This window comes from Marinifilum caeruleilacunae, assembly GCF_013141825.1.
Lineage (GTDB): Bacteria > Bacteroidota > Bacteroidia > Bacteroidales > Marinifilaceae > Marinifilum > Marinifilum caeruleilacunae.
Window position 1 is genome coordinate 57,672 of the sequence record NZ_RZNH01000013.1, and the last position, 54,642, is coordinate 112,313.

The 54,642-nt window shown below is 38.3% G+C and carries 43 protein-coding genes, 1 rRNA gene and 1 riboswitch (1 of these 45 cut by a window edge); of the genes, 29 read left to right on the top strand and 15 right to left on the bottom strand.

Annotated features, from left to right (window positions below; all coding sequences use genetic code 11):
• The 3 genes in view from ELS83_RS09650 to ELS83_RS09660 are tightly spaced (at most 49 nt apart) and all read left to right on the top strand, a layout consistent with a single transcriptional unit that may run on beyond the window.
• Nucleotides 1–629: the 3' portion of a universal stress protein gene (locus ELS83_RS09650; RefSeq protein ID WP_171595351.1), read on the top strand. 208 nt of this gene lie to the left of the window's left edge; only the last 629 of its 837 coding nucleotides appear in the window; the start codon falls outside the window, past its left edge; it ends in the stop codon at nt 627–629.
• A gap of 49 nt (nt 630–678) precedes the next feature.
• Complete coding sequence (locus ELS83_RS09655; RefSeq protein ID WP_171595352.1) at nt 679–1,161, top strand: hypothetical protein; 483 nt, start codon at nt 679–681, stop codon at nt 1,159–1,161.
• Nucleotides 1,162–1,203: 42 nt separating this feature from the next.
• Nucleotides 1,204–3,105 carry an amidophosphoribosyltransferase gene (locus ELS83_RS09660; RefSeq protein WP_171595353.1) on the top strand — a complete coding sequence of 634 codons (1,902 nt, stop codon included), beginning with the start codon at nt 1,204–1,206 and terminating at the stop codon, nt 3,103–3,105.
• 70 nt (nt 3,106–3,175) lie between these two features.
• On the opposite strand, the gene glsB is transcribed toward ELS83_RS09660, so the two are convergent.
• Together glsB and glsA are read right to left on the bottom strand one after the other, a co-directional pair.
• On the bottom strand, nt 3,176–4,156 hold the full coding sequence (gene glsB, locus ELS83_RS09665) for a glycine N(alpha)-acyltransferase GlsB (protein ID WP_171595354.1): 981 nt from the start codon (nt 4,154–4,156) through the stop codon (nt 3,176–3,178).
• A gap of 124 nt (nt 4,157–4,280) precedes the next feature.
• Nucleotides 4,281–5,111 carry a lyso-glycine lipid O-acyltransferase GlsA gene (glsA, locus tag ELS83_RS09670; RefSeq protein WP_171595355.1) on the bottom strand — a complete coding sequence of 277 codons (831 nt, stop codon included), beginning with the start codon at nt 5,109–5,111 and terminating at the stop codon, nt 4,281–4,283.
• Between the two features lie 207 nt (nt 5,112–5,318).
• Between glsA and mraZ the strand changes: the two genes are divergently transcribed.
• The 15 genes from mraZ (at nt 5,319) to ELS83_RS09745 (ending at nt 22,053) form a co-directional block, all read left to right on the top strand.
• Nucleotides 5,319–5,783, top strand: coding sequence for a division/cell wall cluster transcriptional repressor MraZ (gene mraZ / locus ELS83_RS09675; RefSeq protein ID WP_171595356.1), 465 nt, complete (start codon nt 5,319–5,321; stop codon nt 5,781–5,783).
• A gap of 63 nt (nt 5,784–5,846) precedes the next feature.
• Nucleotides 5,847–6,752, top strand: a complete 906-nt coding sequence (gene rsmH, locus ELS83_RS09680) for a 16S rRNA (cytosine(1402)-N(4))-methyltransferase RsmH (protein ID WP_171595357.1) — start codon at nt 5,847–5,849, stop codon at nt 6,750–6,752.
• Between the two features lies 1 nt (nt 6,753).
• Nucleotides 6,754–7,134, top strand: coding sequence for an FtsL-like putative cell division protein (locus ELS83_RS09685; protein WP_171595359.1), 381 nt, complete (start codon nt 6,754–6,756; stop codon nt 7,132–7,134).
• Entirely contained in the window at nt 7,134–9,251 is a 2,118-nt protein-coding gene (locus ELS83_RS09690) for a penicillin-binding transpeptidase domain-containing protein (RefSeq protein ID WP_171595360.1), read from the top strand. The genes ELS83_RS09685 and ELS83_RS09690 overlap by 1 nt, the downstream gene beginning before the upstream one ends.
• A gap of 10 nt (nt 9,252–9,261) precedes the next feature.
• Entirely contained in the window at nt 9,262–10,719 is a 1,458-nt protein-coding gene (locus ELS83_RS09695) for a UDP-N-acetylmuramoyl-L-alanyl-D-glutamate--2,6-diaminopimelate ligase (protein ID WP_216616463.1), read from the top strand.
• Nucleotides 10,720–10,721: 2 nt separating this feature from the next.
• Nucleotides 10,722–11,975 carry a phospho-N-acetylmuramoyl-pentapeptide-transferase gene (gene mraY, locus ELS83_RS09700; RefSeq protein WP_171595361.1) on the top strand — a complete coding sequence of 418 codons (1,254 nt, stop codon included), beginning with the start codon at nt 10,722–10,724 and terminating at the stop codon, nt 11,973–11,975.
• A 5-nt stretch (nt 11,976–11,980) separates the two neighbouring features.
• Entirely contained in the window at nt 11,981–13,318 is a 1,338-nt protein-coding gene (murD, locus tag ELS83_RS09705; protein WP_171595362.1) for a UDP-N-acetylmuramoyl-L-alanine--D-glutamate ligase, read from the top strand.
• Between the two features lie 73 nt (nt 13,319–13,391).
• Nucleotides 13,392–14,519: an FtsW/RodA/SpoVE family cell cycle protein gene (locus ELS83_RS09710; RefSeq protein ID WP_346728154.1), complete on the top strand. Its 1,128-nt coding sequence runs from the start codon at nt 13,392–13,394 to the stop codon at nt 14,517–14,519.
• Nucleotides 14,503–15,603: an undecaprenyldiphospho-muramoylpentapeptide beta-N-acetylglucosaminyltransferase gene (murG, locus tag ELS83_RS09715; RefSeq protein WP_171595363.1), complete on the top strand. Its 1,101-nt coding sequence runs from the start codon at nt 14,503–14,505 to the stop codon at nt 15,601–15,603. The genes ELS83_RS09710 and murG overlap by 17 nt, the downstream gene beginning before the upstream one ends.
• A gap of 1 nt (nt 15,604) precedes the next feature.
• Complete coding sequence (gene murC, locus ELS83_RS09720; protein WP_171595364.1) at nt 15,605–16,975, top strand: UDP-N-acetylmuramate--L-alanine ligase; 1,371 nt, start codon at nt 15,605–15,607, stop codon at nt 16,973–16,975.
• On the top strand, nt 16,968–17,699 hold the full coding sequence (locus ELS83_RS09725) for a cell division protein FtsQ/DivIB (RefSeq protein WP_171595365.1): 732 nt from the start codon (nt 16,968–16,970) through the stop codon (nt 17,697–17,699). Before murC ends, ELS83_RS09725 begins: the two co-directional genes overlap by 8 nt.
• A gap of 1 nt (nt 17,700) precedes the next feature.
• The gene (gene ftsA, locus ELS83_RS09730; RefSeq protein ID WP_171595367.1) at nt 17,701–18,963 is read left to right on the top strand and encodes a cell division protein FtsA; all 1,263 of its coding nucleotides are present in this window, start codon (nt 17,701–17,703) and stop codon (nt 18,961–18,963) included.
• Between the two features lie 32 nt (nt 18,964–18,995).
• On the top strand, nt 18,996–20,309 hold the full coding sequence (ftsZ, locus tag ELS83_RS09735; protein ID WP_171595368.1) for a cell division protein FtsZ: 1,314 nt from the start codon (nt 18,996–18,998) through the stop codon (nt 20,307–20,309).
• Nucleotides 20,310–20,334: 25 nt separating this feature from the next.
• Complete coding sequence (gene ftsZ / locus ELS83_RS09740) at nt 20,335–21,561, top strand: cell division protein FtsZ (RefSeq protein ID WP_171595369.1); 1,227 nt, start codon at nt 20,335–20,337, stop codon at nt 21,559–21,561.
• Nucleotides 21,562–21,606: 45 nt separating this feature from the next.
• Entirely contained in the window at nt 21,607–22,053 is a 447-nt protein-coding gene (locus ELS83_RS09745; protein WP_171595371.1) for a GatB/YqeY domain-containing protein, read from the top strand.
• Nucleotides 22,054–22,317: 264 nt separating this feature from the next.
• Here the strand turns inward: ELS83_RS09745 and ELS83_RS09750 are convergent, their stop codons facing one another.
• The 6 genes from ELS83_RS09750 to ELS83_RS09775 form a co-directional block, all read right to left on the bottom strand.
• Nucleotides 22,318–24,441 carry a peptidylprolyl isomerase gene (locus tag ELS83_RS09750; protein ID WP_171595373.1) on the bottom strand — a complete coding sequence of 708 codons (2,124 nt, stop codon included), beginning with the start codon at nt 24,439–24,441 and terminating at the stop codon, nt 22,318–22,320.
• 235 nt (nt 24,442–24,676) lie between these two features.
• The gene (locus ELS83_RS09755; RefSeq protein WP_171595374.1) at nt 24,677–25,936 is read right to left on the bottom strand and encodes a hemolysin family protein; all 1,260 of its coding nucleotides are present in this window, start codon (nt 25,934–25,936) and stop codon (nt 24,677–24,679) included.
• Nucleotides 25,937–26,140: a hypothetical protein gene (locus tag ELS83_RS09760; protein WP_171595375.1), complete on the bottom strand. Its 204-nt coding sequence runs from the start codon at nt 26,138–26,140 to the stop codon at nt 25,937–25,939.
• Nucleotides 26,141–26,180: 40 nt separating this feature from the next.
• Entirely contained in the window at nt 26,181–26,765 is a 585-nt protein-coding gene (gene lptC / locus ELS83_RS09765; RefSeq protein WP_171595376.1) for an LPS export ABC transporter periplasmic protein LptC, read from the bottom strand.
• Complete coding sequence (locus tag ELS83_RS09770) at nt 26,758–28,095, bottom strand: hypothetical protein (RefSeq protein WP_171595377.1); 1,338 nt, start codon at nt 28,093–28,095, stop codon at nt 26,758–26,760. Before ELS83_RS09770 ends, lptC begins: the two co-directional genes overlap by 8 nt.
• 254 nt (nt 28,096–28,349) lie before the next feature.
• Nucleotides 28,350–29,090, bottom strand: a complete 741-nt coding sequence (locus ELS83_RS09775) for a type III pantothenate kinase (protein WP_171595379.1) — start codon at nt 29,088–29,090, stop codon at nt 28,350–28,352.
• Between the two features lie 208 nt (nt 29,091–29,298).
• Here ELS83_RS09775 and ELS83_RS09780 point away from each other — a divergent pair, with 208 nt between their 5' ends.
• A complete protein-coding gene (locus tag ELS83_RS09780; protein ID WP_171595380.1) occupies nt 29,299–30,765 on the top strand; it encodes a PAS domain S-box protein in 1,467 nt (488 codons plus the stop codon).
• A 66-nt stretch (nt 30,766–30,831) separates the two neighbouring features.
• On the opposite strand, the gene mfd is transcribed toward ELS83_RS09780, so the two are convergent.
• From mfd to fbp, 3 genes are all read right to left on the bottom strand, one after another.
• Nucleotides 30,832–34,182, bottom strand: a complete 3,351-nt coding sequence (mfd, locus tag ELS83_RS09785; protein WP_171595382.1) for a transcription-repair coupling factor — start codon at nt 34,180–34,182, stop codon at nt 30,832–30,834.
• Nucleotides 34,183–34,303: 121 nt separating this feature from the next.
• The gene (locus tag ELS83_RS09790) at nt 34,304–34,876 is read right to left on the bottom strand and encodes a hypothetical protein (protein WP_171595383.1); all 573 of its coding nucleotides are present in this window, start codon (nt 34,874–34,876) and stop codon (nt 34,304–34,306) included.
• Between the two features lie 154 nt (nt 34,877–35,030).
• Nucleotides 35,031–36,053 carry a class 1 fructose-bisphosphatase gene (fbp, locus tag ELS83_RS09795; RefSeq protein WP_171595384.1) on the bottom strand — a complete coding sequence of 341 codons (1,023 nt, stop codon included), beginning with the start codon at nt 36,051–36,053 and terminating at the stop codon, nt 35,031–35,033.
• A 288-nt stretch (nt 36,054–36,341) separates the two neighbouring features.
• Between fbp and ELS83_RS09800 the strand changes: the two genes are divergently transcribed.
• The 9 genes from ELS83_RS09800 (at nt 36,342) to ELS83_RS09840 (ending at nt 49,615) form a co-directional block, all read left to right on the top strand.
• A complete protein-coding gene (locus ELS83_RS09800) occupies nt 36,342–37,598 on the top strand; it encodes an aspartate kinase (RefSeq protein ID WP_171595386.1) in 1,257 nt (418 codons plus the stop codon).
• 318 nt (nt 37,599–37,916) lie between these two features.
• Nucleotides 37,917–38,028, top strand: a riboswitch (SAM riboswitch).
• Nucleotides 38,029–38,490: 462 nt separating this feature from the next.
• On the top strand, nt 38,491–39,810 hold the full coding sequence (locus ELS83_RS09805) for an O-acetylhomoserine aminocarboxypropyltransferase/cysteine synthase family protein (RefSeq protein WP_171595387.1): 1,320 nt from the start codon (nt 38,491–38,493) through the stop codon (nt 39,808–39,810).
• Nucleotides 39,811–39,933: 123 nt separating this feature from the next.
• The gene (locus ELS83_RS09810) at nt 39,934–40,968 is read left to right on the top strand and encodes an alpha/beta fold hydrolase (RefSeq protein ID WP_171595388.1); all 1,035 of its coding nucleotides are present in this window, start codon (nt 39,934–39,936) and stop codon (nt 40,966–40,968) included.
• A complete protein-coding gene (locus ELS83_RS09815; RefSeq protein WP_171595389.1) occupies nt 40,958–42,148 on the top strand; it encodes a homoserine dehydrogenase in 1,191 nt (396 codons plus the stop codon). The genes ELS83_RS09810 and ELS83_RS09815 overlap by 11 nt, the downstream gene beginning before the upstream one ends.
• A gap of 36 nt (nt 42,149–42,184) precedes the next feature.
• On the top strand, nt 42,185–43,444 hold the full coding sequence (locus ELS83_RS09820) for an aspartate kinase (protein ID WP_171595390.1): 1,260 nt from the start codon (nt 42,185–42,187) through the stop codon (nt 43,442–43,444).
• A 47-nt stretch (nt 43,445–43,491) separates the two neighbouring features.
• Nucleotides 43,492–47,160: a methionine synthase gene (metH, locus tag ELS83_RS09825; RefSeq protein WP_171595391.1), complete on the top strand. Its 3,669-nt coding sequence runs from the start codon at nt 43,492–43,494 to the stop codon at nt 47,158–47,160.
• A 66-nt stretch (nt 47,161–47,226) separates the two neighbouring features.
• A complete protein-coding gene (gene metF / locus ELS83_RS09830; RefSeq protein ID WP_171595392.1) occupies nt 47,227–48,186 on the top strand; it encodes a methylenetetrahydrofolate reductase [NAD(P)H] in 960 nt (319 codons plus the stop codon).
• Nucleotides 48,187–48,305: 119 nt separating this feature from the next.
• Nucleotides 48,306–48,845 carry a hypothetical protein gene (locus ELS83_RS09835; RefSeq protein WP_171595393.1) on the top strand — a complete coding sequence of 180 codons (540 nt, stop codon included), beginning with the start codon at nt 48,306–48,308 and terminating at the stop codon, nt 48,843–48,845.
• Nucleotides 48,846–48,976: 131 nt separating this feature from the next.
• A complete protein-coding gene (locus ELS83_RS09840) occupies nt 48,977–49,615 on the top strand; it encodes a hypothetical protein (protein WP_171595394.1) in 639 nt (212 codons plus the stop codon).
• A 53-nt stretch (nt 49,616–49,668) separates the two neighbouring features.
• On the opposite strand, the gene ELS83_RS09845 is transcribed toward ELS83_RS09840, so the two are convergent.
• The 4 genes from ELS83_RS09845 to ELS83_RS09860 all read right to left on the bottom strand — a co-directional run bounded on the left by ELS83_RS09845 (nt 49,669) and on the right by ELS83_RS09860 (nt 53,601).
• Nucleotides 49,669–50,610, bottom strand: a complete 942-nt coding sequence (locus ELS83_RS09845; RefSeq protein ID WP_171595395.1) for a 2-hydroxyacid dehydrogenase — start codon at nt 50,608–50,610, stop codon at nt 49,669–49,671.
• 109 nt (nt 50,611–50,719) lie between these two features.
• On the bottom strand, nt 50,720–51,208 hold the full coding sequence (locus tag ELS83_RS09850) for a hypothetical protein (protein WP_171595396.1): 489 nt from the start codon (nt 51,206–51,208) through the stop codon (nt 50,720–50,722).
• A gap of 291 nt (nt 51,209–51,499) precedes the next feature.
• On the bottom strand, nt 51,500–52,840 hold the full coding sequence (locus tag ELS83_RS09855; protein ID WP_171595397.1) for a dihydroorotase: 1,341 nt from the start codon (nt 52,838–52,840) through the stop codon (nt 51,500–51,502).
• A 32-nt stretch (nt 52,841–52,872) separates the two neighbouring features.
• The gene (locus tag ELS83_RS09860; RefSeq protein ID WP_346728155.1) at nt 52,873–53,601 is read right to left on the bottom strand and encodes a polyprenol monophosphomannose synthase; all 729 of its coding nucleotides are present in this window, start codon (nt 53,599–53,601) and stop codon (nt 52,873–52,875) included.
• 967 nt (nt 53,602–54,568) lie between these two features.
• Here ELS83_RS09860 and ELS83_RS09865 point away from each other — a divergent pair.
• A 16S ribosomal RNA gene (locus tag ELS83_RS09865) occupies nt 54,569–54,642 on the top strand; the annotation flags it as partial.

Genomic DNA, 54,642 nt, shown 5'->3' on the forward strand with positions numbered 1-54,642 from the left:
TTCATTCGCCTGCTTATAATGTAGAGAATGGAGTTTTTGATTTTAAAATAAGAACTGGTTCTGTGTATCGCGAGATTGTAAATCAAGCGAAATATGGAGATTCTTATTTGATCGTAATGGGTGCATATGGAGCTTCGGGCTTTGAAGAATTTTTTATTGGCAGTAACGCGGTTAAGGTGGTGAGCAACGCCAATTGTCCTGTTGTTACGGTTCGTGAGGAGCTTTTGGCTGGCAATGTAAAAACCATTCTAATGCCATTGGATGCTACCAACGAAACCAGGAAAAAAATTCCATATGTTAGCGAACTGGCCGAAGCTTGTGCTGCAAAAGTGCATGTTCTGGGTGTGCATGAGTCAGCCGACTCAGCGATCGTTGGAAAAATTGAGCACTACATGAGGCAGGCCGAAGAATACTTAACAGATAAAAATATTGAGGTGGTAAAGAGTATTCGACAAGGAGAAAATAATACCACCACAGCTCTTGAATACGCAAGGGAAATTAAGGCCGATTTAATTGCCATTATGACCGAACAAGCAGAGACTTCCTTTAGCATGTTTTTTGGTTCATATGCAGAGCAAATGGTGAATAAATCGGAAATTCCAATTCTTTCTGTTCCGAATTGGAAGTAAGAAATGGACAATTGGTTTGAAGCTATTTTTAAATTTTAAATAAATAGATATGCAGTATTATTGGTTGATAGCAGTTTTCGTTTTCATGACCTTTGGGAAGGTGTTACAAGCTCAATCTTATGTTGTTGAGGAGAGAGAAAAAGATTCGCTTGGTGTCGTGAATATTATTCAGGATGAAAGAATAAATCAATTGCTTAATACCGATAGCATTATCAACTCGCAGAAACAAAGTTTTACAGGTTACAGAATTCAGATATTCTTTGGAGGAAGCACCGATAGAGAAAGAGCATTTGAAATTAAAGAAGAGTTTTTGGAACTCTTCCCTGAAGAAAGAGCTTATGTAGTGTACACAGCTCCTGATTTTAGGGTTCGTGTTGGTAATTTTAGAACCAAACTCGAATGCATCGAACTTTACAAAGCTTGTACAAAGTATTACCCGAATTGTTATCCGGTAAAAACCGAAATCATGTTTTCTGATTTGGTTCCATTAGAGAAAGAGTCTGAGGAACTGATTGTTGATGAGGAGATGTAAAGTAGCAAAATACAAACTAAATAACCATTTAAGAAAGAAAGAATGAGTGACCAATTAAAGCATGAGTGCGGAATAGCAATGATTCGATTGCTTAAACCTCTCGAATACTATCAGGAGAAATACGGATCCTGGCACTATGGTATTCAAAAGCTCTATTTGTTGATGGAAAAACAGCACAATAGAGGTCAGGAAGGTGCAGGTGCAGTTGGAGTAAAGTTAGATCAAAAGCCAGGTGAGAAATACATTCACCGTCACAGATCTAACAGCAATCAGCCAATTAAGGATGTGTTTGATAAGATTTACAAAGATCTTAGAGCAGTAGAGGCGAAAGAACCTGAAAATTTTAATGATCCGGTTTGGGCTAAAAAAAATCTGCCATTTGCAGGTGAATTGTATTTAGGCCATTTGAGATATGGAACTTTTGGACGAAACAGTATCGATTATGTACATCCGGTGATGAGAGAGAATAACTGGAGGTCCAGAAATCTTGCTTTAGCTGGTAATTTTAACCTTACCAATGTTGACGAATTGTTCAATCTTTTGGTTGATCTTGGGCAGCATCCTAAGGATTATACCGATACGGTAACGATTCTTGAAAAAGTTGGTCATTACCTTGATGAAGAGAATCAGCTACTATTCCGTCAATATAAAAACGATGGATATTCGAACCAGGAAATTTCGCCATTAATCGAAAAGAACCTGGACATTCAAAAAATCTTGTCATCGGCAAGTAGAACCTGGGATGGTGGATATGCAGTTGGCGGACTTTTCGGACATGGAGATGCTTTTGTAATGAGAGATCCATGGGGAATTCGTCCGGCATTTTACTACCAGGATGATGAAGTGGTTGTAATTACCTCGGAACGACCAGTGATTCAAACGACTTTTAATGTAAGAGCAAATGCCATTAAAGAAATTGCTCCAGGTAATGCTGTGGTAATTAAGAAAGATGGTAAAGTGGAAGAAGTACCGGTTCGTGTTCCTCAAAAAAGAAGATCTTGTTCTTTCGAGAGAATCTATTTCTCGAGAGGTAGCGATAAAGATATCTACATGGAGAGAAAGCGTTTGGGACAATTGCTAACGCCAGCTATTCTCGATTCAGTAGATCATGATATTGCCAATACCGTATTCTCTTTTATTCCTAACACTGCCGAAACTGCATTTTATGGTATGATGGAAGGGGTTCGTCAGAAATTGATGGAGGAGAAGAAAGAGCAAATTCACGACTTAAATGGCAGTTGGACCGAGGAAAAACTACAAGAGATTATTTCTGTGGAACCTCGTGTTGAGAAAATTGCAATTAAGGATGTGAAACTTCGAACTTTTATTACCAACGATGAAGGTAGAGATGATCTGGTAGGCCATGTTTACGATGTGACATATGGTGTAGTTAAAAATCAGGAAGATAACCTTGTTGTTATTGATGATTCGATTGTTCGCGGTACAACGCTTAAGAGAAGTATCCTTAGAATTTTGGATAGACTTCACCCTAAAAAGATTGTAATTGTATCGTCAGCTCCACAAATTCGTTACCCGGATTGTTATGGAATCGATATGACCAGAATGGGCGAATTTATTGCATTTAATGCTACCATTGCAATGCTTAAGGAGCGTGGAATGGAACATGTAATTGAAGAAACTTACCAGAAATGTAAGGCACAGCAGAATCTTCCGAAAGAAGAGATTGTGAATTACGTGAAAGAGATTTACAAGCCATTTACAGCAGAGGAGATTTCAGGTAAGATTGCAGAGCTTCTTACTCCGGAAGGAATGGAGGCAGAAGTGCAGATTGTTTATCAATCTATCGAGAATCTTCATGAAGCTTGCCCTGAAAACAATGGGGATTGGTATTTCACTGGAAACTACCCAACTCCTGGCGGAAACAAGGTGGTGAATACTTCATTCATCAACTATGTTGAAGGAAACGATAAGAGATCTTACTAATAGATTTTAGCATATAACAAGAAAGCCGATCATTTGATCGGCTTTCTTGTTGTATATCAGTTATTTTTGATTATTTCTTCTTAAAAATGCCAAGATTTGGTTTTTTAGGCAATTTGATTTTTAGGAACGATAGGTATGAAGAGGTGTGTCTGTCAATCTTCTGATCGTAAACATCACTAATGGTAATCATGATTCCTGTTTCTTCAACATCACCGAAATGTTTGTTTACAGCTGTACCAAAGCATTTCATAGTAGGAGAAAGTCCCATGTAAGCATTAATCAGCGGAGGGATATTTTCACCGTTGCTACGCACGTTTTGCGATAATACTTTGTAGTTCTCTTCAAAAGTATCGTGGCAAAAATCCTTAGCCAACTTTTCTTCATCCATATTAGTCACCAATGGAGTGGTTGGTGTAGCAAGATTGTCAGGGTCGTTAAACATCTTATCCATGAAATACAGAATGTGATTTCTCGCATCTCTGTTGTAATCAGGATACATGGTTACCTTACCAAAAAAGTATTTAATTTCAGGATAGTCAATGATTAATGATCCCAATCCATCCCATAAATTATCCAAAGCATATAAGCTCTTTCTGCCTTTTTTAATTGACTGATAGTCAGGCTGAACAAATGAACGACCTAGCTCAATTGTATGAGGCATGTAATTCTTTTTAAAATCTTCCGAGAATTCAAATAATCTTGAAGTGGCAAGGTATGTGTCTCCATTTTCATCAACAGGTGCATCTTTACAAAGAATATACCTGTATCCACCTAAAATTTCCCTTGCTTTTGGATCCCAAACAATCAGTTGGTGATATGGTTTTTCGTCGATATCAAATTTATCGATATCAATTTCTTTTCCTGTTCCTCCACCAGCTTTTCGAAAGGTGATTTCTCTCAAACGACCCACTTCGCGCATTAGGTTTGGAGAATCGTGATGAGTGAAACTGTAAATTTCATTAGACCCCTTGTTGGTCTTTCTCACAAATCTCTCTTCTGTTAGCTCTTTTTCAAGCTCTTCTCTTGGTACAGGGGGTATAATCTCTTTCATTGTAAAGTGGTGTTAATCCTCAGAGGATGATTTTATTTTTGGTTTAATAACAGATGAAAATAATTACTTATTCAGACAAATAATACTAATATTATTTAATTTTTGATAAACGTAATTTTTGTGTTTAGGAGTCTGCAAGTTTGTAAGTTTCTCTTTTCATTTTTTCAGCCCATTTATCATACGATAAGCTCTTGTCAAAAGTTTTGTAAGAAACAGGTTTTCCAATTCTAACGGTAAAGGTTTTTCCTCTTTGCTTAAATAGCTCGTTTGGCAAATATAACATTTCCAAATTAGATTTTAATCCCAGGAACTTTCTAAGATTGGCTAAATTGTAGAAAAAGTTGGAGTTTCTGCCATCCATATGAATGGGAACAATGTCTCTTTTGTGCTTTATCGATTTGGCAATAAAACTCTTTTTCCAATCCAGATCCTCGATCTTGCCTTTCTGTTTTCGTGAAACCAAACCGGCAGGGAAGGTAAGGATTGTAGCATCCGATTTGTATGCATTTTCAAGTAATAGCGCAGCGGCTTTAGCTTGTCCACCATGTTTGTTAATCGGAATAAAAACATCAGATAGGTTTTTGATATTCATTAGGATATCGTTTACCAAAAACTTAATATCGCCAAACTCTTTTCCGAAAATACTGATTAGGATAATGCCATCAGGTCCACCCAGCGGATGGTTGGATGCAAATAAGTATCTGCCATTTTTATCCAGATTTTCCAAACCTTCAATTTTGAAAGTAATATCAAGCTCCTCTAAAACGCTGTCGGCAAATTCAATCCCCTGTTTTTGATGATTTCTAGACAGGAAGTCGTTGATTTCTTCCTGGTGGACAATGCGTTTTAGATATCGGATAATAAAGCCGGGAAGCAGCTTGGCAAGTTTTTCACTTTTGCTTGCAAATACTTTCTCGACATCAATTTTCAAATAGTTATTTGAATTACTTTCCATAAAAGTTTTAACTAGGTTTATTTGGCTAGCAAATATCGCAAATTTATTGCTTTGTTGGCTCAATTTTCAGGACATAATCAAACATGTTGAAGAATAATTATTTGTCTTGCCTTAGAAAAGTTATCAACAATGACATAAAAGTGGGAGTAAGTGGTTGAAAGTGGGAGTTTTTTTCTCTAATTTTACAAATGTAAATCGATTTTTTTAATGCAAACATTCATAGGCGATTATCAATGCAAATTAGACGCAAAGGGGCGTGTTCTGCTGCCTTCGGCGTTTCGGAAACTCCTAAATGGAGATTCTGAGAATCGTTGTGTGCTTCGAAAAAATCTTCATGATAAATGTCTCGATTTGTATCCAATGAAAGAATGGGAGCGACAAATTGAGATGGTAAGAGCCAGGGTGAATACTTTCAATAAAAGGCATGCGGCCTTCCTGCGTGAGTTCTATCGGGGAACTGCCGAGGTGCAAATAGACAGTAATGGAAGAATATTGATTCCAAAAAAGTTTTTCGAGTTTGCAGGTTTTAAAAAAGACATCACACTAGCAGGGCAGGACGATAAAATAGAAATTTGGGATAGCGAAAGCTATGAGAAACCTGCATTATCAGATGAAGATTTTAGCAGTTTGGCTAATGAGATTTTAGGAGGTGATATTCATCCCGAATTGTAGTTGATTTTGGGAAAATATTGGTTTCTTCGCACTTGAATTGTTGAAGTGATTAAAAGGTTAAAAATGAGTGAATATCATATACCAGTTTTGTTGGATGAGTGTATCGAAGGATTGCAGATTAATCCTGAAGGAATTTATGTGGATTTAACTTTCGGAGGAGGGGGGCATTCGCGTGAAATTTTAAAGCATTTGACCACAGGAAAGCTGATTGGATTTGATCAGGACGAAGATGCAGAAGCCAATGTTCCAGATGATGATCGTTTTATTTTTGTAAGACACAATTTTAGGTATTTCAAAAATTTCGTGAAGTACCTGGGCTACGATAAAATTGATGGGATTCTTGCCGACTTGGGCGTTTCTTCGCATGAGTTTGATGTTGCCGAACGCGGATTTTCATTTCGATTTGATGGCGATCTGGACATGAGAATGAATCAAAGTTCAGATTTTACTGCTGCCGACATCCTAAACGATTATGAGGTGGAAGATTTATTTAAAATCTTTAAGATGTATGGTGAGGTGAAGAATCCTGGTAAATTGGTGAAATTGATCGAGAATTACCGTAAGGAGAACAATTTTGAAACCATTCAGCAGTTTAAAGAGGTGATTGCTCCATGCGTACCAAAATTTAAAGATCACAAATATTTGGCCCAGGTTTTTCAGGCACTTAGAATTGAGGTGAACAAAGAAATGGATGTTCTGAAAGAAATGCTGGAGCAATGTGCCGATGTGTTGAAGCCAGAAGGTCGTTTGGTTGTGATTACTTATCACTCATTAGAGGATCGATTGGTGAAGAATTACATTCGAGATGGAAAGTTTGAGGGTGGAGCCGAGAAAGATTTCTTTGGAAATGTTCAGACTCCGCTAGCAAGTGTGAATCGAAAAGTAATTCTTCCAACAGAAGAAGAAATTGAAAGAAATGGTCGTGCAAGAAGTGCAAAGCTTAGAATTGCAAAACCAAATTTGAGATAAGATGTTCAGATTTAGAAAAAAATACAACGATTTTGTAAGTCCTACAAAGGAGCAGAAAGAGATTTCGAGCGCTTCGGTGAAGGATTTTATTGATGGGAGTATTTTGACTAAATCGGCGGTTGTTCAGCAATTGCCATTTGTGCTTTTCCTGGTTGTCTTAGGGATATTTTATATCAGCAATCGCTATAAATCTGAAAAGGTATATAGAGATATGGTAAGCCTGGAAAAAGAGCTGAAAGATTTGCGTTTCGAGTCGATCACAACGGCCTCGGATTTAATGTATATGAGTAAGCAGTCGGAAGTTTTGAAACGAGTTCAAAGGGAAGGTTTGGAATTGAAAGAATCAACCGAACCGCCTGTAAAAATTTACATCGATAAATAGTGCCAATAAAAAAAGATATCATATGGCGAGTTGGTTTGGTGTATGCAGTTGTAATGTTTTTTGCATTAATGATTGTAGGACGCGTTGTGACCTTACAACTCTTCGAAGGTGATTACTGGAGAGGAAAGGCACAAAAAATATCCCAGCGCGATGTAACCGTTCATGCAAATCGGGGTGATATCTGTGCCGAAGATGGACGTTTGTTGGCTACCTCATTGCCCTACTATCAGATACGAATGGACTTTAGAGCTTCGGGTTTAAGCGATGAAGTTTTTAAATCGAAAGTTGATTCTTTGGCTTTATGCCTGTCGAAATTTTTCGGAGATAAATCGAAAAGTGAGTATCGTCGCTTGTTGTGGAATTCCAAATACAAGAAGAAATCGAATCGATATGTTCTGATCAATCGCCGTAAGGTGAATTATAACGAGCTAAAAATTTTAAAAACTTTTCCGCTTTTCCGCCTGGGTAAGAACAAAGGTGGATTAATTTGCGAACAAGAGAACATCAGAAGACAACCTCACAGAAATCTTGCCACCAGAACCATTGGTTATCTGAATAAGGAAGATAACGACGAATTGGTTGGTAGAGTTGGAATGGAAGGAGCCTTTGAAAGTGAATTGAAAGGGGTTGATGGTGTGAGTGTCATGCAAAAAATGTCGGGCCGATGGTTGCCAGTGAATATGGTAGAACCAAAAGATGGCAACGACTTGATTACGACCATTGATGTCAATTATCAGGATGTGGCTGAAACAGCCTTGTATCATCAGCTGGTGAAATATAATGCGCATCACGGATCGGCCATTTTGATGGAAGTGAAAACCGGGGCCATTAAGGCCATTGCCAATATAGGTTACGACGAGAAGAAAAAAATCTATCGGGAAATGTACAACTATGCCATTGGTGAGGCAACCGAGCCAGGTTCCACCTTTAAGCTGGCATCGATGATGGCTCTGCTCGAAGATGGTTATGTTGGGCCTATGGATTCAGTAGATACAGGCAATGGTGTTTATCGTTTCTACAATGCCAGGATGAGAGATTCACACCATGGTGGATATGGAAAGATTACCGTTCAGGATGCTTTTGAAAAATCATCCAATGTTGGAATTTCACGTTTGGTGGATGAACATTACAAAAACAAACCACGATCATTCATTCAGCGCTTGTACAGTTTCCGATTGAATGAGCCACTTGGAATAGAAATCAAAGGAGAAGGAATCCCAAAAATTAAATACCCGGATGATCCAACCTGGTCGGGAATTTCATTGCCATGGATGTCGATTGGGTATTCGGTTCATCAAACTCCTTTGCAGACTTTGACTTTTTACAATGCCATTGCAAATGATGGTAAAATGATGAAGCCGAAATTTGTCAAGGAAATCAAGTATCATGGAGAAGTACTCTCTAGTTTTGATGAGGAAGTTTTGGAATCGTCGATTTGTTCCAATCAGACATTGGAAACGGTACAGAATATGCTAGAAGGCGTGGTGCTTAGGGGAACTGCCAGGAATTTAAGAAACTCAAACTACAAAATTGCCGGAAAAACCGGAACCGCTCAAATTGCAGATGGAAAGAAAGGATACGGACATAAGGTATACCAGGCATCATTCGTAGGGTATTTTCCTGCTGATGATCCGATGTACTCTTGCATTGTGGTAATTAATCGACCGAATAAGACCAAAGGATTTTACGGAAACCAGGTTGCTGGTCCGGTTTTTAAAACCATTGCCGATAAGGTGTATGCCATGAGTTACTCTATGCACCCCGAAAAGGAAAATGAGGAGGAAGAAGGTCCAAAGGTTCCGGTTTCTCTTAATGGAAGCAAAGACGATTTGGATGTGGTTTTTGATGATCTGAATATTGAAATTACAAATCAGGAAATACAAACGGAATGGGTTGTTACCTCGCGTAAAGACTCGGTGATTGAATACAAATACCGGAGGGTGAAAGACTTTTTGGTGCCAAATGTGAAAGGAATGGGTTTACAAGATGCATTGTACATTTTAGAGAATGTAGGCTTGCAGGTAAATGTTCGTGGAGTTGGATCTGTTTCAAAACAATCCTTACGACCAGGTTCTAACTTTCGTTCCGGAGATAGAATAACAATTGATTTATCTTAAAGACTAAGATATGAGTATGAATTTAAATGAACTTTTTAGTTCGGTTAAAATAGGAAGCCTAAAAGGGAAAAGTGATGTTGAGATTAACAGCATACAATTTGATTCCCGAAAGGTTGAGGAGGGAGATTTATTTGTAGCCTGCAGGGGTACAATTAGTGATGGACATCAGTTTATTGGAAAAGCTGAAAGTAAAGGAGCCAAGGTAATTGTTTGTGAAGAGTTGCCAGAGGTTACCAATTCAGAAATTACCTATGTTATTGTTGAAGATTCCTTAGCCGTTTTATCGGTATTGGCACACAATTACTATGGAAAACCAACAGAAGGAATTCAGTTGGTTGGTGTAACAGGTACGAATGGAAAAACTACAATTGCAACTTTGTTGTACCGACTTTTTAAGAAGCTGGGTTACAAGGTTGGATTGCTTTCAACCGTAAGAAACTACGTTAATGAGAAAGAGATTGTGGCCACTCATACAACACCTGATCCTTTGCAACTGAATGCTTTGCTGGCCGATATGATTGAGGAGGGCTGTGAATTTTGCTTTATGGAAGTGAGCTCGCATGCTATCGATCAGAAACGTGTAGGTGCATTGCAATTTAAAGGTGGAATTTTTACCAACATCACTCACGATCATCTGGATTACCACAAAACGTTTGATGCTTACTTAAAAGTAAAAAAACGCTTTTTCGATGATTTGGATAAAACTTCTTTTGCCATTAGCAATGCCGATGATAAAAACGGAAAACTGATGCTGCAGAATACCAAAGCTCATAAGTTTTTGTATTCATCAAGATCTTTTGCAGATTTTCGATGCAGAATTTTGGAAAAACATTTTACCGGGATGCTTCTGGAAATTGATGGCGTAGAAACCTGGACCAATTTTATTGGCGATTTTAATGCCCATAACCTCTTGGCAGTGTATGCAGCAGCGCGTTTGCTTAACCAGGATAAGGAGGAAGTTCTTCGTGGAATTAGCGAATTGACTTCGGTAGATGGACGATTTGAGAGCATCATATCACCGGAAGGGGTAATGGCAATTGTAGATTATGCTCATACACCTGACGCCTTGAAGAATGTTCTTGAAACCATAGAAGCATTACGAACAAGAAATGAACAGGTAATTACCGTTGTGGGTTGTGGAGGCGATCGTGATAAAACCAAACGACCAACAATGGCAAAAATCAGTGCCAACTTAAGCGATAAGGTGATTTTAACCTCCGATAATCCAAGATCAGAAGATCCTGACCAGATTATTTCGGATATGAAGGTAGGTGTTGATGCCAGCAATCTTCGAAAAGTATTGGCAATTACGGATAGAAAAGAAGCCATTCGTACAGCATGTATGTTGGCTCAAAAAGGAGATATTATCCTTGTGGCTGGAAAAGGGCATGAAGATTACCAGGAAATTAAAGGAGTGAAACATCATTTTGATGATAAAGAAGTAATACAAGAAATTTTTAAACTGTAAGTATGTTTTATTATTTGTTCAGATATCTAAATCAGTTAGATTTTCCGGGAGCGGGAATGTTCGATTACATTTCATTTCGTGCTGCCATGGCAATCATGTTGTCACTGTTTATTTCGACAGTGTTCGGGAAGAAAATCATTTTATTACTTCAAAAGCAACAAATTGGCGAAATCGTTCGTGATTTAGGCCTTGCAGGTCAGCTAGAGAAAAAAGGAACTCCAACCATGGGTGGAATCATTATCATTATCTCCATTCTGATTCCTGTACTGCTTTTCGCCAAATTGGAAAATACTTACATCATACTCATGGTGATTACCACTGTATGGCTTGGCTTTATTGGTTTTGTTGATGATTACATAAAAGTTTTCAAGAAAGATAAAGAAGGCTTAAAAGGAAGATTTAAAGTTGCCGGTCAAATTGGACTGGGATTAATTGTTGGGTTGACGCTTTACTTAAGCGACGATGTAGTGATACGTGAGAAAGCTGATATCGACGAAATTGGCGTGCAGACAGAATTGGTTGACGAAGGATTTACTTCTGAACAGCCAGGTACAACCCGATTAACAACCGATGTAAAGTCGACCAAAACAACCATACCATTCTTTAAAAACAATGAGTTTGATTATGAATACCTGGTAAGTTTTGCGGGAGAGCATTCTCCGAAACTGGCCTGGTTGGTGTTCATCATTATCACCATATTTATTGTTACGGCAGTATCGAATGGTGCAAATATTACCGATGGTTTGGATGGATTGGCAACCGGATCGTCAGCCATTATCGGAGCAACCCTGGGAATTTTGGCCTATGTATCGGGTCACGTGGTGTATGCCGACTATTTAAATATCATGTACATTCCAAACTCGGGCGAATTGGTGGTGTTTATCGCAGCATTTATTGGTGCTACCATTGGATTTATGTGGTACAATTCATTTCCGGCTCAGGTTTTCATGGGCGATACCGGAAGTTTATCCTTAGGAGGAATTATTGCAGTCTTTGCAATCATCATACATAAAGAATTGTTGATTCCTATTTTGTGTGGAATCTTTTTAGTTGAGAATATTTCAGTAATGATGCAAGTTTCATGGTTCAAGTATACCAGGAAGAAATACGGAGAAGGCCGAAGAATTTTTAGAATGGCGCCATTGCATCATCACTATCAGATGAAAGGATATCCTGAACCAAAAATTGTAACTCGTTTTTGGATCATTGGAATTTTCCTTGCGGTAATCACAATTGTAACTCTTAAGATTCGCTAAGCGATATGGCAAATAGAATTGTGATACTTGGAGGAGGAGAAAGTGGGGTTGGAGCGGCAGTTCTTGCTCAGGCTAAAGGTTTTGAGGTGTTTGTTTCTGATTTGGGGAAAATCAGCGCCAAATACCGAACTGCACTACAGGAGTACAAAATCGACTTTGAAGAAGAAAAACACAGTAAAGAGCTTATCCTTTCGGCCCATGAAGTGATCAAGAGTCCCGGGATACCCGATAAGGCACCACTGATTGTGGAGCTTAAAAACAAAGGAATACCTGTAATTTCGGAAATCGAATTTGCAGGAAGATATACAAAAGCCAAAATGATATGCATAACAGGAAGTAATGGGAAAACCACAACCACCTTAATGCTATATCACATGTTGAAAAAAGCCGGACTAAATGTGGGTTTGGCTGGCAATGTTGGCAATAGCCTTGCCTGGCAGGTGGCTGAAAAAAACTTCGATCACTATGTGGTTGAATTGAGCAGTTTTCAGCTGGATGGAATGTACCAGTTCAAAGCTGATATTGCCATACTATTGAATATTACGCCCGATCATTTGGATCGGTACGATTATAAAATGCAGAACTATGTCGATTCGAAATTTCGAATTACACAAAACCTTACAGAAAATGATGCTTTTGTGTATTGCTCCGATGATGAAATCATTGGCAAAGAGATGGAGAATTGGAACTCTAGGGCTCAGTTGTTCCCATTTTCGGTAAATGAAGAACTGAAAAATGGCGGATATCTCGAGAACGAATTGTTAACAATTGATTGTAACGAATACAAAATATCTATGGATAAAAAGGATTTATCATTACCAGGAATACACAATGTTTATAACTCACTGGCATCGGGAATTGCAGGAAGTGTCCTGCGAATCAGAAAAGATGTGATTCGTGAGAGCTTAAGCGACTTTCAAGGTGTAAACCACCGATTGGAAAAAGTTGTGAAAGTTCGTGGTATTCAATTTATCAACGACTCAAAAGCCACAAATATCAATTCAACCTGGTATGCTTTGGAAAGCATGGAAGAACCTGTAGTTTGGATTGTTGGCGGGGTTGATAAAGGAAATGATTATTCTGTCCTTTTTGATTTGGTAGATGAAAAAGTAAAAGGAATTGTGTGTTTGGGTATCGATAACACCAAGATTCATGAAGCTTTTGACGGTAAGGTTGAAACCATTGTGGATGCCGACTCTATGGAAAAAGCAGTAAAACTATCTTACGAGATAGCAAATAAAGATGAGGTTGTGTTGTTATCGCCTGCATGTGCAAGTTTCGATCTGTTTCAATCGTACGAAGATCGTGGCGATCAATTTAAGGAAGAAGTAAGAAACTTATAATATAAGCTAGATGGAGAGCTGGTTATCAAGGATAATAAATTGGATAAGAAACCCCAGGTTAAGAGGTGATAAGGTGATTTGGATTATCATTTTGCTTCTATCTTTGGTTTCCCTACTTGTGGTGTACAGTTCTACCGGAACTCTTGCATACAAAGTAAGAGGAGGCAATACTTCCTACTTCCTGATTAAACAGCTGGTTCTTCTGGGAGGGTGTTTCTTTATCATGTACATTGTGCATGCCATGCCACACCGCTACTATTCCAGTTTTGCGAATATTGTGCTGATAATTTCCATCGGAATGCTCATACTCGCCAAGCTTATTGGTACTAACCTGAACGATGCTTCGCGTTGGATCACAATTCCTGGGATCGGATTTAATTTTCAACCCTCCGAATTGGCAAAACTTGCGTTGATATTGCATGTTTCGAGGACCTTATCCCGCTTTCAGGGAAAACTAGGCTGCAGCAAAGATGCTTTTATCCGTTTAATTGTACCCATAGGTGTTGTTTGTTTACTGATATTCTTAGATGACTTTTCAACCTCGGTATTGTTGGGTGGAATTTGCTATATACTAATGTTTATTGGTAGAGTTGCCTATAAGTATTTACTGGGAAGCATCGCCGCGGTTTTGTTGGTTTTGGTGCTACTTATCGCATTGGCTCCGGTAATTCCAAGTTTAGGGCGTGTGCAAACGGTTCGTAGTCGTATCGAGAACTTTTTCAACGAAGAAAGAAGCATAAACAACAACCAAAACTACCAGGTAGAACAAGCAAAAATTGCTGTTGTTTCCGGTGGAATTTTTGGAAAAATGCCTGGCAACAGTACACAGCGAAACTTTTTACCACATCCATATTCCGATTTTATTTATGCCATTATTCTGGAAGAAATGGGATGGATTGGTGGATTTGGGATTCTTGCTCTCTACCTATTTCTGCTCTATCGGGCAGGAATTATCGTTCGGAAATGTAGTAGGACATTCCCCGCATTTCTGGTCATCGGCTTAACCCTGAGTATTGTATTTCAGGCTCTGACCAATATGGCAGTTTCGGTAAATTTAATTCCTGTAACAGGACAGCCGTTGCCATTGGTAAGTATGGGAGGAACATCGCTGATATTTACCAGTGCTGCCTTTGGAATGATATTAAGTGTGAGCAATTGGGCAAACGAAGAAGAAAAAAGATTGAATGAAGCAGAAAGTTAAAATAATAGTTAGCGGTGGAGGAACGGGTGGACATATCTATCCGGCAATTTCTATTGCCAATGCCTTAAAACAAAAGCATAGCGATTGCGAAATACTATTCGTTGGTGCCGAAGGTAAAATGGAAATGGAAAAAGTTCCTGCTGCTGGATACGATATAGTTGGATTGCCGATTAGAGGCCTACAGAGAAGTTTTTCAAAAGAGAACTTAAAGTTTTTCTCGCGCTTGTTGAAAAGCATTTGGCAGGCAAAGGCTATTGTAAAAGGTTTTCAGCCCGATGCAGTAGTTGGAGTTGGTGGTTATGCCAGTGGTCCGTTATTGCATGTGGCCGCTAAGTTAGGAGTTCCGGCCTTAATACAGGAACAAAACTCATATGCAGGAATCACCAATAAACTATTGGCTAAAAAGGCCAAAAAGATATGTGTTGCCTATGAAGGAATGGAACGCTTTTTTCCCAAAGAAAAAATTGTAATGACAGGGAATCCTGTTCGCAAAGACTTACTGGAAATTGAATCGAAAAAAGCAGAAGCATTAGAATATTTCAATCTGGAAAAAGATAAGAAAACAATATTGATTGTAGGAGGCAGCCTTGGAGCAAGAACCATAAACAATAGTGTGCTGAAATCATTGGAGACCATTTCGAAATCGAGCGTGCAGATTATATGGCAAACCGGGAAATTCTACATTGAGAAGGTGAAAAAGGAGCTTGAAAATTGGGATTTACCTGATGTGAAAGTTAGCGATTTCCTAAGTAGAATGGACCTGGCTTATGCTGCCGCGGATATTGTAATTTCAAGAGCTGGAGCGGGAACCATTTCTGAACTTTGCCTGGTTGAAAAGGCCTGTATTTTAGTACCATCACCTAATGTTTCGGAAGATCACCAAACCAAAAATGCAATGGCCCTGGTAAATAAGGATGCAGCAATAATGGTTAAAGATATAGAAGCCGAAGAGATGTTAATACCACAGGCTTTAGAATTGATAAAAAATGAAGAAAAATGTGCAGTGCTGGCTAAAAACTGTAAGTTGTTGGCTAAGCCAGATGCAGCAGATGATATAGCAGAACACATTCTAGCAATGATTTAATATGAAGTTAGAAGATTTTAAAAATATTTATTTCGTTGGCATCGGTGGAATTGGAATGAGTGCAATTGCACGATACTTTCATTCTATCGAAAAGAATGTATATGGATATGATCGAACATCTACCAAATTAACTGGTGAGTTAATTGAGGAAGGAATTCAGATTACCTTCGAGGATGATTTGGATACCATTCCAAATCAATATCTGAATAAAGAGAATACTTTGGTGGTATTTACTCCTGCCATTCCAAAGGATCATCAGCAATTAAGCTACTTTAGACTCAATGGTTTCACCATCATGAAACGTTCACAAGTTTTAGGCTTACTATCCGACGATTTGAATGGAGTAGGAATTGCAGGAACGCATGGGAAAACTACGGTTTCAACCATTACAGCTCACATTTTTAAAACTTCCCAAATGGGATGCAATGCCTTTTTGGGAGGCATATCCAGAAACTATCAATCGAATCTGTTATTGACAAAGGAAAGCCCTTGGGTAATTTTGGAGGCCGATGAGTTCGACAGATCATTTTTACAGCTTCACCCAAAAATTGCCCTGATTACCTCAATGGATGCGGATCATCTCGACATTTATGGCGATAAATCTGAATTGGAGAAAAGTTTCCATGAGTATGCCGGGCAGATTAAGAAGGATGGAATTTTAGTCCATAAAAAAGGACTTGATCTCAAAAATATAGAAGTAGAAAAGTATACTTATTCTCTACACGATACGGCAGATTATTATGCTCAAAATCTGACTTTGGTTGAAGGCTTCTATGAGTTTGACCTGGTACATCCGAAAGGAGTATTTGAGAAACTACAATTCTCATATCCTGGAAAAATTAATGTTGAAAATGCCATTGGAGCTTGTAGTGTAGCCATTCTTGCCGGGGTAAAGGAAGAGGAAATAAGAGCTGCTTTATCATCTTTTAAAGGAGTACGGAGAAGATTTGATTATCAAATTAGAGAAGATAACCTGGTATTTATTGATGATTATGCCCATCATCCAAAGGAATTAAAAGAGAGCATTTCGTCGGTACGCGATATCTATCCGAACAAGAAAATTAGTGGAATTTTTCAACCACATCTTTATACCAGGACACGAGATTTTGCTGAAGGATTTGCTGAGAGTTTAAGTTTGCTGGATGAGGTGATTCTTCTGGATATTTATCCGGCAAGGGAATTGCCAATTGAGGGTGTCGATTCAAAAATGATCATGAAAAACATTAGTGTACCGGTTAGTCTGTGCGCAAAGGATGATCTGCTGGATTTGTTAAAAGAAAAAAAACTTGAGGTACTCCTGACATTGGGAGCAGGAGATATAGATAAATTGGTTGAACCAATTAAAAATATGTTGATAGAAAAAGATGCTTAGAAAAATTACTGTCATATTAATTTGGATATCATTGCTTGGCTATTTGCTGGTGAGCTTTTCATTTGTAAATGAGAAGAAAGATGCCATTGTTCTGCATGATATAAAAGTGAAGATTAAGGACAGTATCGACAGTGGATTTGTAAGCAATAAGGATGTTGAGAAAATTGTTAAAAAGCAATATCCCGATTGGGAAGGAAATTCGGTATACGCTATCAATAAAGAAATATTAGAAGAAAAGATTAACCAGGTGCCGTACGTAAAGAAATCGGAAGTGTATAGTTCTTTAACCGGAAATTTAGTCGTTGAAATACACCAAAGAAACCCTATAGTCCGAGTTTTGCATGGTCGTGGATATTATATTGATGAGGAAGGTAAGAAAATGCCATTGTCCAGGAAATTTACATCAAGGGTTTTGGTGGTTTCGGGGGCAGTAAATGAGCAATTGATAAAAGAAGAGCTTTTCGATTTGGTAAAATTTATTACAAATGATGAATTTTGGAGGTCGCAAATCACTCAAATCTATGTTACCAGTGGGAAAGAGTATATTTTGGTTCCCCGGGTTGGTGCACATAAAATTGAGTTGGGACGAATAGATAATTACCAAAAGAAATTCAAGAAGTTGTATGCCTTGTACACCGATGGTTTTACAAAAACCGGGTGGAACAAATACAAAAGAATCAATCTGAAATACGAAAATCAGGTGGTTTGTACAAAAAAGAACTAGAATGATAGGGAATAATAATATAGTAGCTGCAATTGATATAGGAACAACGAAAATTGTTGCCATACTTGGAGAATTTACACCCGATGGGAAGCTAAATATTCTGGGAATGGAAAAAACTGTTTCGAAAGGCGTTAAGAGAGGGGTAATTCATGATATTGAACTTACAATTGAGGCTATTAATGATGCTGTAGCTCGTTTAAAGGCAAAAACGAATCAGGAAATTTCTAAGGTTTATGTAGGAATTGCCGGTCAGCATATTCGCATCGTTAAAGAGAGAAAATTTAAGTACATAGAGAATTCCATTGAGGAAATTACGAAGGAGGATATCGAACAAATCACAAACGAGAATTACAAACATCCGGTTGAGATTGGTGAGCAAATTTTACATGTTATCCCTCAGGAATTTGTAGTCGATAAAGAGGTTGGAATTAAGAACCCATTAGGAATGGCTGGTCGCCGTTTGGATGGACATTTTAACATTATTATTGGCAGAACTGCATCGGCCCGAAACATTGAGAAATGTGTAAAGGAGGTAGGCTTAGAAGTGGAAGAACTGGTACTGGAACCTTTGGCATCGTCCCTGGCGGTTTTAACCAGGGAAGAGAAAGAAGCAGGTGTTGTATTGGTTGATATAGGAGGAGGTACTACCGATGTTACCGTATATTTCGATGGCGTGTTAAAACACACCTCGGTAATTCCATTTGGTGGCGATAACGTTACTCGCGATATTAAAGAAGCATGCTCGGTTTTATTGCGACAAGCCGAAGCATTAAAAATACAATTTGGTGAAGCCGTTTCCGATTTGGCTTCAGATGATAAAGTAGTAAGTATTCCGGCAACTGGCGGTTGGGACGAAAAGGACATCTCCTTTAAATTCATTGCCCAAATTATACAGTGCAGAATGGAAGAAATTATCGATTCGGTTAAGTTGCAAGTGGAATCAACCGGTTTGAAAGATAAAATTGGAGCCGGAATTGTCTTAACCGGAGGGGGCTCTTTGCTAACTAACCTTGATTTATTAACTGAGCAAAGAACAGAACTTGATGTGAGAATCGGTTTTCCAAGAAATTTAAGAGTAAACCTTGATGAGAATTTAGATCATCCGATGTACTCAACCTCTATTGGTCTTTTGTTGAAGGGAATGGAAAAACCCAAGCCAAAACCTGAAGAAAGCACCGATGTAAATGGACATAAACCTAAAAAGAAAAGAGGGATCGCAGCATTCCTTGGCTCTTTATTTGACACCCATGATGTGGATATGTAAAAAAAGACTTTTAACCCTAATACTGTGAGATCATGATTGACGAATTGTTACCGGTTGATTTTGAACCAAAAGAAAAATCTATTATAAAAGTAATTGGTGTTGGAGGCGGTGGAGGAAACGCTGTTAATCACATGTTACGAGAAGGAATTACCGGGGTTGATTTTGTAATATGCAACACTGATTCACAAGCACTCGAAAATAGCCCTGTACCCATAAAAGTGCAATTGGGTAAATCGCTGACCGAAGGAAGAGGAGCAGGAAATAAACCCGAACGAGGCAGAGAATCCGCCATTGAGAGTTTAGATGATATCAATAAGGTTTTGAGCGAAAAAACCAAAATGGTATTTGTAACTGCTGGTATGGGTGGTGGAACCGGAACAGGTGCCGCTCCAATTATTGCAGAAGCAGCTCGCCAGCAAGATGTATTAACAGTAGGGATTGTAACCATACCTTTCAGATTTGAAGGGAAAAAAAGAATACAGCAGGCTCTTGAAGGAATCGAAAACCTTGAAAAGCATGTAGATGCATTGTTGATTATTAACAATGAGAAACTGAGATTGATGTACGGCGATTTGAAACTTTCCGATGCTTTTGCCGAAGCCGATAGTGTACTTTCGGTAGCCGCAAAAAGTATTGCCGAAATTATTACCGTTGCCGGATATGTAAATGTCGACTTTGCCGATGTTGAAACAGTAATGAGAAACAGTGGTGTTGCGGTTATGGGATCGGCATCAGCTTCAGGGCCTGATCGCTCAATTCGTGCAATCGAAGAAGCTTTAACCTCGCCATTGCTTAATAGCAACAACATTGTAGGAGCTCGAAATATTCTTTTAAATATTATTTCGGGTAGCGAAGAGGTTACTATGCAGGAGGTAAGTCAGATTACAGATTACGTGCAGGATGTTGTAGGTGATGATGTAAGTGTAATTTGGGGGAATGGATACAACGAAAAAATGGGCGATGAATTAAGTGTTACCATTATTGCGACTGGATTCTCCGAAAATCCGATTCCTGAATTGATGATTGAACCTCGAAAAAGAGAAGATGATGCTCCCAAATTGGAGTTGATTATCGAGAATCCTGCTGAAGAGGAAGAAAAAGCAGCAGCTAAACGTCGCGAAGAAATTCAACGACGTGAAGAATTGATGCGAAAGCGATCGGAAGAACAGGAAGAAGAACAAGAGGAAGAAATTTTTGAGGTGAAGAGCAAAGTTGAACCAAAAGTGAGTCAAAAGCCTAAAACAGAGCAACCAAAAGCCGAGGAAGAAAAAGAAGGAGAGACGATCAACAATTGGTTTAAAGATCAGTTTACAAAGATTTTTGATGGTGGCGACACTTCAATGTAATTTGAGATAATAGAATTAATAAATAATGGCAGAAGATTTAATAGATTTTAGCTTACCCGAGAATGAATCATCAATTATCAAAGTAATTGGTGTTGGAGGAGGTGGTGGTAATGCTGTCAATTACATGTTCCAGCAAGGCATAAAGGATGTAGATTTTGTGATCTGCAATACCGATGCACAGGCACTGGAGAATAGTCAAATCCCTGTAAAGATTCAATTGGGTGAGTCTTTAACAGAGGGGCGCGGAGCAGGTAACAAACCTGAGCGTGGAGCTCAATCGGCGATTGAAAACATTGAAGATGTGAACGAGGTTTTGGCCGATAACACCAAAATGGTATTTATTACTGCTGGTATGGGTGGAGGAACCGGAACTGGTGCTGCACCCGTAATTGCAAAAGCGGCAAAAGAACAAGGAATATTAACAGTTGGAATTGTTACCATTCCCTTCCGTTTCGAAGGTCGTCAAAGATTAAACCAGGCAATCGAAGGAATCAACAAACTAAAAGAGAATGTTGACTCTTTACTGGTGATTAACAATGAGAAATTAAGTGAAATTTACGGTGATTTAAAGCTTTCTACGGCTTTTGCCAAGGCAGATGATGTTTTGGCAACTGCAGCCAAAGGAATTGCCGAAATTATTACCCTTCACGGATATATAAACGTCGACTTCGAAGATGTAAAAACCGTAATGACTGATAGTGGAGTTGCGGTAATGGGATCGGCATCGGCCGAAGGGGAAGACCGATCGGTAAATGCAATCCGAGAAGCTTTAACTTCTCCATTACTAAATAGCAATGATGTTCGTGGAGCTCGAAATATTCTTCTGAACATTAGCTCTGGCGAGGAAGAGGTAACCATGGACGAGGTAGGCGAAATAACCGACTATGTGCAGGAAGCAGTTGGCGATAGTGCCTCAATTATATGGGGAACTGGTCAGGATTTGGCCCTTGGAAACAAAGTTTCGGTTACCATTATTGCTACAGGATTCGAAAATGGTGGAATTACCGAAGAGGTTGAAAAACCGAAGACAAGCGCTTTCAGAGGAGGACGTGGAACTGCCCAGCAAACCAGGATGCCTTTAGATGAGGATATCCCTGAAGTTGAAGAGAAGAAAACGGTTTTAACCGATCTTAAGGATGCGGAAATCGACGAGTTGGAGAATATTCCGGCTTATAAAAGAAAGCAAAAGAAGCTTGAACAAAAACGCTATCATTCAGGAAATGTAATTAAATTTACATTGGATGACGAATAAGCTGGACCGATCAGCGAAAGCGATAAAATATTAAAAAAATACAATATGAGCTTACTGGAACAAATTAATGCAGATATGAAGTCTGCAATGAAAGCGAAAGAAAAAGATAAATTACAGGCCATAAGATCTGCCAAAACAGCCTTTACACTTGAAATGACCAAGACAGGCGCATCGGAAATTGAAGATGCTGCAGCGGTTAAAATTATCCAAAAATTGGTGAAGCAACGTAAAGATGCTGCAGATACGTATAAAGCAGGAGGCAGAGAAGATTTGGCAGAGAAGGAATTGCTTGAAATGAGCTTCCTTGAAGTGTATTTACCTGCTCAAATGAGCGACGAAGAGCTAACTGCAGCTGTCCAAAAGATTATTGAAGATACTGGAGCTTCTTCGATGAAAGAAATGGGAAAAGTAATGGGAATTGCCTCGAAACAGTTGGCTGGTAAAGCCGATGGAAAAGCTGTTGCTGATAAAGTAAAAGCTTTACTTTCGTAGATTTCTGAAGCGATAAAATATGAAAGAGTTGTCATTTTTTGGCAGCTCTTTTTTTTACTTCAGACTTTGTTATCCTCACTCATGTGAGATTGCTTGTTGATAATCCACATCAAAATTGGGAATAGTAAGGTGGATTTATTCAAAGAATATAGAGAATTCTCAAACCATATCAGCAATAATTATATTCTTCATAAAAATCAGCGATCAATAAATAAAAAAAGCGAGATGAATAATCACCTCGCTTTCTTTGTGTCTCACTATTTTCTAGTAAAACTTATATCTTTTATCAACAACATTAGCATTGTCTCTTAATGCCTGGAATGCCTGATAGTTTGTACGGTACTGATATCCTTGCTCTAATCTTGCTTTGAAAGCTTCAACTGTAGCATCAGTTACTTCGTCGGTAGTTTCGTTGGTAACCAATACCATGTAAACTCCCTGGTTGCCTTCAATTGGAGCAGAAATTTTTCCTTTTTCAAGAAGTGCAGCAGTACTAATTACATTTGGCTCAATACCTGCACCAGGAATCTGGAAGGATGAGAAGCTAACACCAGTAGCATTCTTCACTTCAAGATTTTCTTTTTGTGCAACCGATAGAAGACTCTGTGCTCCCTGGCTGTTCTTATTGAACTCAGCAATCATTTGCTCAGCTTTCTTCTCTTTTCTGATTTCACGTCTGATTGTAGATGCAACATCATTTACCAATGCAAAACCTTCCTCTTTGATATCAGAAAGAACTGCAACAACAAACTTGTCACCAAATTCGAATACTGCCGACTGATCGTTGTTCATCAAAACAGATTCCATATCGTCAGTTTGGTATGCTGCTCTAACCAATTCTCTTGAGTTTTCAAGACCAGGAATGTTCTTGGTATCTCTTCTTAGGTTAGCAGTTCTTCTTTGTAGGTTTTGTTCCGATACAGCTTTTAAGAAAGCATCTTTGCTTAGGTTGTTACCAGCAAATGTACGTGCTTTTGCATAAGCAGCCTGAATGGTTTTGTTGCTTGCTTCTACTTTACGGTCAACTACTGCCAACTGTACTTTCTTAACAGCTTTTCCTTTGTTGGTTACTTGTAAAACGTGAGCTCCAAATTGAGTCAGAACAACTTTAATTTCGTTTCTTTTTGAATCGAAAGCCGCTTCGCTAAATGGAAGAACCATTTTTCCTTGTGTGAACCAACCAAGATCACCACCATTTACAGCAGATCCCTGATCATCAGAATTCGCTTTTGCCAAATCATCGAAACGAGCTCCTTTATCCAATAAAGCTTTTAAGCTATCCGCTTTAGCTTGAGCAGAAGCGTAATCACCGTTTACCGGGCGAATTAAGATATGACGAGCCTTAACCGAGTCAGGCAACATTTTAACTTCATTGATTTTTGCTAGCTTGTACGAATCACCTTCTGAGTATACATCAGTAACATCACCTTTGTTTCCAGAGAAAGCAAATTCTGCTAAATCAGCATTGGTGATATCTTCTTTCTTAAAGTAGAAAGGATTGAAATCTGTATCAGCGTTTAACTCAACGAACTGTACGTTGTTGGTTTCTGCAGCAAAATCAGCTTTAAGCTCAGCAAGCCATTGTTCAGTTGCTTTGTAATCTTCAGTTGAAGGCTCTACAAGGAAAGGAACGTAATCAATTCTTCTCGACTCTGTTTGCTCAAACAAATCTTTGTGCTCGTTATAGTACTCTTTGATTTCAGCATCGCTTACAGTGATTGTACTGTCTGGAATCAGGTTGTAGTTTTTAACGATATAGTTGATATCTACTTTTTTGCTTCCTTTGGTAGCAAGATCTTTCACCATTGCATCTGGCATGTACAAACCTTTTTGAATTAATGAGTTGTACTTGGTTAAAGTTCTTTGAGTAGTCATTGCATTTTCGATGTTCAGCCAGTAATTTTTTTGTGGCGTTCCTTTAGGAGCGTTAATTAACTGTTGAAGAGTTGCAACTACCTGATCTTTGTTGAAAGTTCCGTCAGGACCCTGGAACATTTGACGAATTGTAGGATCGATATTTCTACCTTGAACCATGTCGAATAATTCATCAGAAGTTACTGAAATTCCCAGTTCTTCATATTCAACATTCATTACCATTTCCTGAACCATTTGCTGCCAGGTTTGCTCTCTTAGTCTATCCATCTGTTCTGAAGGAATAGAAGATTGACCAGACATCATTTTAGCTACTTCAATATTATGGTTGAATCGATTCTGGAAATCACGAATATTTACTGATTCACCTGCAATTTCTGCCATTTCATTTCGTGAATTCGTCAATAAGGAACCACCCGATTTTAGAGCGTCACCAGCAATAAATGCGAACAAAGCTCCCCCAATGATGATCCCAATAAACACACCACGGTTTCTTATTTTCTGTAATGTTGCCATCGAAAAAGATTTAAATATTTCTTAATTAGGCTACGAATATACAAAAAAATGGGAAATGATTGCCTTTTCTGCCAATCAGTTTGGCCTCTTTTATAGTAAAGTAAAATTTACTTGATGAATGGATAAAAAATGATGGCATATTGAGCTGAAATCTACCCAATATTTGCAGGAAAACATTAATATGCAAATGTGTTTTTAATTGCTTCTAATGTTCAGTAAATGAGTTGTAAAAAACCTAGTTAATAATGGTTAGTTTTATTTTCTCTACGCGGGTATTACTAACTTCAACAATTTTAAAATTGAAGTTCTCAATTCGGATGGTTTCGTTGTATTTTGGTATACTTTCGTGATTAAATAGAATGAATCCATTCAAGGTTTCGAAGTCTTCCGACTCTGGCAGGTTCAATTCATATTTATCATTGAGATAATCAATTTCCAATCTTCCCGAAAACAAGTACTCATTTTCTGAAATTACCTCTTCTTCAAAATCGATATTGTCATGCTCGTCCTCAATCTCTCCGAATATTTCTTCCATGATATCCTCAATGGTTACCATTCCGGCGGTACCACCAAATTCATCAACAACAACTGCAATGCTCTTTTGTTCTTTGGTAAACAGGTTAAGCAATTTGTGCGCTGCCATGGTTTCAGGAACAAAAATAATTCGGCTTAAAGCAGATTTGATACTTTGCGGTTTCTTAAAGATTACCGATGAGTGAACGTATCCAATAATGTTATCGATAGATTCTTTGTAAATCAGAATTCTTGAATAGCCTGTTTCAATAAAACGCTGTGTAATATCTTCAAGTTCGCCATTGAGTTCCATGGCTTCAATTTCGTTTCGCGGAACAATACATTCTCGAAGTTTTACCTTCGAAAAGTCTAGCGCATTTCTAAAAATTTTAATGTCGTGCATTTCATCTTCAGCAATGGCTTGTGTGTCCTGTCCTTCTTGTACCAAATGATCCAAGTCTACTTTACCAAAGGCTTGTGTTTCTGCATCCTCTGTAATTTCAGTTTTGAACAACCTGTGAATGATATTTTTGGATAACATCATGGTAATAATGGTAACCGGGTAGAAGATAATGTAAAAGAACATTACCGGCAGTGCAAAAAAGTTGAGAGCGAAATTGGGATTCAGCCTGAACAAGGTTTTTGGAATAAACTCGGCTGTTACCAATATCAGTATGGTTGAAATAATGGTTTGAATGGTAAGAACCAATGATTCCGAATCGACCCATAATTCGATACTCGGTTCCAGCATTTTGGCCATTACAATACCATATACTACAAGCGCAATGTTGTTACCCACCAACATGGTGCTAATGTAATGACCTGGATATCTCGAAAAAATAGATATGATTCTTGAAGAAACCGTATTCTTATTTCGATCCAGCTCCATGCGTAATTTATTGGCAGCAATAAAAGCAATTTCCATGCCTGAGAAAAAGGCGGAAAGAGCGAGCATGGCAAAAATGATGATCAGATCATTCATTTACTTCTGGGATTGGTTTTTCTCTCGGGTTCTTCGAAGATATCGGCGCGAAGTGTACATTAAAGCTGCTAAAATGGCGATAATGTATAGTAAAATGTTTTCGCTAAAGTTGGTTTGCATGGTTCTGTATACGGCAAGCGAGGCACTGCCAATCATTACAATCAGCCAAACAATTTCTAATACAAATGGAAGTTTTTGATTCACTTTATTCAGGTTTTGTATGCAAGATAATAAGCTTTATTGATTATTGCTTGTTTTTATCCTCTAAATAAACTTCTCCCGAAACATTTTTAAGGCGGAACTCATTCATATCTTCATCGGCAGAGAAGTTCGTTCCTTCCAATACTTGTCCGTCTTCTGTTATGATTCTGGTGTACTGATCTGAATAAATGAGCTTCTTTTTGTGATCCCAAAACATGAGCTCAGAATTAATTTTCGTACCATCTGCCCTGGTCGCTTGTACATCATTTCTAAGTTCCCAAAGTTCATCTTTTGGATAATGTTTGGCGTAATTCGCTTTAATTTCCCAGGCCGTCTTCTCATCCTCGTCGTAGGAAATAATTTTTCCCCCTTTGGGAAATTCACGAAGCATTCCTTCTTCTTCCGAATTGGTTTCAACAAATTCAACGGCAAAAGCACGATATTGAATTTTAGTTGAATCGGTATAAATAAATTCAACTTCCTTGCCTTGCTGAACCGGAAGATTTTGGTTGGTTGTAAGACTCTGCACTTCTTTCATGCTGTTCTCACAAGACAAAAGCATCGCAATCCCCGAAAGGATTACAATGCTTTTGATAATATTGTATTTACTTTTTGGCGTACTATTCATTCAGTCTAGCCTTTGTAGTTTCGTTAATCCAATCACCTACTTTAATTACATCACCGTCTTTAATTCCTTCAAAGAAAGCATTTTCTTTATTCGGGAAGTGTTTCGAGTAAGTTCTGATCTGATTGTTTGCTTCTTCAGCACACTCAGAATCCACAGCTTTTGCTTTTTTGAATTTGTCAACAGCTACCCAATACACATATTTTTTCTCGATTGGCTTTGTTCCATATTTAGGAGCGTAAGCAGCATAAGCTTTACCAATTAAGATATAAGGCTCACCCCAACCTGATCTTAGTTGAGCTGCTTTCAATGCATTAGATCTTGCTGCGCTTAATTTACTCTGACTTAATTGAATATAAGCTAACTTGTAATGTAGGTCAGCTTTAATGTCAGCATCTTCTTCCAATTCAATAGCTTGCTCCAAATAACCAATACTCTTGCCAAACTCTTTTTTCTTGATAAACATTTTAGCAAGGTTATGAGCAGCATCAGCATTAGGCTCTAACTCATACTTTCTTTCAGCAACTTTAGCATACAAAGCACCATCTTCACACTCCTGACGGTTCAACATGCGAAGGATTTTGTTGATCAATACGATATCGTCTTTGTTTGCTTCGAATTTAGGAGTAAAGATATTGCTCAAAGTTTCACAGTCAGCAACACCAGCCTTGAAGAAAATTCTTTCCACATTCAAACGAGCATTTTCGATATTGTCAATTTTTGCTTGTTTGGTTTCAGCTTTCTTCTGCTTTTCAGCCATATCCATAAAAAGAAGGTAGTTGTCGATTACTTCTTCCGGCTCAATTTCTCCAGCTTTTACCAAAATACCAGAAGCTTCCATAGTATAGTTAATTACTTTTGCTTCCGATTTTAATTGCTGCATTTCGATTGATTTTTTCAAAATGCCATAAGCTTCTTTTACCGAAGGAATGTGCTTTCTCTTGTAGTTAAACAAGTCACCACCTTTACGACCCAAAATCCATCCTTCAGGATATTTACGGTCTTTTCCAAAATACTTAATACGCTGATCGTAAACCATCATCAAAGTATCAACATACTTTGGGTTTTTGGTTTTGCGAAGCATACCACGCATAATGCTTACACCTTTGATATAAGTCGTTTTTTGGAAAGCTGGAGCATTTTGGAATACATATCTCCAACCCGGTAGGGCTTCTTCATAATTTTTTTGCTTCACCATTTCTACATATAGAGAAGCGTTCAATACAGTCTGAGCACTATCCAATCCATATTTTGATTCCAAAGTTTGTGCCTTTACGGTAAACATACTTGAAAGCAAAAGAACCACAGTTACGATTGTAAATCTTGTCTTCATGTTACTAAATTTTTTATAATCAAGTTTATTTGTTGCAAAACTATAAAAATGGTACTTAGGATATCCTGAAAAATGTCATATCTATTCAGTCGAAATAAATATAACGAAAGTTTTAGTTTTGTTGGAACTAAAACTGCAAAACTCATACCAAAAATTCAGTATAAGTTTTGAATTCGTTCTAAATAACCATTTTAAAGCTCTAAAATTAGCTTCTTGCAAAACTATAAATAAATTGGAAATCAACAAAAACTTTGTTAGTTATTAGCGCTTTCCGAAGCGTTAAATTCCAGAATATGATGTAAACCTATGGCCAAAATGTTTGGTTCATAATCAGAATTGTTTACAATATGCTGATGTAAAAAAGAAGCATCTCCACCTGTTAATACCACCTTAAGGTCGGCATATTCTTCTTTTAGCTTGGCGATGTATGAATCCACTTCGAACACAATACCATTTTGTACGCCACCTGTAATTGCCTCATTGGTATTTTTTCCGATTAAATAAAAATCATCCTGTTGCGAAAGTTGGGGCAGCTTTTTTGTAAAATGATGCAATGCTTTATAACGCATACTTAAACCAGGAGAAATACATCCGCCAAGGTATTGACCTTTATTATTGATAAAATCGAAGGTGATTGCAGTTCCGGCATCAATAACAAGAATGTTTTGCCCAGGATTTTTTGCATAAGCTCCTATGCAGGCAGCAAGACGGTCGTAGCCTAAGGTGTTTTTCGATTCGTATAAATTTTCGATTGGCACCGGTAGTTGAGCATCGAAAAAGAAAACTTTCTCAATTTTCGATGTTAGCAGCCGCATTAATTCTTCTGGAAACTCTCTTACCGAAGAAACAATGGCATGTTCAATTGTGAAATCTGCCAAAATATCCAGGGCAAAATCGGTATCTGTTTGCTCAGAAGTTTTGGTGTCGATCAATTTCCCGTCGCGAAAAAGACTGGCTTTAATTTTTGTATTGCCTATATCAATAATAAGATTCAAGAGAATAGATTTGATACGTAAATTATTATAAATAGCTTGTAAAATCGCATAAAATTAGTAAACTTTAGGCATATTAAATAAAGTGACCCACAGCTTTTTTCCTCATAAATTTAGAAGAAAGTAATACTTCGATTAATTTAGAAGAGAATAAGCCAAGCTCTAGGTATTAAATTGTACTGGTATCGATCAAATATTCAATTACTGCTTAATGAAAAAAAAGATTTTAATCGTTGAGGACGATAACCTTATTTCGACCATTTTTAGAATGTTTTTAAAGGAATTGGGTTATGATTTGCTGGGAATAGTTGAGGATGGAAAAGAAGCCATTCGTTTGTGCGAAAAACTAAATCCGGATATTGTTTTAATGGATGTTCATTTGGGTGGCGACCTGGATGGTATTCAGACCACCGAACTGATTAAATCGAAATTCGATATTCCGGTAATATTCCTTTCCAGCGATACGGAAGAGTCTACCATTCAGCGTGTAATTAATACTCATTCTTATGGATACCTGGTAAAACCAATTGATAAAAAGGAGTTGGGCATTTCAATCGAGCTGGCATTTTACAAACATCAGTTCGATTTGGATCAGAAAATGAGAGAAAAACGATTCCGTAATTTCATTACCGATTCGCCCGAAGCCATCTTGGTAATTAACGAAGCTGGTGGGATTGAATATTTAAATTGTCTTGGACTTAAATTATTCAAAACGGCATACATCGAAGATCTCATGGGACTTCAGCTTCTTTCTTTTATTGGAGATGATTACCAGGAAGAATTTAAAGAGAAATTTGAACGCGCCGTGCAAATGGGACAAGGAATTGAATACACCCATTTAAAATTTAAAACCATACATGGCGATATGTTCGATGTTGGTTTAACTGCTGCCCATATCGAATTCAATGGAAAGAATAATCTTCAATTCATTATTCGCGACGTAACCCAGGAATACGCTTATCGCGATATGTTGGCCGAAAAGGCTGATATCATTAATCATTTTCACGATGGAGTGGTGACTTTCGATTTAAATGGAATGGTGAAGTCATGGAACAAGGGTTGTGAAAGAATATTTGGGATTAACGAAGCCGATATGATTGGCAAACCATATAGCGATTTGTCATTATCGGGCAGAGAAAAATCATTTGCCGAAGATTTACTGATTCCAACCGAAAAAAATAGCAATTACGAAGTAGAACTCTTATTCGACATAGATGGAAAAGAGACTTACCTAAAGCTCTATTCGTCGATGCTGAAAAACGAAAAGGGAGTTGATAAAGGAATTGTATGCTATGTGCGGGATGTAACAGTTCGACGAAAAAGTCAGATCTTACTGGAAGAGAGTGAGCAACGAAATAAAGATCTGATTAATGCAATTCCTGATCTGATTTTTGTAGTGAATAAAGATGGAATTTTTGAAGATTACAAATTGGATGATGATTCAGCCCTGGCATTGCCAAAAAATACAATTGTAGGATCGCATTTAAACAAAGTATTTACTGGCGATTCCTTAGCCAAGGTGGAAGATAAAATTGAGAAAGTATTAAGCGTTGGCTTTATGGAGAAATTCAAGTACGAAATGGAAACTGGCAAAGGCAAGAGTTGGTTCGAAGCACGAATTACAAATTTAGGAAACGATAAAGTATTGGTTTTGGTAAGAGAGATGCACGAGAGCTAATTTCTGATCAGGCCTGCACAGATAAAAAGAAGATCGCAAAAGTTCAATTTTGCGATCTTTTCTTATTTAGTCTTTCTTGATTTGTTGTAAAATTTCGCTTGCTGCCAAAATATTTGATACATTTTCGAAGCTTAAGCTCAACCTGTTTTTTGCCTCTTTCATTTTACATGGCACCGTTTGGGACTGTAAGAATTGTAAAACCATGCTAAACTGTGGCGATTGATAAAAAGGAGAATCCTGATCGGAAATAAAGTAAAGCACCAATTTGTTGCTTTTCAGGATCAGCTTTTCAATGCCCAAATCCAGTGCCAACCACCTTAATCGAACCACATTCAACAATTCGATACTTGGTTCAGGCAAATCTCCAAATCGGTCTTTCAACTGACTCTCAAATTTTTCGATTTCTTCTTCGCTTTGGATGTTATCCAGTTCTCGATACAAACGAACCCTCTCAGAAATACTTTCCACATATTCTTCAGGGAATAAGATCTCAAGATCGGTGTCAATCTGGCAATCGTTAATAAATCGGATAATCTCTTTTTCTTCCTCCTTCTTTTCATCGGCAAAGACATCCTTGAATTCGTTCTCTTTGAGTTCAAGCATGGCTTCATTCAGTATTCGCTGATAAGTTTCGTATCCTATATCAGTAATAAAACCACTCTGTTCGCCACCCAAAAGATTTCCGGCACCGCGAATATCCAAATCCTGCATTGCAATATTGAAACCACTTCCCAGTTCTGAGAAGTTTTCGATGGCCTGAAGTCTTTGTCTGGCTTCCTGGGTCATCGATTCCATTGGAGGTGTCAGCAGGTAACAAAATGCTTTTTTATTGGAACGGCCCACCCTGCCTCTTAATTGGTGAAGTTCACTCAATCCAAAGTTTTGGCCATTGTTAATAATAATGGTGTTGGCATTCGGAATATCCAAACCCGATTCAATAATGGTGGTAGCAATCAGTACATCATAATCGCCGCGAATAAATTCGAGCATGATTTTCTCCAGTTTTGGTCCATCCATCTGTCCATGTGCCACAACTGTTGAAACTCCAGGAACTGTTCTGTGTATCATATCCTGAACCTCTTTAATGTTCTGAACACGATTGTGAATAAAGAAAACCTGGCCGTTTCGCTCCACTTCGTACGTAATGGCTTCACGAATAATATCTTCGTTAAAATTGTGTACTTCGGTTACAATTGGATATCGGTTGGGAGGTGGCGTGTTGATAATTGATAAATCGCGTGCTCCCATTAAAGAGAATTGTAAAGTTCTTGGAATTGGCGTTGCAGTAAGAGTTAATGTATCAACATTTACTTTCATCTGCTTTAGTTTTTCCTTTACGGATACACCAAATTTTTGCTCTTCATCAACAATCAGTAATCCCAAATCTTTAAAGTCGATATCTTTTCCAATAATTCGGTGCGTACCAATTAATATATCAATCTGACCTGCTTTAAGGTCTTTTAGAATTTCTTTCTGGTCTTTGGCTTTTCGCATTCGACTGATATAATCAACCCGGCAAGGGAAGTTCTTTAGTCGTTCGCTAAAAGTTTTGAAATGCTGGAATGCCAGGATGGTGGTTGGAACTAAAACAGCAACCTGCTTATTATCAGCAACAGCTTTAAAGGCTGCTCGAATGGCAATTTCGGTTTTCCCGAATCCTACATCTCCACAAACCAGTCTATCCATTGGGAATGGCGACTCCATTCCTTCCTTTGTAGCAACTGTAGCCTTTACCTGGTCTGGAGTATCTTCATAAATAAAGGAAGCTTCTAATTCTTGCTGCATATACGAATCAGGACTAAACTGAAATCCTCGTTCGGCTTTACGTTTGGCATAAAGGGCAATCAATTCTTTGGCAATGTCTTTTACCTTGCTTTTGGTTTTTTCCTTTAGTTTTTGCCATGCTCCAGTTCCAAGTTTGTAAATTTTTGGAGCCGATCCGTCTTTGCCTTTGTATTTCGATATTTTATGCAGAGAATGTAAGCTAACAAACAGAATGTCATTGTCTTTGTATACCAGGCGAATTGCTTCCTGGTCTTTGCCATTTACATCAATTTTCTGCAAACCTCCGAATCGGCCAATTCCATGATCGGCATGTACAATATAATCGCCCGGATGAAGTCGATTGATCTCTTTAAGAGTAACCGATTCTTTTGCTTTGTGAACCGTAGCCGTTTTTAATCTGAATTTGTGGTAACGGTCAAAAATCTGGTGATCGGTAAAGACAGAAATTTGTGCATCTCGGTCTGAGAAACCTTCGTGCAAAGTTTGATCTATGCTTTGGAATTCAATCTCAATGCCTTTGTCATCGAAAATGTTTTGTATTCTTTCTATCTGCTTGGCATTATCAGACAAAATATAATTACTTTCGGCTCTGGCATTGTTGTTCAGCAGATGCTCTCCCAACAAATCGAAATTCTTATTAAATGCTGGTTGCGGCGCCTGGTTGAACTGAATTTCGTTTTTGGTAGGGAAAAAGAATTTCTGACCAAATTCAATGCAAGAATATTGGTTAAGCTGATCGATAAAATCTAAACCTTTAATGAGGTAATCTTTTGTTGATACGGTATCATCTCCCAGCTCCAGGGTTGGGACTTTTTCTATAGTGTTTTCATAGATTGCCTGTATTCTATCGCTGATAAATTGTACGTTTTTGCACCAAAATACTGAATTTTCAGGGGCAAAATCCAAAAAGGAAATCCTTGAGTTTTTTAGGAGGTTTTCCTGTATGTTTGGAATGATATCAACCGTTTCAAGCTTTTTAATGGAAAGTTGGTTTTCTACATCAAATACACGAATCGACTCCACTTCTTCTCCAAAAAAGTCAATTCTGTATGGATGTTCATCCGAAAAGGAGAAGATATCGATAATGCTTCCACGAATGGAAAACTGACCAGGCTCCACAACAAAATCGGCACGTTCGAACTCATAATCAACTAAAACTTCCTCAACAAACTCAGGAGATAGCTTTTCTCCAACTTTAATTTTTAATGTGTTTTCGCTAAGCTGATCCTGGCTGATTACCTTTTCGACAATTGCCTCTGGAAATGTGACGATGAAAGTTGGATGGTGCTTTGAATTTAACCTGTTTAAGGTTTCGGCACGCAGGATGATATTAGAGTTATCAGTTTTTTCATACTGAACCGATCGTTTGTATGATGATGGAAAGAAAAAAACCGAACTATCATCAATCAAATTGCATAAATCATTATAAAAATAGGCAGCTTCTTCCTTATCATTTAAAATAAACAATTGTGGTTTTGCCTGGTTGTTTATAGAAGAAACAAGCAATGGCAGTGCAGAACCAACCAATCCACGCAAGTGCAAGTGAAAGTTGGTATTGCTTTGTAAATGATTATCGATGCTAAATCGTGCAGGATGTTCTGCAAATATCCGTATAAGTTCTTTTAATTCCAATGAATGCCTTTTTAATTGATTGAAAGGCAAATTTAGGGAAAAGTTTTAATCTCGATAAAGATATACATCAAAACCCAAATTGTGAGCGTAAAATTTACAAGGATTCAGCAGATCAATTTATTCAGAATCCATACCCAACAGGTCCATGACCGGGAACGCTAACATAGCCCCTGGTGTTGCCCTGGTCATAATTGCCGGCACTAAATCGGGTAGACCAAAAATTATCGCCGCCACTTCCCTGGCCGCTATAGCCATTTTGCTGGGCAGCAAGATACAAATTGACTGTAGGGATTGGATTGCCAACGTAACCAGCATTTCCCAAATGATCGAACCAATAGTTTCCTGGTTGGATATAATAGCCCAGCACATAACTCCAAACCAGCCATTCGTTTTGTGGTAGCTCTCTGCCGTTAACAATTACATTGGTTTGTCCGTTCGAGGCATTTCTTTTGATATTGCCAAAATCGTGATTGGGAAGCATAAAGCCAAAAGAAGCATAGCCAACAACTCCATATAACCCACTGGTTTTATCGTACCAATAGTTTCCTGGAAGAGGTTTTGCACCATAATATTTCTCAAACTCCTCAATTTGTGATGGTTTTAACTCGATATCGTTGATTATGATTTTCTCTTCCTGCGTTTGCGCTTCGAGCATGCAAAACAACAACATGCATAGTATTGTTATCCATTTCATTTTTAAAGGTTTTAATTGTGAATGAAGAATGTGAAGAGGCAGATTAGGATTGGCAAAGTAAATTTACGATAAAGAGAAAGGGAAGTCAAGTTAAAAAATCAAAGCCACTTCTCATTCAAGAAGTGGCTTTGCATTTTGGGTTCTGGTTAGGAAATCAAATATTGTTGAAGAAGTGTAAAAACTCTTCTGTTTTTTTCACCATATTGGTCGATCCGGTGTAGAATGGAACTCGTTGATGAATCGAATCGGGTTTAATTTCCAAAATTCTGATATCACCATTGGTCGCCATACCGCCAGCTTGTTCGGCAATAAATGCCACAGGGTTACATTCGTAGGTTAAGCGCAATTTACCATCAGGATTTTTATTGGTTTGTGGGTAAATAAAAATACCTCCTTTTAGCAGGTTTCGATGGAAATCGGCTACCAAAGATCCAATGTATCTAGAGGTAAAAGGTCTCTTGCTACGTGCATCTTTCTCCTGGCAGTACTTAATGTATTTCTTTACTCCTTGAGGGAAATTAATATAGTTTCCTTCGTTAATAGAGTAAATGGTTCCCGATTTAGGTGTCTTAATGTTTGGATGAGACAAACAGAATTCACCAATGGAAGGATCAAGTGTAAAACCATTCACACCATTTCCTGTGGTATATACCAACATGGTAGATGATCCGTAAATTACATATCCTGCAGCAACTTGCTTGGTTCCTTCTTGCAAGAAATCTTCCATAGTTGCAACCTGGCCACGTGGAGTTACACGCTCAAAAATGGAGAAAATTGTTCCAATCGATACATTTACATCGATGTTCGAAGAGCCGTCTAATGGATCCATGCAAAAAACGTACTTTGCATTTTTTGCCATTTCGTCTTCGAAAATAATGATGTCCTCGTTTTCCTCCGAAGCCACAGCAGCACATTCGCCACTGGCTTTAAGGGCATCAATAAAGTGTGTGTCGGCAAAAACATCTAGCTTTTGCTGATCTTCCCCCTGTACATTCTGATCGCCATGCTCGCCAAGAATATCTACCAAACCAGCTTTATTAACAGCTCGGTTTACAATTTTGGCAGCAATTCCTACATGATGAAGCAAACGAGATAACTCTCCTTTAGCTCCCGGATGATCAGACTGACGCTCAATAATAAATTGATTGAGGGTTTGAACATTATTGTGTTCAGTCATTTTAAAAAGGCTTTTGGTTTACATTCATTTGGTGGCATAAAGTTATGCTTTTTTATTTAATGCCAAACCCTTATTTCAAACGTTGACAGAAAAGTTTTTCTCTTTCCATAAAAGTTTTATTTACGGTTAAATCGATTTAAATGGAGGATGCAAAGGATTTTTATCTTAAAAATTGTGAAAAAAGTAAAATGTTGAAAAATATTTTTGTTTTACACAAGCTTTATTTAGTACCTTCAATTTTTGAAAAAATGGTGTGAGCCTAAATCAATAAAACTTAAGCAATTTTCCATGAACATATTTAAATTTGGTGGCGCTTCGGTGAACAGTGCCGAAGGGGTCAAAAATTTTGTAAAGATTGTTCAATCTTATAAGGATGAAACCATAATTGTGCTTTCTGCAATGGGCAAAACAACCAATGCACTGGAAGAGATTACGGATCAGTTTTGTGCTAAATCCGATTTGGTGGAAACTAAATTTCAAGAGGTAAAATCCTTTCACTTAAATATCATAAACGAACTTTTTACCAATAAAGAAGATGCAGTTTATGAAAAGGTAAATCGATTATTCGATCAGTTGCATGCCTATTTGCAAAGAGAGCCAACTTTAGATTACGATTTTGATTATGATCAGATTGTTTGCTTTGGGGAATTGGTGTCTACAACAATTGTTTCAGAATATCTGCGCTTAAGCGGATCTCCAAATAAATGGATCGATATCAGAACCTGTTTAAAAACAGATAATACTTATCGTGAAGGAAAAGTGGATTGGGAACTCTCACAAAAACTGGTACCACAAGCCTTTAGTTTCGACAGTACATTTGTATATGTCACCCAAGGATTTTTGGGAGGTACAACAACCAATCAATCTACCACTTTAGGGCGTGAAGGATCGGATTATACCGCTGCAATTTTATCTTATATTCTCGATGTAGATAAATTAAGCATTTGGAAAGATGTTCCTGGAATTATGAATGCTGATCCGAAATGGTTGGAAGACGCCGAGAAATTGGATCGGATTTCTTATCAGGAAGCCATTGAGCTTGCATTTTACGGTGCAAAGGTGATTCACCCAAAAACCATTCAACCAATTAAACGAAAGAAGATTCCTTTGCAGGTAAGATCATTTATTGACTATAGCGAATCAGGCACTTTGATCAGTACAGCTTCAAAACAGATGGAGAAGCAGTTGCCGGTTTATATTCGAAAACAAAACCAGGTGTTGATCTCCATTCGTCCAAGCGATTTTTCATTCATTCTGGAGGAAAATTTAAGTTCGCTATTTGCCCTTTTTGCAAAGCATCGCATGAAGGTAAATTTAACCCAAAATTCAGCAATTAGTTTTTCGGTTTGTGTGGATAAATCGGAAAGAAGATTGAAGAATTTACTGGATGAAATTTCCCAGGATTTCGAAGTAAAATACAATGATGATGTGGAGTTGATTACAATTCGTCATCATGATGATGATGCGGTTGAGCGCATGACTGCAGGCAGAGATATTTTATTGGAACAACGAAGCAGAGATACAGCGCAATTTGTGATTATTTGAGATTCATTTTTGTCAAAGCGTGCATAAAATAATTTGAAAAAACACAAAGTCAAAAAACTGGCTTTGTGTTTTTTGTTTTTCATTATAAGGTTCTCATTTTTTCATGATAAACCAGTTGTACGAATCACTTTTGTAAGATTCCGATTTATTTTTTCAAAAAAAAATATGCTCCAAAATCACTTTTGTATATATAAGGTATAGTTTGCACATTATCAACGAATAAAATTTAAGACTGCTGCATCTTTTATTTGGAGATTAAAAAATCATGCCTATATTTGTTGCAGATATTTAAGGTAATACTCGCAGGAGGATATCATTAATTTATACAGAAGAAGTGAGAGAACAGGCTCGATGACCTTCTGACAACCCCGGCAAAACCAAAAGCTGAAAGGTGTCAAATCCTGACCATTTAATTTGGTGAATATAAATTAAAAGATCATGAAGAAGACAGAAATTCACAATTTAAAGCAGGCTCAACCAGAGCAAAACATTCAGTTGCAATCTTTGGCATCTATTACCACTATGATGCGAATGCAGCGAATGATGCGTATGCTGTAACGCATTCTGTCTAAATTCTTTCCCAATTTTTTAGATGCTGGTGCGTATAAAATAACTCCGAAGCAGGGAATTCAAATTCTAATTTACGATTTCAATTGTTTCTGATTTTCAGAAGTAGGAATTGATACAAGCATTTCTGAATAAATCTAAGGGTTCAGATGGCTTGTAAACAAGATAAATACAGAATTTGCGACCACCAGAAGCCTTTCGCTTCTAACAATTAACCAATTTAAAATCAAGGATTAAATTCCAAATTTGCAATGCTTATCGGCACAGAGTAATGCGGTATGCAAAAGCTCGAAGCTTGGCTTGCAACTAAAAAACTAGAATCGCCATGTCAAAAAATTTAAGATACGAAACATTACAAATACACGCAGGTCAGGAAGTTGAAGAAACAACAAAATCGAGAGCAGTTCCATTGTATCAAACAACAGCCTATACTTTTAACAATTCAGAGCACGCAGCAAATCTATTTGGCTTAAAAGAATTTGGAAACATCTACACCCGTTTAATGAATCCAACCAACGATGTTTTTGAGAAGAGAATTGCCGCACTGGAAGGTGGAGTAGCAGCTGTAGCAACCGGCTCGGGACAGGCAGCCCAGTTTCTGGCACTGACCAATATTTTGGAATCGGGAGATAACTTCATTAGTGCTTCGCAAATTTATGGTGGAACCTATAACCAATTCAAAGTACAGTTTAAGCGCTTGGGCATTCAGTGTAAGTTTGTCGATATTGATCATCCAGAGACGATTGTTCCTTTAATCGATGACAATACCAAAGCCATTTACGTGGAAGCATTGCCAAACCCAAAGTTTTCAATTCCTGATTTCGAGAAAGTATCGGCTATAGCCAAAGAATATGATTTGCCACTAATCGTTGACAATACCTTAGGTGCGGGAGGATATCTTTTCCGACCATTGGAACACGGTGCCAACGTGGTAGTAGAATCGGCAACCAAATGGATATGTGGTCATGGAACAGCCGTTGGAGGTGTTTTGGTTGATGGTGGAAACTACAATTGGGGCAATGGGAAATTTCCACAGTTCAGCGAACCATCAGAGGGGTATCATGGTTTGGTTTTCTCGGATGTTTTTGGAGTAGACGGACCATTTGGAAACATTGCCTTTGCCATTCGTGCAAGGGTAGAAGGTTTAAGAGATTACGGTTGTAGTCAAAGCCCATTCAATTCGTTCCTGCTATTGCAAGGATTGGAAACACTTTCGCTTCGCCTCGATCGTCATGTTGAAAACACACTGGCACTGGCCGAATGGTTGCAAGAGCAAGACTGGGTGGAGCAAGTGAATTATCCTGGATTGCCTACGAGTCCATACTACGAGAGAGCAAAAAAATATTTCAAAAAAGGAGCAGGCTCAGTACTTACATTTAAGGTTAAAGGCGGAAAAGAAGTTGCCGATAAGCTGGTAGATGGAGTAGAACTACTTTCTCATGTTGCCAACCTTGGCGATGCCAAGACTTTAATTATCCATCCTAGTTCAACAACTCATGAGCAATTAAGTTTGGAGGAACAAAAAGCATCAGGAGTTGAACCGGGCTTGCTGAGAATTTCAGTTGGAATTGAGCACATTGAAGATATCAAAGCCGATATTAAGCAAGCGGTGGAAAAAGCCATTAATGTAGAGACAATCAATTAGTTCTTATAGCAATCCCACACGGAATTGAATTTTTGTGGAAGTTCTGTGTGGGAAACTCTAACTATCCTTAATACAAGGGATTGAATTATCAAATCAAAAAGCAATAATCAAAATTTTTAACCAGTGAATCCAAATTGTTACATCCATAAAGAAGGTCTTCAGCTTGAATCGGGCGAACGTCTGCAAGAGTTGACTATCGCTTATCACACCTATGGGGAGTACGATCCATCGCGCAATAATGTGATTTGGGTTTGTCATGCTCTCACTGCCAATTCTGATGTTTTCGATTGGTGGGCAGGACTTTTTGGAGAGAAGGACTTTTTTAATCCTAAGGATTATTTTATCGTTTGTGCCAATTTTCTTGGCTCGTGTTACGGTACCACAGGACCTCTTTCCCAAAATCCGGAAAACGGACAAGCTTATTACCACGATTTTCCGCAATTGACAGTACGCGACTTGGTGGCAGCACACGAAATTTTAAGAAAACATTTAAATATTCATCGCATTCATATGATGATTGGTAGCTCACTGGGAGGCATGCAAGCCTTGGAGTGGGCTTACTTGTTGAATGGAAAGTTGGATCATTTGGTGGTGTTGGCTTCCAATGCCAAGCATTCACCCTGGGGAATTGCATTCAACGAATCGCAAAGAATGTCGATCGAGGTTGATCCAAGCTGGAAAGAATCGAATGATGAAGCAGGTTTGGAAGGTATGATAGTGGCAAGGTCTATCGCGCTTTTAAGCTATAGGACCTATGCAACTTACGACCATTCGCAGCAAGAGAATGAAAAAGACAAGGTGGATGATTATCGCGCAAGCTCTTATCAAAGATACCAGGGGGAAAAATTAGCCCGACGATTTAATGCCTATTCATACTGGCACTTGTCAAAAATCATGGACAGTCACGATATGGGTAGAAAGAGGGGAGGATTAATTTCTGCTCTGAATGAAATTAAATCAAGAACACTTGTTATTGGAGTGGATTCAGATCAGATTTTCCCAATAAACGAACAAAAATTCATAGCGGATCATATTCCGCAAGCTCAATATCTGGAAATTCATTCGCTTTATGGACACGATGGATTTCTCCTAGAACAAGAACAATTAACTAAAGTACTACAATCATTTTTAATCGAAAACAAAATCAATGAGCAATAAACTTAAAATAGGTGTATTCGGATACGGAGTTGTTGGTTCCGGATTGGCCCACGTTCTGAAAAATAGCAAAGGCTTGGATGCCTCTATTGTAAAGGTATGTGTAAGAGATGGTGAAAAGGAGAGAGAGTTAGATTCAGCAGTTTTAACCACAAAGCCTGATGATATTTTAAGCGATCCTGAAATTAATGTTGTTGCTGAATTGATTGATGATGCAGATGCAGCTTACCAGATTGTAAAAACTGCACTTCAAAATGGGAAACATGTGGTTTCGGCCAATAAAAAAATGTTGGCCTACCATATCGAGGAGCTCATTCAATTGCAATGGCAGCACAAAGTGTCATTTGTATATGAAGCTTCGGCTTGTGGAAGTATTCCAATCATCAGAAATTTGGAAGAATACTACGATAATGACTTGTTACAATCGGTGAGCGGTATATTGAATGGTTCGTCGAATTACATTCTTACCAAGATTTTTAACGACAATTTAGATTACGATGTAGCCTTAAAACAGGCGCAGGATCTAGGATTTGCAGAGAGCGACCCGACATCTGATGTTGATGGTTTCGACACATTGTACAAGTTGATTATTCTTACGGTTCACGGATTCGGATTATTTGTCCATCCCGACCAGGTATTCAACTTTGGGATTTCAAATCTATCGCCGAAAGATATCGAGCTGGCATCGCAAAAAGGATATAAAATCAGATTGCTTGGAAAAGTGACAAAGGTAAATGGAAATCATGTGAACCTTTTGGTTGCGCCAAAATTTGTGAAGCCCGAAGAGCACGCTTTTACTGTCGAAAGTCATTACAATGGTGTACTGATACAGGGAAATTTCTACGATAACCAGTTCATGTATGGAAAAGGAGCGGGAGCTCACCCAACGGGTTCTGCCGTATTGTCGGATATCACAGCATTGGCCTACGATTACAAGTATGAGTACAAAAAATTGAAATACTATGGTGGTTTGCAATACACCAACGATATGGAGGTGGAAGTTTACCTGAGATACACAAATAAAGACGATTTGGCTCTCTTTAATTTTTCAGATATCAAGGAATCTCTAACAGGGAAAGATTTCAATTATGTAATTGGGACATTGAACCTTTCGGATTTGATAAAAATTCGCCAGCAAATTCAAGGAAGAGATGTTTTCCTTGCCTACCTGGGAGATGAATAATTTGTTGGAAAATCACAACTAAGATCAAAAAGAAAAATGATAATATACAAATTCGGTGGCGTATCGGTGAAAGATGCGGCTGCCATACGAAACATCTGCCAGATTATAGCTAAGGTGAAGCGACCCCTTACTGTGGTAATTTCAGCAATAGGTTCAACCACAAACCTGCTGGAAGAACTGGTAGATGCATATTTTTCGGGAAAGGATAGCTTATGGAATCACTTCGAGACACTGAAACGAAACCACATTTCAGTGCTCAACGATTTATTCGAAGAAGTGCCTGAGCATGTTGCCTCGGAAGTAAACGCTCTTTTCGTCGAGCTGGAAACCAAAATTTCAAAACCATCATCTGATCAGTTCAACTTCGAATACGATCAGGTGATTGGTTTTGGCGAGTTGCTTTCAACCACAATGATTTCGGCATATCTAAATCAAACAGGTCAGAAAAATCAATGGATTGATATCAGAACCTGCCTTGATTCGGATGACAATTATGTAGATGCCAACATCAACTGGGAAACGTCGAAAGAGAAAGTGAATGCAAAATTTGTTGATGATTCGCAGGCTTTGTATATCACCCAAGGATTTATTGCCCGCGACGATAAAGGTTTTACAACTTCGCTGGGACGAGAAGGATCGGATTATACTGCGGCCATTTTGGCTCATTTGCTTGGCGCTGATAAAATGATCATTTGGAAAGATGTGCTGGGCATCTTAAATGCCGATCCCGATTATTTCGAAACCACAACCAAACTGGATTTGATTCCCTATCACGAAGCCATCGAGCTATCGTATTATGGGGCAAGGGTAATTCATCCAAAAACCATAAAGCCCTTGCAGGCAAAACAGATTCCTCTTTGGGTAAAATCTTTTATCGATCCGGCCCAAAAAGGAACATTAATTACAAAGGGAGAACAACCGCAACCTATGTTGCCAAACTATATTGTGAAGAAAAAACAGGTGATGGTGAATTTGAAACCCTTAAATTTTTCATTTATAGGTGAAAAAGATCTGGTTTTTATCTTTTCACTCGTGACAAAGTTTAGAATTAAGCTTAATTTTACTCAAAACACCGCTGTTAGTTTTGCATTTTGTGCCAACAGTTCGGCCCGAAATATCAAGGAACTAATTGATGAGCTGAGTAAAAAATATGAAGTAGACCTGAGCGATGATCTGGAATTGATTACAGTTCGACACTATACGCCAGCTACCATTGAAGAAATTCAAAACAAACATCATGTGCTGGTGGAACAGAAGAATACCAATACTGCAATCTACCTGACCGTGGCAAATTAATTTGCCGATTGATAAAATAAAAAGAATAGCCAATAGCTGAATAGAATATGGAGCAAAAGTTTACAATTAAAGAAGCATTACAAAATCAGATTTTGGTTCTCGATGGAGCTATGGGAACCATGATTCAATCGCACGGATTGGGCGAATCGGATTTTAGAGGCAAACGTTTTGCCAATATTTCCGCCGATCAGAAAGGGCACAACGATTTGTTAACGCTTACCCAGCCTGATATTATAAAGAACATTCACCTGGAATTTTTAAAAGCAGGTGCACATATCATCGAAACCAATACTTTTAATGCAAATGCAATTTCATTGATTGATTATCAATTGGAAGAACTTGCTTATGAGTTGAATGTTGAAGCGGTGAAAAATGCTCGCAGAGCTATTGATGAAATACAAAAAACCGATCCTCATACCCCAAGATGGATTGCCGGAGCCATTGGTCCAACCAATAAAACAACATCGATGTCGCCTAAAGTGGAAGACCCAGGTTTCAGAGATGTGAGTTTCGACGATTTGGTAGAAATTTATTCCGAACAGGTGAGAGGTTTGCTGGATGGTGGAGTGGATGCATTACTGATTGAGACAATTTTCGATACCCTAAATGCAAAGGCAGCTGTTTATGCGGCCGATCAGCTTTTGGAAGAGAGAGGTTTGGATTTGCCAATCATGATTTCGGGGACCATTACCGATAATAGTGGAAGAACTTTATCGGGTCAGACGCTGGAAGCCTTTGTAACATCGATGAAGTGCGACAGGTTGTTGAGTATTGGACTGAATTGTGCCTTTGGGGCAAAAGATTTGATTCCATTTATTCAACAGTTGGATACATTATTGCCGGCATACGTAAGTGTATATCCGAATGCAGGTTTACCAAACGAATTGGGCGAATACGATGAAACACCTGGCACAATGGTGGGTGACCTGAAGGAATTGCTCGATAACAAAAAGGTTAATATTGTAGGAGGATGTTGTGGAACAAGACCCGATCATATTGCTGCAATAGCAAAGGCTGTAAAAGATGCTAAGCCAAGAGAAATACCTTTCGTAGAAAGCGAAACCCGCTTAAGCGGATTGGAGATGTTGCGAATCAATTCACTCAGCAACTTTGTAAATATTGGTGAGAGAACCAATGTTGCCGGGTCTCGAAAATTTGCAAGATTAATTCGCGAGGAAAAATACGAGGAAGCATTGTCAATTGCCCGATCGCAAGTTGAAAATGGTGCTCAAATTATCGATGTGAACATGGATGATGCCATGTTGGATGCCGAAAAAGAAATGGATGTATTCCTGAAGCTTTTGGTTTCGGAACCAGAAATTTCCCGCGTTCCTGTTATGATCGACTCTTCGAAATGGTCTGTTTTGGAAGCTGGTTTAAAATGTGTGCAAGGAAAATCGGTGGTAAATTCCATATCATTGAAAGAGGGTGAAGAAGAATTTATTAAAACTGCTACCCAAATTAAGAGATATGGAGCCGCTGCAGTTGTAATGGCTTTCGATGAAAAAGGTCAGGCCGATACTTACGAAAGAAGAATTGAAATTTGTGGAAGAGCCTATAAAATTTTAACAGAAAAAGTAGGTTTTCCACCAGAAGACATCATCTTCGACCCAAATGTACTGGCAATCGCTACCGGAATAGAGGAACACAATAATTATGCGGTCGATTTTATTAAAACCGTAAAATGGATCAAAGCAAATCTTCCGCATGCAAAAATTAGTGGGGGAATCAGTAATCTCTCTTTTTCGTTCCGTGGAAACAATGTTGTACGGGAAGCAATGCACTCGGTATTCTTATACCATGCCATAAAAGAAGGATTGGATATGGGAATTGTAAATCCGGGAATGTTGCAGATTTATGATGAAATTGAGCCTGAACTCTTAGAAAAGGTAGAAGATGTAGTGCTGAACAGAAAGCCCGATGCTACCGAGATTTTAATAGAATTCGCTGAAGGATTGAAATCGGCTGGAACAAGCCAGGTGAAAACAGATTTGTGGAGAGAAAAATCGGTGAATGAGAGGTTGTCGTACTCGCTGGTGAAAGGAATTACCGACTATATAGAAGAGGATGCAGAAGAAGCACGTCAGAACTATCCGAAGGCATTGGAGGTAATCGAAAAACCATTAATGGATGGCATGAATGTAGTAGGAGAGCTGTTTGGAGATGGAAAAATGTTCCTTCCCCAGGTGGTGAAATCTGCAAGGGTGATGAAAAAAGCTGTTGCTTATCTTCAACCATTTATCGAAGAAGAAAAAGGCAATGCGGCCGATGCTAAAAATGCTGGAAAAATATTAATGGCAACCGTAAAAGGTGATGTTCACGATATCGGGAAAAATATTGTGGATGTAGTTTTGGGTTGTAATAATTTCGAGGTAATCGATTTGGGTGTAATGGTTCCATGCTCAAAGGTTCTGGAAGTGGCCAAACAAGAAAAGGTTGATGCCATTGGTTTGAGCGGATTAATTACCCCATCGCTTGAAGAAATGTGCTTTGTTGCCGAAGAAATGCAACGAGAAGGATTCGATATTCCTTTGGTGGTGGGAGGAGCCACAACATCAGAATTGCATACAGCAGTGAAGATTGAACCCAACTATAAGAATGGCGTGGTGCACGTGAGCGATGCTTCTCAGTCGGTAGGGATTTTCAAGAAACTTTGCGACAAAAGCAAGCGCAGCGAATATTTGGCGGGTGTGAAAGAGCAGTATCAGCAGGTAAGAGCGGATCATTCTAAGCAGAAATCGGCAGAATATTACTCTTTGGAGGAAGCCAGGGCAAATGCAGAAGCAATTGATTGGGAAAAATCGCCAATTTACAAGCCAAAGAAAACAGGATTGCAGGTACAGAAAAATTTCTCCATCAAAGAAATCAGAAAATATATCGATTGGACCTTCTTTTTTGTGGCCTGGGAGTTGAAATGCATGTATCCTGAAATTATGGAAGATCCGGATTACAAGGATGAGGCCAAAAAACTTTTCGACGACGCCAATAAAATGCTGGACAAGATCGAGAAAGAGAATCTTCTGGAAGCAAGTGCTGTGTATGGATTGTTCCCGGCAAATGCTGTGGGCGACGATATTGTGATCTATTCCGATGAAGAGAGAAGTTCTGAGCTAAAGCGATTCACTCAAATTCGCCAGCAGGAAAAATTCTCGAAAGGATTAAGCAATTTGTGTTTGAGCGATTTTGTGGCTCCAATTGAGTCGGGTAGAATCGATTATGTAGGTGCATTTGTTGTGACAGCAGGTCTTGGAATTGAAGCAAGTTTGCAAAAATATACCGAGAATAACGATGATTACAACAGTATCATGATAAAAATTTTGGCAGACAGATTGGCTGAAGCTTATACTGAATTGTTACACGAGCAAATCCGTAAAGAAGATTGGGCCTATGCCAATGGTGAAAACCTGAGCATTGAAGAAATGTTACGCGAAAAGTACCAGGGAATTCGTCCGGCTTTTGGTTATCCATCATTGCCCGAACATTCCGAAAAAAAGGTACTTTGGGATTTCTTGCAGGTTGAGGAAAGTATTGGAGCAACATTAACCGAAAATTATGCCATGTATCCGGCAGCTTCGGTAAGCGGATTGGTGCTATCACATCCCGATGCCATTTATTTTTCTATCGATAAAATCAAGGATGATCAGGTACAAGATTATGCCAAGCGAAAAGGAATATCGGAGAATGAAGCCAGTAAATTACTAACGGCTATTATATAGAAACATCAAATTAATAGAATACAATTTTTGAGATCTCCATTAGGATGTCTTATCTAAAATTAACCAATGAAAGTAATCGAACATTTAAACCAGGCAATCGAGAATAAAACCACACATTTCTCTTTTGAACTTTTACCTCCTTTAAGGGGTAATAGTATATATAAGGTATTCAACACCATTGAAAAACTTCGCGATTTCGATCCGAAGTATATTAATATTACCGCTCACCGCGATGAGGTTGTCTTTGTAGAATCGCCCAATGGAGGATTCGAAAAAAAGATTACCCGTAAGCGTCCGGGAACGGTTGCTGTGGCGGCTGCCATTCAAAATAAATACAAACTTACAGTTGTTCCGCATGTAATCTGTAGCGGATTTACACCCGAAGAAACAGAAAATGCTCTTTTAGATTTAAATTTCCTGGGAATTCATGATCTCTTGTTGTTGAAAGGTGATTCCTCACCGCGCCACGATTTTATTCCATCCGAAGGAGAACACAAATATGCCATCGACCTGATTGGACAGGTGAATGATATTAACAAAGGAACCTTTTTGGACGGAACCCATGTGGAGCCTTTTGAAACTCCCTTTTCCTTTGGAACTGCCGGATATCCTGAGAAACACGAAGAAGCTCCAAATATGGAGTCGGATTTGTACTGGCTAAAGAAAAAGGTGGATGCAGGAGCAGATTATATCGTAACGCAAATGTTTTTCGACAACCAGAAATTCTTCGAATTCGAGAAAAAAGTTCGCGAAGCTGGCATTACAGTTCCTATTGTTCCTGGAATTAAACCAATTTCTGCTTTGTCTCAACTTAATGTGCTTCCGCAGATATTTAAAACAGAAATTCCCGAAGCCCTGGCAGCGGAAGTGCGTAAATGCAAAAGCAATGATGAGGTGAAACAAGTTGGAGTAGAGTGGGGAATAGAGCAAAGCAAAGAGCTGATTCAACACGGTGTACCGTCACTGCATTTCTACACTCTTATGGCATCCAATTGTGTGAGAGATATTGCAAAGGCAATATATTAAGGAAATTAACAAGGAGAACCAATCCCTTTTCAAAACTGAAGAGGGATTTTTTTATGCAAAAACAGCAATAAATACAGGCCATTATCAGTTAAAAAATAGAATTGATAATTAATGAACAAATGAGAAAGACAATTATTTTATTGCTCTTAATGAGTGGCGCTTTTTTATCAAAGGCGCAAGTTTTTAATACTTCAGGAATACTTAAAGGAGGCGAGGCAGCTGTTGGTTTTGAACCATCCTTGTTGGTGTACGATGGCGATACCGATTTTATGATGTTTTTTCATGCAGGGGTTGGTTTGGGAAGAAATCTAGATCTTGGAGCAAAGTTTGGAGTATTTGGAGATGAAAACTATTACGGCGGAGATGTAGAGTTTGGCATAAGCAAGACCCTATCCTTATCGGCAGGGATGCATCATTTTCATGATTTTGGATTAGATGGAACCGCAAATGTAAGTGTTCCATTGGCCAGGGGAACAAAGCTGATAACAGGTTTGGATATGGATATTATATTCGGCGATGAAACCAAAATTCCCTTGTGGCTACCTTTCGGGATAAGGGTTTCGGTGGGCAATGGTTGGTCGCTCATCATGGAAACAGAAATTGAGTTAACCGATGAGGCCTATCACTATTTTGGTATCGGAATGGCTTACGGATTTTAAATGATGATAAGATGTGAAATGGTGCTTTTAAAGTTTCTAACAGTCTGTTAATAATGTATTTTGATTCTATTGGGAAATTGACGTATATTATTAATCTGATAAACTTGAATCTTTAAAACCACCACTACCACATGGAAAAACGGAAATCTGCAATCCAAAAATTGAAAGATTTTGCCGATAGAACGCATCGTAAAATCGATTTTAACGAAAAAGCTTTTCCCTCTAATGCGATTCACCCGCTAACTTACTATCGAAGATATGTAAGCATACCCGAGAATGATTACAATCAAATTTTTTATGTCTGTTTTGGAGATTCTCGCAAATTAGATAACTATTCTACTTTTAGTGGCGTTTTTTTTCCTCTCGATCTTGCCGGTGAAACACAAATTTGTGTTCGAAAAAAGCAGATCATGGATAAAATGAGCTTGTTCGGGAAGAAGAAATCATATAAAACCGGTATCGATTCTTTCGATTCACAGGTAGTGTTTGAGGAGTTTACAGCCATCGCGACCAATAAAATTTTTACCAATCTCAAAATTCAGGAGCTCATTCTAAAGGCTTTCGATTTTGATATGCGATTAAGAGTTGGTGTTAATATGTTGAATCTCGATTTTATTCCAGAATTAAAGGGGAGAACCTACATTGGAATTTATTCTACTCAAAACTGGTATACAAATTTATCCGAAATAGAGATTTTATTTAGTTTGGCCGAACAGCTAAAAGGCTGGGCCGATTTTATAAAAGAACCAGATTTAGTAGGACAACTTTAATCTGAAAAGAATTTAAAAAAGCCTCAAATCTAAAAAACTTGAGGCTTTTGTATTTATTGAGCAAATTCATCAATAATTTTCTGTGCGGTAACTTCCGAGAGTTTAATGTTCGATTCATGTGTCCAGCCACCAACATGAGGACTCAATAACACATTTTCAGCTTCAATTAAATATTGAAATTCAGCTGGAAGCTCCGATGCATGCAAATCTTCGAAAGAAGTTTTTTCATATTCCAAAACATCCAGACAGGCGCCTTTCACTTGTCCCGATTTCAGGTTTTTCACCAAATCAGCAATACGAACTACTTTTCCCCTTGCAGTATTTATTAAATAAATAGGTTTTTTAAACTGATTCAAAAACTCATCGTTCACCATAAACATGGTTTCATCTGTTTGTGGCACATGCAAACTTAAAATGTCACACTGCTCAAACAAATCTTCCATTTGTTTTTCGCTACAATACTCATCGCTATAATCAAACTTGTATTTGTCGTAAGCAATCACATTGCAGCCAAAGCCTTGCAGCCTGCGGGCAAAAGCACCTCCCATATTGCCATAGCCAATAATGCCTACGGTTTTGCCCATTATTTCGATGCCTCTATTTTCTTCTCGTCTCCACATTCCGTTGCGAACCTCCCAGTTACAGCGACACAAATTATTAAAAAGAGTTAAAAGCATACCAACAGCATGTTCGCCAACCGCATCGCGATTTCCTTCTGGAGCATTAAAACATCTTATGCCTTTGGCTTCGGCATATTCCACATCAATATTCTCCAAACCGGCACCCACTCTTCCAATAAACTTCAGATTAGAAGCAATATCAAGTTCGTTTTTGGTCAGCTTAAACTTACTCCTAATAATAAAGCCGTCGTACTCCGGAAAAATCTCCAATAACTCTTCCTTGTTCTTTTCAGGAGCATAGGTACATTCGAAACCTGCATTTTGCAACATTTCCAATAAACGAGGGTGAGTAGAATCTATAAATAGAACTTTCATTTTTTTTACTTTCAGGTTATAAATATCAGGATTCAAGACTGTCCCGATGTTTAAATTGGTGCAAATTTAGACAGATTTTCCTCATTTACACCATGGGTGTATGCCACTATTACTTTTCCAAATCAATTACAAAACTTGCTTTGTAGCCTCTCAGTTTTCCGGTGGCATCGAAAATTTCAAAGCCAAACATTATTTTACGTACTTCTTTTCTCAGCTTTAAAGCTTCTTTGTCCCAATACCAGTTTTCTTCAAACTGAATTTTCCCGGTTCGTCCATTCAAATCATTGTCATTAATAATTTGCTCTATTTCACGTACCGATAATTCACGATTGTCGTAATAATCATAGGCATTCAAATTGCCTGCACGTACCTCTTTCAAAACTTGCTTTACCAGGTAAGAGCTTTTCGTATTTCCAAGGCATTCGTTCAGCCATTCATCATCTTCATTGGGTGCTTTTACAATCACTTCATAAATAATAGGATCGGCAATAAGTTCACCTTCTGTTTTTGCAGGCGTATTTTCTACTTTGCTTTGGCAAGAAAACAAAAACAGCCCTGAAAGAATCAGAGCTGTTATTTTATAAGTGTATGGAGTCATATGTATAACTTATTACTAACTGATGTTTTAACGAATTATTCAAATAGTATTTGGGAATATTGCTTTAAATAAAATAGTTGACCCCATGGACATTGGAAGGACAAGCTGTTTGGATGTAGAAAACTTTTAGTAAGTCGGGGAAGCTTCGAAGAATTGAGAAGATCACCCCGCCGCACTTAGAGTTTTCAAGTAGAAGCAGTTTGTCCTTACACGACCTAGATTTTTTGCTGACTTTTTTATCAATGAAAAAAGTCAGAGCCTTCCGGCTTGAGGGAAAAGCTGTGTATGCGTCTATCTCTCAAAACTCAAACGCATCCCTTTTGTGCTTTCATCAAACTTCCCATTGTCATAAACCAAGTGTCCATTCACAAAAGTCTTTTCAACCATATATTGGAATTTTTCTCCGTCGAAAGGTGTCCAGCCACACTTATATAAAGTATTCTCTTTGTTGGCAGTCCAATCTTCTTCCTTTACAAGAACCAAATCGGCAAAATAACCTTTACGAATAAAACCTCTCTTCTCAACCTGGAAAATCTCAGCAGGAGTATGGCACATTTTCTCAACCACTTTCTCCAAACTAATTTTACCACGTCGTGCTTGTTCAAGCATGGCAATAAGCGAGTGTTGAACCAATGGACCGCCTCCGGCAGAATTCAAATAATTACCATCTTTCTCCTCCTCGGTATGTGGCGCATGATCAGTAGCAATCACATCCAACCTGTCATCAAGCAAGGCTTCCCAAAGTTTATCCTGGTCAGCTTTTGTTTTTACAGCCGGATTCCAACGAATTCTCGATTTTTTCGTCAGGTAATCTTTATCATCAAACCAAAGGTGATGCACACACACTTCGGTGGTAATTCTTTTGTCCTTAGAAGGAATTGAATTGTCGAATAAATCCATCTCCATTCCTGTGGATAAATGAAGAATGTGTAAACGCGTATTGTATTTTTTAGCCAATTCAACAGCCTTCGACGAAGATTTGTAGCAAGCCTCAGCACTTCTAATCACACCATGATACTCCATAGGAATGTCTTCCCCATATTTCTCCACAAACTCTGCCTGATTTTTCTCAATCATCGGAGTATCCTCACAATGGGTAGCAATCAGCAAAGGTGCTTTTTCAAAAATCTGCGAAAGCGTATCAATGTCATCCACCAACATATTCCCGGTCGACGAGCCCATAAAAATCTTTATCCCACAAACCGATTTCGGATCCGTTTGTAAAATCTCCTCAAGGTTGTCGTTGGTAGCACCCATGTAAAAAGAGTAGTTTGCCAAAGATTTTTCAGCACCCAATTTATACCTTTCAGCAAGCAATTCCTGTGTAACAGTTTGTGGCTTCACATTCGGCATATCCATAAAGGAAGTGGTTCCGCCAGCAACGGCAGCTCTCGATTCAGTATACAAATCCCCCTTATGAGGCATTCCCGGATCACGAAAATGAACCTGATCATCAATCACACCCGGCAAAAGCAATCTGCCACCAGCGTCAATCACTTTCCACGAAGCATCAATCTCCGCAGGAACCGATGTGTAAATTTCTTCAATCACCTGATCTTTCACCAGAACACTTCCGGCGAATTTCTTGCCTTCATTAACAATCAAGGCATTTTGAATTAAATAAGTCGACATTTTGGTTGTTTAGTTATAAGTATCCCGATAATCTATCTTTCGTATTTGGTAAAAAAGCTACGCAGTTTCATTTTAATAACACCCCAAACGGCCTCATTAAAAATACCACCACTCATTTTCGAAGTACCCTGCGTTCTATCCGTAAAAATAATAGGCACCTCAATAATGTTAAAGCCAAATTTCCAACTTGTAAATTTCATTTCAATCTGGAAGGCATAACCCTTAAAACGAATTTTATCCAGATCAATAGTTTCCAATACCTTCCTGGTATAGCATTTAAAGCCGGCTGTTGAATCATGAATTTTCATTCCGGTAACAATACGCACGTATTTCGATGCAAAATACGACATCAATACCCTGCCCATAGGCCAATTTACAACATTTACACCAGAAACATAGCGCGAACCAATGGCCATATCACCACCATCTTTGGCACAAGCCTCATACAAACGGATCAAATCTTCAGGATTGTGCGAAAAATCAGCATCCATCTCAAAAACATATTCGTAATTGTTTTCAAGTGCCCATTTAAAACCGGTAATATAAGCAGTACCCAAACCAAGCTTACCTTTGCGCTCTATCATGTGAAGTCCAGAAAACTCCTTTTGCAAAACTTTAACTATGTCAGCAGTTCCATCAGGAGAATTGTCTTCAATTACTAAGATATCAAAAGCCGTTTCCAGCGAAAACACCTTCCTAACAATGGCTTCAATATTTTCTTTTTCATTGTAAGTCGGGATAATAACAAGTCTATCTGTCACCTTCAGAGAATTAATGTGTAAAACAATTTAATTAGCACGAAGATAGTATATCTCTAATAAAACCGTCATTTCCATTCGTTAAAAAGAGTGAAAACCCACGATTAATTTTGGCGGCCCCCTTCGGGTCGGGCTATCCGCTATATCTTTTTTCTCATACTTCGAAAAAAAGGATGCCGCTCCTATCCCTGCCGCAATATTTCCATTGCCGTTTTGTAAAAATGAGCGAATACAGCTTCTAAAAGAACAAAAAACACATTCGCCGAAACTTTTTCTAAATTTTTTCCATCGGGATATCAGAGTGTTAGGCATACGGTGGTAAAAAGATTGATTTTTTCATTTGGAAATAGGAATTATTATCAGTTATCTTTGCACCCGCTTTACAACGGTAAGGCGTTAGAGTAGTTCTGGAGAGAAGAGAGAATGGTGGTTGAACCACGATTGCATTTTTAAAGGGATTACGATTTTGAAGTTTTTTAATTTTTTTCAAAAAAGTTTTGGATTTGTAAAAATAAAGTGTTTATCTTTGCAGCCGCTTTTGTAAGAGAGAAGATTCTTTGGAGCACTAGTATCTATGAGGCTTTCGAGGGGATCTAACTTGAAAAAAAAGTTTAAAAACATTTGCAAGTTTAAATTAAAAGTATTTATCTTTGCAGCCGCTTCTCAAACGAGAGGAGTTTAGAAAAAGTTTTGGGAGTGAGATGACGGTTTAAAGAAATCGCATCGGGTAAAAAAAACTTCAAAAATATTTCAAAAAACATTTGGAATTAAAAACAAGTTTTATTTATCTTTGCACTCGCTTTTCCGCCTGATTTTTCAGGGGATTTAGAAGGAAARACAGAACGATACGTTCTTTGAAAATATTGAAAACAAGAAGTTAGGTAAATACAAGATATAAAAACCTTGTCAATTAAAAATTACCATTAAACTTTGATAATCTGAATGAGACAGAATTTATAAAAACTTTTATACAACGAAGAGTTTGATCCTGGCTCAGGATGAACGCTAGCGACAGGCCTAACACATGCAAGTCGAGGGGTAACG

Excerpts from the sequence above, each read along its gene's own strand:
- rsmH (WP_171595357.1), top strand. The coding sequence starts at position 5,847 with ATGAGTGAATATCATATACCAGTTTTGTTGGATGAGTGTATCGAAGGA.
- ELS83_RS09855 (WP_171595397.1), bottom strand. The coding sequence starts at position 52,840 with ATGTCGACTTATTTAATTCAAAATGCCTTGATTGTTAATGAAGGCAAG.
- ftsZ (WP_171595369.1), top strand. The coding sequence starts at position 20,335 with ATGGCAGAAGATTTAATAGATTTTAGCTTACCCGAGAATGAATCATCA.
- ELS83_RS09750 (WP_171595373.1), bottom strand. The coding sequence starts at position 24,441 with ATGGCAACATTACAGAAAATAAGAAACCGTGGTGTGTTTATTGGGATC.
- ELS83_RS09745 (WP_171595371.1), top strand. The coding sequence starts at position 21,607 with ATGAGCTTACTGGAACAAATTAATGCAGATATGAAGTCTGCAATGAAA.
- ELS83_RS09850 (WP_171595396.1), bottom strand. The coding sequence starts at position 51,208 with ATGACTCCATACACTTATAAAATAACAGCTCTGATTCTTTCAGGGCTG.
- metF (WP_171595392.1), top strand. The coding sequence starts at position 47,227 with ATGAAAGTAATCGAACATTTAAACCAGGCAATCGAGAATAAAACCACA.
- lptC (WP_171595376.1), bottom strand. The coding sequence starts at position 26,765 with ATGAATAGTACGCCAAAAAGTAAATACAATATTATCAAAAGCATTGTA.
- ELS83_RS09790 (WP_171595383.1), bottom strand. The coding sequence starts at position 34,876 with ATGAAATGGATAACAATACTATGCATGTTGTTGTTTTGCATGCTCGAA.
- ELS83_RS09755 (WP_171595374.1), bottom strand. The coding sequence starts at position 25,936 with ATGAATGATCTGATCATCATTTTTGCCATGCTCGCTCTTTCCGCCTTT.
- murC (WP_171595364.1), top strand. The coding sequence starts at position 15,605 with ATGAAGTTAGAAGATTTTAAAAATATTTATTTCGTTGGCATCGGTGGA.
- ELS83_RS09770 (WP_171595377.1), bottom strand. The coding sequence starts at position 28,095 with ATGAAGACAAGATTTACAATCGTAACTGTGGTTCTTTTGCTTTCAAGT.
- fbp (WP_171595384.1), bottom strand. The coding sequence starts at position 36,053 with ATGACTGAACACAATAATGTTCAAACCCTCAATCAATTTATTATTGAG.
- ELS83_RS09800 (WP_171595386.1), top strand. The coding sequence starts at position 36,342 with ATGAACATATTTAAATTTGGTGGCGCTTCGGTGAACAGTGCCGAAGGG.
- ELS83_RS09685 (WP_171595359.1), top strand. The coding sequence starts at position 6,754 with ATGTTCAGATTTAGAAAAAAATACAACGATTTTGTAAGTCCTACAAAG.
- ELS83_RS09725 (WP_171595365.1), top strand. The coding sequence starts at position 16,968 with ATGCTTAGAAAAATTACTGTCATATTAATTTGGATATCATTGCTTGGC.
- glsB (WP_171595354.1), bottom strand. The coding sequence starts at position 4,156 with ATGAAAGAGATTATACCCCCTGTACCAAGAGAAGAGCTTGAAAAAGAG.
- ELS83_RS09655 (WP_171595352.1), top strand. The coding sequence starts at position 679 with ATGCAGTATTATTGGTTGATAGCAGTTTTCGTTTTCATGACCTTTGGG.
- ELS83_RS09695 (WP_216616463.1), top strand. The coding sequence starts at position 9,262 with ATGAGTATGAATTTAAATGAACTTTTTAGTTCGGTTAAAATAGGAAGC.
- ELS83_RS09780 (WP_171595380.1), top strand. The coding sequence starts at position 29,299 with ATGAAAAAAAAGATTTTAATCGTTGAGGACGATAACCTTATTTCGACC.
- ELS83_RS09805 (WP_171595387.1), top strand. The coding sequence starts at position 38,491 with ATGTCAAAAAATTTAAGATACGAAACATTACAAATACACGCAGGTCAG.
- ELS83_RS09840 (WP_171595394.1), top strand. The coding sequence starts at position 48,977 with ATGGAAAAACGGAAATCTGCAATCCAAAAATTGAAAGATTTTGCCGAT.
- metH (WP_171595391.1), top strand. The coding sequence starts at position 43,492 with ATGGAGCAAAAGTTTACAATTAAAGAAGCATTACAAAATCAGATTTTG.
- murG (WP_171595363.1), top strand. The coding sequence starts at position 14,503 with ATGAAGCAGAAAGTTAAAATAATAGTTAGCGGTGGAGGAACGGGTGGA.
- ftsZ (WP_171595368.1), top strand. The coding sequence starts at position 18,996 with ATGATTGACGAATTGTTACCGGTTGATTTTGAACCAAAAGAAAAATCT.
- ELS83_RS09815 (WP_171595389.1), top strand. The coding sequence starts at position 40,958 with ATGAGCAATAAACTTAAAATAGGTGTATTCGGATACGGAGTTGTTGGT.
- ftsA (WP_171595367.1), top strand. The coding sequence starts at position 17,701 with ATGATAGGGAATAATAATATAGTAGCTGCAATTGATATAGGAACAACG.
- murD (WP_171595362.1), top strand. The coding sequence starts at position 11,981 with ATGGCAAATAGAATTGTGATACTTGGAGGAGGAGAAAGTGGGGTTGGA.
- mraY (WP_171595361.1), top strand. The coding sequence starts at position 10,722 with ATGTTTTATTATTTGTTCAGATATCTAAATCAGTTAGATTTTCCGGGA.
- mraZ (WP_171595356.1), top strand. The coding sequence starts at position 5,319 with ATGCAAACATTCATAGGCGATTATCAATGCAAATTAGACGCAAAGGGG.
- glsA (WP_171595355.1), bottom strand. The coding sequence starts at position 5,111 with ATGGAAAGTAATTCAAATAACTATTTGAAAATTGATGTCGAGAAAGTA.
- ELS83_RS09820 (WP_171595390.1), top strand. The coding sequence starts at position 42,185 with ATGATAATATACAAATTCGGTGGCGTATCGGTGAAAGATGCGGCTGCC.
- ELS83_RS09660 (WP_171595353.1), top strand. The coding sequence starts at position 1,204 with ATGAGTGACCAATTAAAGCATGAGTGCGGAATAGCAATGATTCGATTG.
- ELS83_RS09835 (WP_171595393.1), top strand. The coding sequence starts at position 48,306 with ATGAGAAAGACAATTATTTTATTGCTCTTAATGAGTGGCGCTTTTTTA.
- ELS83_RS09845 (WP_171595395.1), bottom strand. The coding sequence starts at position 50,610 with ATGAAAGTTCTATTTATAGATTCTACTCACCCTCGTTTATTGGAAATG.